General features: G+C 59.6%; 54 protein-coding genes, 4 tRNA genes and 1 pseudogene (2 of these 59 running past the window's edge). 28 read left to right on the top strand and 31 right to left on the bottom strand.

Annotation, left to right across the window (positions count from 1 at the left end):
* The 7 genes in view from PPUTUW4_RS23680 to thiO are tightly spaced (at most 58 nt apart) and all read left to right on the top strand, a layout consistent with a single transcriptional unit that may run on beyond the window.
* Positions 1-269, top strand: the 3' portion of a protein-coding gene (locus PPUTUW4_RS23680) for a GspH/FimT family pseudopilin (protein WP_015096886.1). It extends 205 nt beyond the left edge of the window; the window shows 269 of its 474 coding nt (coding positions 206-474); its start codon lies off the left edge, out of view; the stop codon is at positions 267-269.
* Entirely contained in the window at positions 266-715 is a 450-nt protein-coding gene (pilV, locus tag PPUTUW4_RS23675; protein WP_015096885.1) for a type IV pilus modification protein PilV, read from the top strand. The genes PPUTUW4_RS23680 and pilV overlap by 4 nt, the downstream gene beginning before the upstream one ends.
* Positions 712-1419 carry a prepilin-type N-terminal cleavage/methylation domain-containing protein gene (locus tag PPUTUW4_RS23670; protein ID WP_015096884.1) on the top strand — a complete coding sequence of 236 codons (708 nt, stop codon included), beginning with the start codon at positions 712-714 and terminating at the stop codon, positions 1417-1419. Before pilV ends, PPUTUW4_RS23670 begins: the two co-directional genes overlap by 4 nt.
* 10 nt (positions 1420-1429) lie before the next feature.
* Positions 1430-1909 carry a PilX N-terminal domain-containing pilus assembly protein gene (locus PPUTUW4_RS23665; RefSeq protein WP_041474956.1) on the top strand — a complete coding sequence of 160 codons (480 nt, stop codon included), beginning with the start codon at positions 1430-1432 and terminating at the stop codon, positions 1907-1909.
* A gap of 58 nt (positions 1910-1967) precedes the next feature.
* Positions 1968-2309: a hypothetical protein gene (locus PPUTUW4_RS23660; protein ID WP_227698106.1), complete on the top strand. Its 342-nt coding sequence runs from the start codon at positions 1968-1970 to the stop codon at positions 2307-2309.
* A gap of 14 nt (positions 2310-2323) precedes the next feature.
* Positions 2324-2725: a type IV pilin protein gene (locus tag PPUTUW4_RS23655; RefSeq protein ID WP_007970514.1), complete on the top strand. Its 402-nt coding sequence runs from the start codon at positions 2324-2326 to the stop codon at positions 2723-2725.
* A 56-nt stretch (positions 2726-2781) separates the two neighbouring features.
* Complete coding sequence (gene thiO, locus PPUTUW4_RS23650) at positions 2782-3882, top strand: glycine oxidase ThiO (RefSeq protein WP_015096882.1); 1101 nt, start codon at positions 2782-2784, stop codon at positions 3880-3882.
* A gap of 13 nt (positions 3883-3895) precedes the next feature.
* On the opposite strand, the gene PPUTUW4_RS23645 is transcribed toward thiO, so the two are convergent.
* The 4 genes and pseudogenes from PPUTUW4_RS23645 to PPUTUW4_RS23630 form a co-directional block, all read right to left on the bottom strand.
* A complete protein-coding gene (locus PPUTUW4_RS23645) occupies positions 3896-5233 on the bottom strand; it encodes a sigma-54 dependent transcriptional regulator (RefSeq protein ID WP_015096881.1) in 1338 nt (445 codons plus the stop codon).
* Positions 5230-5532 (bottom strand): annotated as a pseudogene (locus PPUTUW4_RS30645) (hypothetical protein); the annotation flags it as partial. The pseudogene PPUTUW4_RS30645 and the gene PPUTUW4_RS23645, both read right to left, overlap by 4 nt.
* Positions 5533-5577: 45 nt before the next feature.
* On the bottom strand, positions 5578-5811 hold the full coding sequence (locus tag PPUTUW4_RS23635) for a PP0621 family protein (protein ID WP_015096880.1): 234 nt from the start codon (positions 5809-5811) through the stop codon (positions 5578-5580).
* Positions 5812-6010: 199 nt separating this feature from the next.
* The gene (locus PPUTUW4_RS23630; protein WP_015096879.1) at positions 6011-7033 is read right to left on the bottom strand and encodes an outer membrane protein assembly factor BamD; all 1023 of its coding nucleotides are present in this window, start codon (positions 7031-7033) and stop codon (positions 6011-6013) included.
* Positions 7034-7184: 151 nt separating this feature from the next.
* On the opposite strand from PPUTUW4_RS23630, the gene rluD reads away from it, so the two are divergent.
* From rluD to PPUTUW4_RS23595, 7 genes are all read left to right on the top strand, one after another.
* A complete protein-coding gene (rluD, locus tag PPUTUW4_RS23625; protein ID WP_007990414.1) occupies positions 7185-8147 on the top strand; it encodes a 23S rRNA pseudouridine(1911/1915/1917) synthase RluD in 963 nt (320 codons plus the stop codon).
* Positions 8144-8869, top strand: a complete 726-nt coding sequence (pgeF, locus tag PPUTUW4_RS23620) for a peptidoglycan editing factor PgeF (RefSeq protein ID WP_015096878.1) — start codon at positions 8144-8146, stop codon at positions 8867-8869. Before rluD ends, pgeF begins: the two co-directional genes overlap by 4 nt.
* Before the next feature lie 130 nt (positions 8870-8999).
* The gene (clpB, locus tag PPUTUW4_RS23615; RefSeq protein WP_015096877.1) at positions 9000-11564 is read left to right on the top strand and encodes an ATP-dependent chaperone ClpB; all 2565 of its coding nucleotides are present in this window, start codon (positions 9000-9002) and stop codon (positions 11562-11564) included.
* Between the two features lie 403 nt (positions 11565-11967).
* A tRNA-Asn gene (locus tag PPUTUW4_RS23610) sits at positions 11968-12043 on the top strand.
* Between the two features lie 9 nt (positions 12044-12052).
* Positions 12053-12129 (top strand) — tRNA-Pro (locus tag PPUTUW4_RS23605).
* 5 nt (positions 12130-12134) lie between these two features.
* A tRNA-Lys gene (locus PPUTUW4_RS23600) sits at positions 12135-12210 on the top strand.
* Positions 12211-12305: 95 nt separating this feature from the next.
* Positions 12306-12382: transfer RNA gene (locus tag PPUTUW4_RS23595), tRNA-Pro, on the top strand.
* Between the two features lie 172 nt (positions 12383-12554).
* On the opposite strand, the gene PPUTUW4_RS23590 is transcribed toward PPUTUW4_RS23595, so the two are convergent.
* From PPUTUW4_RS23590 to PPUTUW4_RS23575, 4 genes are read right to left on the bottom strand one after another with little or no spacing between them, the layout of a single operon-like run.
* Positions 12555-13853, bottom strand: coding sequence for an NAD(P)/FAD-dependent oxidoreductase (locus PPUTUW4_RS23590; RefSeq protein ID WP_007970529.1), 1299 nt, complete (start codon positions 13851-13853; stop codon positions 12555-12557).
* Between the two features lie 60 nt (positions 13854-13913).
* A complete protein-coding gene (locus PPUTUW4_RS23585) occupies positions 13914-14087 on the bottom strand; it encodes a DUF3094 domain-containing protein (RefSeq protein ID WP_007970531.1) in 174 nt (57 codons plus the stop codon).
* A 53-nt stretch (positions 14088-14140) separates the two neighbouring features.
* A complete protein-coding gene (locus PPUTUW4_RS23580) occupies positions 14141-14668 on the bottom strand; it encodes an MOSC domain-containing protein (RefSeq protein ID WP_015096876.1) in 528 nt (175 codons plus the stop codon).
* Positions 14665-15291: a DUF1780 domain-containing protein gene (locus PPUTUW4_RS23575; protein ID WP_007970534.1), complete on the bottom strand. Its 627-nt coding sequence runs from the start codon at positions 15289-15291 to the stop codon at positions 14665-14667. The genes PPUTUW4_RS23580 and PPUTUW4_RS23575 overlap by 4 nt, the downstream gene beginning before the upstream one ends.
* A gap of 129 nt (positions 15292-15420) precedes the next feature.
* Between PPUTUW4_RS23575 and PPUTUW4_RS23570 the strand changes: the two genes are divergently transcribed.
* Positions 15421-15888, top strand: a complete 468-nt coding sequence (locus PPUTUW4_RS23570; protein ID WP_015096875.1) for a hypothetical protein — start codon at positions 15421-15423, stop codon at positions 15886-15888.
* Positions 15885-16574: an energy-coupling factor ABC transporter permease gene (locus PPUTUW4_RS23565; RefSeq protein WP_015096874.1), complete on the top strand. Its 690-nt coding sequence runs from the start codon at positions 15885-15887 to the stop codon at positions 16572-16574. The genes PPUTUW4_RS23570 and PPUTUW4_RS23565 overlap by 4 nt, the downstream gene beginning before the upstream one ends.
* Positions 16575-16592: 18 nt before the next feature.
* Here PPUTUW4_RS23565 and yacG read toward each other — a convergent pair whose 3' ends face one another.
* From yacG to PPUTUW4_RS23545, 4 genes are read right to left on the bottom strand one after another with little or no spacing between them, the layout of a single operon-like run.
* On the bottom strand, positions 16593-16793 hold the full coding sequence (gene yacG / locus PPUTUW4_RS23560; RefSeq protein WP_007970539.1) for a DNA gyrase inhibitor YacG: 201 nt from the start codon (positions 16791-16793) through the stop codon (positions 16593-16595).
* Positions 16790-17413 (bottom strand): dephospho-CoA kinase, encoded by a 624-nt coding sequence (gene coaE, locus PPUTUW4_RS23555; protein WP_015096873.1) that lies wholly within the window; start codon positions 17411-17413, stop codon positions 16790-16792. Before coaE ends, yacG begins: the two co-directional genes overlap by 4 nt.
* Positions 17410-18282, bottom strand: a complete 873-nt coding sequence (locus tag PPUTUW4_RS23550; RefSeq protein ID WP_015096872.1) for an A24 family peptidase — start codon at positions 18280-18282, stop codon at positions 17410-17412. The genes coaE and PPUTUW4_RS23550 overlap by 4 nt, the downstream gene beginning before the upstream one ends.
* 1 nt (position 18283) lies before the next feature.
* Positions 18284-19501: a type II secretion system F family protein gene (locus PPUTUW4_RS23545; protein WP_015096871.1), complete on the bottom strand. Its 1218-nt coding sequence runs from the start codon at positions 19499-19501 to the stop codon at positions 18284-18286.
* A 227-nt stretch (positions 19502-19728) separates the two neighbouring features.
* Between PPUTUW4_RS23545 and PPUTUW4_RS23540 the strand changes: the two genes are divergently transcribed.
* Both PPUTUW4_RS23540 and PPUTUW4_RS23535 read left to right on the top strand, forming a co-directional pair.
* Positions 19729-20151: a pilin gene (locus PPUTUW4_RS23540; RefSeq protein ID WP_015096870.1), complete on the top strand. Its 423-nt coding sequence runs from the start codon at positions 19729-19731 to the stop codon at positions 20149-20151.
* 301 nt (positions 20152-20452) lie between these two features.
* Positions 20453-20809, top strand: coding sequence for a BON domain-containing protein (locus tag PPUTUW4_RS23535; protein WP_015096869.1), 357 nt, complete (start codon positions 20453-20455; stop codon positions 20807-20809).
* 215 nt (positions 20810-21024) lie between these two features.
* Here the strand turns inward: PPUTUW4_RS23535 and PPUTUW4_RS23530 are convergent, their stop codons facing one another.
* From PPUTUW4_RS23530 to dksA, 15 genes are all read right to left on the bottom strand, one after another.
* On the bottom strand, positions 21025-23982 hold the full coding sequence (locus PPUTUW4_RS23530; RefSeq protein ID WP_015096868.1) for a DUF748 domain-containing protein: 2958 nt from the start codon (positions 23980-23982) through the stop codon (positions 21025-21027).
* Positions 23983-24075: 93 nt separating this feature from the next.
* The gene (locus tag PPUTUW4_RS23525; protein ID WP_015096867.1) at positions 24076-25092 is read right to left on the bottom strand and encodes a class I SAM-dependent methyltransferase; all 1017 of its coding nucleotides are present in this window, start codon (positions 25090-25092) and stop codon (positions 24076-24078) included.
* A 177-nt stretch (positions 25093-25269) separates the two neighbouring features.
* Positions 25270-26142, bottom strand: a complete 873-nt coding sequence (locus tag PPUTUW4_RS23515; RefSeq protein WP_015096866.1) for an oxygenase MpaB family protein — start codon at positions 26140-26142, stop codon at positions 25270-25272.
* 108 nt (positions 26143-26250) lie between these two features.
* Complete coding sequence (acs, locus tag PPUTUW4_RS23510) at positions 26251-28188, bottom strand: acetate--CoA ligase (RefSeq protein ID WP_015096865.1); 1938 nt, start codon at positions 28186-28188, stop codon at positions 26251-26253.
* Between the two features lie 193 nt (positions 28189-28381).
* Positions 28382-30046: a glucose-6-phosphate isomerase gene (gene pgi / locus PPUTUW4_RS23505; RefSeq protein ID WP_015096864.1), complete on the bottom strand. Its 1665-nt coding sequence runs from the start codon at positions 30044-30046 to the stop codon at positions 28382-28384.
* Positions 30047-30270: 224 nt separating this feature from the next.
* Positions 30271-30651, bottom strand: coding sequence for an aspartate 1-decarboxylase (gene panD, locus PPUTUW4_RS23500; RefSeq protein WP_003228271.1), 381 nt, complete (start codon positions 30649-30651; stop codon positions 30271-30273).
* 197 nt (positions 30652-30848) lie between these two features.
* Positions 30849-31709, bottom strand: a complete 861-nt coding sequence (gene panC, locus PPUTUW4_RS23495; RefSeq protein ID WP_015096863.1) for a pantoate--beta-alanine ligase — start codon at positions 31707-31709, stop codon at positions 30849-30851.
* Positions 31706-32506, bottom strand: coding sequence for a 3-methyl-2-oxobutanoate hydroxymethyltransferase (gene panB / locus PPUTUW4_RS23490; RefSeq protein ID WP_015096862.1), 801 nt, complete (start codon positions 32504-32506; stop codon positions 31706-31708). Before panB ends, panC begins: the two co-directional genes overlap by 4 nt.
* Positions 32507-32870: 364 nt before the next feature.
* A complete protein-coding gene (gene folK, locus PPUTUW4_RS23485) occupies positions 32871-33356 on the bottom strand; it encodes a 2-amino-4-hydroxy-6-hydroxymethyldihydropteridine diphosphokinase (protein ID WP_015096861.1) in 486 nt (161 codons plus the stop codon).
* 3 nt (positions 33357-33359) lie between these two features.
* Positions 33360-34760 (bottom strand): polynucleotide adenylyltransferase PcnB, encoded by a 1401-nt coding sequence (locus PPUTUW4_RS23480; RefSeq protein ID WP_015096860.1) that lies wholly within the window; start codon positions 34758-34760, stop codon positions 33360-33362.
* Positions 34761-35578: 818 nt separating this feature from the next.
* A complete protein-coding gene (locus PPUTUW4_RS23475) occupies positions 35579-37018 on the bottom strand; it encodes a sigma-54 dependent transcriptional regulator (RefSeq protein ID WP_015096859.1) in 1440 nt (479 codons plus the stop codon).
* Positions 37019-37040: 22 nt separating this feature from the next.
* Complete coding sequence (locus tag PPUTUW4_RS23470) at positions 37041-39995, bottom strand: sensor histidine kinase (RefSeq protein WP_162139255.1); 2955 nt, start codon at positions 39993-39995, stop codon at positions 37041-37043.
* Positions 39979-40155: a hypothetical protein gene (locus tag PPUTUW4_RS28670; RefSeq protein WP_003176118.1), complete on the bottom strand. Its 177-nt coding sequence runs from the start codon at positions 40153-40155 to the stop codon at positions 39979-39981. Before PPUTUW4_RS28670 ends, PPUTUW4_RS23470 begins: the two co-directional genes overlap by 17 nt.
* 78 nt (positions 40156-40233) lie before the next feature.
* On the bottom strand, positions 40234-41127 hold the full coding sequence (gene gluQRS / locus PPUTUW4_RS23460) for a tRNA glutamyl-Q(34) synthetase GluQRS (RefSeq protein ID WP_015096857.1): 894 nt from the start codon (positions 41125-41127) through the stop codon (positions 40234-40236).
* Positions 41128-41328: 201 nt separating this feature from the next.
* Positions 41329-41769: an RNA polymerase-binding protein DksA gene (gene dksA, locus PPUTUW4_RS23455; protein ID WP_007971100.1), complete on the bottom strand. Its 441-nt coding sequence runs from the start codon at positions 41767-41769 to the stop codon at positions 41329-41331.
* Between the two features lie 333 nt (positions 41770-42102).
* Here dksA and PPUTUW4_RS23450 point away from each other — a divergent pair, with 333 nt between their 5' ends.
* Both PPUTUW4_RS23450 and sfsA read left to right on the top strand, forming a co-directional pair.
* On the top strand, positions 42103-43275 hold the full coding sequence (locus tag PPUTUW4_RS23450; RefSeq protein ID WP_015096856.1) for a pyridoxal phosphate-dependent aminotransferase: 1173 nt from the start codon (positions 42103-42105) through the stop codon (positions 43273-43275).
* Positions 43275-43988, top strand: a complete 714-nt coding sequence (gene sfsA / locus PPUTUW4_RS23445) for a DNA/RNA nuclease SfsA (RefSeq protein WP_015096855.1) — start codon at positions 43275-43277, stop codon at positions 43986-43988. The genes PPUTUW4_RS23450 and sfsA overlap by 1 nt, the downstream gene beginning before the upstream one ends.
* Here sfsA and PPUTUW4_RS23440 read toward each other — a convergent pair.
* On the bottom strand, positions 43985-44302 hold the full coding sequence (locus tag PPUTUW4_RS23440) for a Rieske (2Fe-2S) protein (protein WP_015096854.1): 318 nt from the start codon (positions 44300-44302) through the stop codon (positions 43985-43987). The two genes, sfsA and PPUTUW4_RS23440, sit on opposite strands and share 4 nt — an antisense overlap.
* 143 nt (positions 44303-44445) lie before the next feature.
* On the opposite strand from PPUTUW4_RS23440, the gene PPUTUW4_RS30530 reads away from it, so the two are divergent.
* Positions 44446-44571 (top strand): hypothetical protein, encoded by a 126-nt coding sequence (locus tag PPUTUW4_RS30530; protein WP_265102314.1) that lies wholly within the window; start codon positions 44446-44448, stop codon positions 44569-44571.
* A 188-nt stretch (positions 44572-44759) separates the two neighbouring features.
* Here PPUTUW4_RS30530 and PPUTUW4_RS23435 read toward each other — a convergent pair whose 3' ends face one another.
* The 3 genes from PPUTUW4_RS23435 to PPUTUW4_RS23425 form a co-directional block, all read right to left on the bottom strand.
* Entirely contained in the window at positions 44760-45032 is a 273-nt protein-coding gene (locus PPUTUW4_RS23435; protein ID WP_007971093.1) for a TfoX/Sxy family protein, read from the bottom strand.
* A gap of 240 nt (positions 45033-45272) precedes the next feature.
* A complete protein-coding gene (locus PPUTUW4_RS23430; protein WP_015096852.1) occupies positions 45273-45617 on the bottom strand; it encodes a pentapeptide repeat-containing protein in 345 nt (114 codons plus the stop codon).
* A gap of 90 nt (positions 45618-45707) precedes the next feature.
* Complete coding sequence (locus tag PPUTUW4_RS23425; RefSeq protein WP_015096851.1) at positions 45708-47264, bottom strand: bifunctional aminoglycoside phosphotransferase/ATP-binding protein; 1557 nt, start codon at positions 47262-47264, stop codon at positions 45708-45710.
* Positions 47265-47379: 115 nt separating this feature from the next.
* On the opposite strand from PPUTUW4_RS23425, the gene mrcB reads away from it, so the two are divergent.
* The 7 genes from mrcB to pssA all read left to right on the top strand — a co-directional run.
* Positions 47380-49698, top strand: a complete 2319-nt coding sequence (gene mrcB / locus PPUTUW4_RS23420; protein ID WP_015096850.1) for a penicillin-binding protein 1B — start codon at positions 47380-47382, stop codon at positions 49696-49698.
* A gap of 16 nt (positions 49699-49714) precedes the next feature.
* Positions 49715-50452, top strand: a complete 738-nt coding sequence (locus tag PPUTUW4_RS23415) for a tetratricopeptide repeat protein (protein ID WP_015096849.1) — start codon at positions 49715-49717, stop codon at positions 50450-50452.
* Positions 50452-50787, top strand: a complete 336-nt coding sequence (locus tag PPUTUW4_RS23410) for a YqcC family protein (protein WP_015096848.1) — start codon at positions 50452-50454, stop codon at positions 50785-50787. Before PPUTUW4_RS23415 ends, PPUTUW4_RS23410 begins: the two co-directional genes overlap by 1 nt.
* 483 nt (positions 50788-51270) lie before the next feature.
* Positions 51271-52995 carry an acetolactate synthase 3 large subunit gene (locus PPUTUW4_RS23405; protein ID WP_015096847.1) on the top strand — a complete coding sequence of 575 codons (1725 nt, stop codon included), beginning with the start codon at positions 51271-51273 and terminating at the stop codon, positions 52993-52995.
* Positions 52996-52997: 2 nt separating this feature from the next.
* Positions 52998-53489, top strand: coding sequence for an acetolactate synthase small subunit (gene ilvN / locus PPUTUW4_RS23400; protein ID WP_003176102.1), 492 nt, complete (start codon positions 52998-53000; stop codon positions 53487-53489).
* Between the two features lie 45 nt (positions 53490-53534).
* Positions 53535-54551 (top strand): ketol-acid reductoisomerase, encoded by a 1017-nt coding sequence (gene ilvC, locus PPUTUW4_RS23395; RefSeq protein WP_003228216.1) that lies wholly within the window; start codon positions 53535-53537, stop codon positions 54549-54551.
* A gap of 145 nt (positions 54552-54696) precedes the next feature.
* Positions 54697-55388 carry the 5' portion of a CDP-diacylglycerol--serine O-phosphatidyltransferase gene (gene pssA, locus PPUTUW4_RS23390; RefSeq protein WP_015096846.1) on the top strand. It continues 163 nt past the right edge of the window, so 692 of the gene's 855 nt are visible here — the first part of the coding sequence; the start codon lies at positions 54697-54699; its stop codon lies beyond the right edge, outside the window.

Below are 55388 nucleotides of genomic sequence, written 5' to 3'. Positions count from 1 at the left end.
CGACAGCCGGCGGGGATGTCTGGAGTGGGGAGCTGGCGATTTACGACGGTACTGGCGCTTTGGCCAATGTATTGCGGGTTGTTCCGGCGATGAGCAACGGCGCAACTCTGGCGCTAACCTCTGGCGTCACTGCCATCGATTTCAACAGTCTGGGCGGATTGTCATCACCGTCCTCGGAGGTGGTGATCAGCTATGGGCGAGGAGCACAAAGCAGGACGCTGACAGTGTGTTTGAACGGCCGAATTCTATTGGGTGGACGTTGCGGATGAGAGCAGGGATGCAAGGCTCGCAGGAGGGCATGACGCTGGTCGAAGTCCTGGTGGCGTTAGTCATTCTGGGAGTGGGGTTGCTGGGCGCAGCGGCGTTTCAGCTCAATGCGCTGAAGTACACGGACAGCGCGCGCATGACCAGTCAGGCCAGTTTTATCGCCTACGACATGCTGGACCGTATTCGCGCCAATGCCGCTGCGGACTACACCATTGCGCCTCCGGCTTCGGGCAATCCAGACGTTGCCCGGGATCAGGACCTCTTTGACTTCAATGCCAACATTGTCAGCTCGCTCGGTGCATCCGCGACCGGCAGTGTCACTGTCAATCAGCAGGTGTACACCATCACGATTACCTGGGACGACTCACGGGCTGCCAATGCTGCCGACTCGCGGCGCAGCTTTGTCCTGAGCAGCCGGACGGCCATTGATCCGGTGGTGATCCCGTGAGCCGGCGTAGCAGAGGCTTTGGCCTGGTCGAGTTGCTGATCGCCCTGGCATTGAGCCTGATCGTGGTGCTGGGCGTGGTGCAGGTTTTCATCGCGGCCAAGAACACCTATCTCAGTCAGAATGCGGCCGCGAACATGCAGGAGGATGCACGTTTCGTGTTGAGCAAAATGATCAAGGAAATCCGCATGGTCGGGATGTTCGGTTGTCTGGAAACGATCACTGATTCAAGTGAGAAAGGTGATTTCCATGCCAGTCGCACAACGCCGATCCGTTGGGACAATGGCAGTCGCAGTTTGACGCTGGTTATGGCGGATGTCGGCGGTAATGGCGACAAACCGGACTGGACCGTGCTTTCCGATTGTAGAACCCATTCGACGGCCTACAGTGAAGGCCGGACGCCAGCGGCAGGGCAGCAGGCATTTCCGATCCGGCGGCTGACTTACAGGTTCAGCAACAACCAATTGCTCATGAAGGGCGGGGCCGCAGCAGACCAGATACTGGTGGACAATGTCGGCGCTTTCGACGTGAGCTTCGGCTTGGCCAGCACGGCCACTGATCTGGCAGCATCGCGCTACAGCAGCAACCCGCCGGACCCCGCGCTGATTCGTAGCGTACGCCTGAGCCTGACCCTCACCGATCCGAGTCGCCGGGTGAGCGATCAAACCTTCAACGTGGTTGCCGCTCTGCGCAACCGCTTGCCATGAGGAGATACCATTGAGTCGTTCTCCCGAGACGTATTACACCCAGCGCGGCATGGCGCTGCTGGTCAGTCTGGTGTTCTTGCTCTTGCTGACGCTGATTGGTCTTTCCTCGATGCAGAGTGCGACCCTGCAGGAAAAAATGGCCGGTAGCGTCGCCTTGCACAACCAGTCGTTCCAGAGCGCCGAGGCAGCATTGCGGGTGGGCGAGAGTGGAGTGCAACGGGACAGTTATGCGCTACCTGTTTGCAGCGGCATCGTTCAATGTGCACCACCGTCCGAGTCCTCGACCATTACCGCAGCCGGCTTCAACGCCACTTCCGGAGTGACCTGGATTGCATCGGGCAAGGGTTTTTATGGCGTGCAAAACATCGGTGTCAGCAAGAAGGCGGTGAATGTGCCAATCAATACCCCGGCGACCTTGTATCGGGTAACGGCAGTCGGCATCGCGGGTCATTCGCGCAGTGTGGTGGAGAGTATCTATGCGAAGTACTGAGCGACCTGTCAGGTTATGGTCACACCTGCTCGGCGTCGTTGTCGCGCTTGACCTGTCGATGTCGGCGCATGCAGCCACGCCAGCGGATTCGCCAGCGCTGAACCGGCCAACCTGTCTGGCGAATGGCAACTGGTACGGTTTCTATCATGGCAATCAGGGCTTGAAAGCCGTCTGCCTGAAGCTGCCCGAAGCGATCAGCGTTAAGATGCTCGACAGCAACGCCGATGGAGTGGTCGACAACATCGACACGCTGTCCGATGGTGTGATCTTCGTCGGAGAGCATTCGACCCAGGATACCGGTGACAATGGCGGGGTCGTAAACGATTCCACTGGCGACGATACGCCGGGGATGGAAAAATCCGGCGGCAGCCGTCGCATCATGTGGCGACAAATACAGTAAGTGAGAGTTGAGGCATGCGTAGTTCCAACCGCGGTTTTACCCTGATCGAAATCATGATCGTGATTGCGATCATCGGGATTGTCATGACCATTGCCGCCCCGAGTTTCACCGAGTACCTGAACAAGGGCCGTCGCGCGGAAGTCGCTGGTCTGCTTTCGGAGCAGGCGCAGCTGCTGGAGCGCTTCTACTCGCAGAAAAATGTCTACACCGATGCGACGGGCCTCAGCGCCGGCAATGACTACTACAGCATCACTCCAGCCCTGACCGACCAGACTTTTCTGCTGACGGCGGTACGCAAGGCCGGCTCAAGCATGGCCACTGACAAATGCGGTGATCTGACCATCACCAACACCGGTGTACTGGGTATGGTCAATGCGAAGTCCGGCCTGACCAGCAAAGATTGCTGGGGGCGCTGAGTTTCTTTTTCGGGTGCCTTTTGCACCCTCTGTCTATTTAACGATTGGATCAGAACATGACCAGGCAACAGCAAGTGGTGATTGTCGGCGGTGGGGTGATTGGCTTGCTGACGGCCTTCAATCTCGCCTCCGAAGTGCAAAGCGTTGTGCTGCTGGATCGCTCGAACGTCGGTCAGGAATCGTCCTGGGCCGGTGGCGGCATCGTTTCGCCGCTTTACCCGTGGCGCTACAGCCCGGCGGTCACCGCGCTGGCTCACTGGTCCCAGGACTTTTATCCACAACTGGGCGAGCGCTTGTTTGCCGCCACCGGTGTTGATCCTGAAGTGCATACCACCGGTCTGTATTGGCTGGATCTGGATGACGAGGCCCAAGCGCTGGCATGGGCCGCCCGGGAACATCGTCCGTTGAGTGCTGTGGATATCTCGGCGGCACACGACGCGGTGCCAGTGCTGGGCAACGGGTTTTCCCGGGCGATCTACATGGCCGACGTCGCCAACGTGCGTAACCCGCGTCTGGTGAAGTCGCTAAAGGCCGCGTTGCTGGCGCTGCCGAACGTGACGATCCATGAGCAGTGTGAAGTCAGCGGGTTTGTTCGTGACGGCAACAAAGTGGTCGGCGTGCAGACCGCCACAGGTGCTGTTCTCGGCGATCAAGTCGTCCTGACGGCGGGAGCCTGGAGCGGTGAGTTGCTCAAGCGTCTTGATCTGACGCTGCCGGTAGAGCCGGTGAAAGGGCAGATGATTCTCTACAAGTGCGCGGCGGACTTCCTGCCAAGCATGGTCCTGGCCAAGGGCCGTTATGCGATTCCCCGGCGCGACGGACACATACTGATCGGCAGTACGCTGGAGCATGAAGGTTTTGACAAGACGCCGACCGGGGCGGCACTGGAGAGCCTGAAAGCGTCGGCGGTGGAATTGATCCCGGCACTGGCCGATGCCGAAGTGGTGGGGCACTGGGCCGGATTGCGCCCGGGATCACCCGAGGGCATTCCCTATATCGGCCCGGTGCCGGGGTTTGACGGGCTCTGGCTCAACTGTGGGCATTACCGTAACGGACTGGTGTTGGCGCCGGCGTCATGTCAGTTGTTTGCCGATGTGATGCTGGGTCGTACGCCGATTATCGATCCGACGCCTTATGCGCCTGCTGGAAGACTGTGATCTGTTTAAAATCTCAATCCAGTCCCAATTTCTTGAGCCTGTAACGCATCGACCTGAATGACAGATTCAACCGCTGAGCCGCCGCCGTGCGGTTCCAGCGGGTTTCCTCTAGGGCCTGGAGCAGCAGTTGGCGTTCGACGTTTTCCAGATAGGTGTCCAGATTATCTATCCGGGACAGGTCCGGCATTCCACCTTCAGCTGCGCAATTGCCTTCAGCCAGGCGCAGGTCACCGGCTTCGATCTGATTGTCCTCGCACAAGGTGTGAGCCCGCTCGAGCATATTTTCCAGTTCCCGCACATTGCCCGGGAAGCGATAGCTTTTCAGCGCATCGAGGGCTAGGGGGTGGAGTCTGGCTGCCGATTGACCCGTATCGGCGGCCAGGCGCTTGAGTATGTGGCTGGCCAGCACCTCGATGTCATCGCGACGCTCGCGCAAGGGCGGCACCCGGAGTTCGATCACATTCAAACGATAGTAAAGGTCATGCCGAAATCGCCCGGCGGCGACTTCGGCGCCAAGTTCCTTGTGTGTAGCGCAAAGAATGCGCACATCCACTGCCACTTCCTGCTGCCCACCGACGCTGCGTACGGCTTTCTCCTGAATGGCGCGTAGCAGTTTGACCTGCATTGCCAGCGGCAGGTCAGCCACTTCGTCCAGGAGCAGGGTGCCGCCGTGAGCTGTCTGGAACAGACCGGGTTTATCTTCGATGGCGCCGCTGAAGCTGCCTTTGCGATGGCCGAAAAACTCGCTCTCCAACAGTTCCGAGGGAATCGCCGCGCAGTTGATCGCAATGAACGGCTGCTTGGCGCGGGGGCTTTGATCATGGATCAGGCGCGCGACCAATTCCTTGCCACTGCCGGATTCTCCGCTGATGTATACCGTCGCGTGACTGTTGGCCAGTTTGGTGATGTGTTTGCGCAGGTTGCGCATGGGCAATGAGTCGCCCAGCAAACGGCGATCGATGTCGACCCCGCTGGCAGGAAGCAGCAGCGCGCTGGTGACCAGTTCACGCAGGCGCGTAAGGTCCACCGGTTTCGTCAGGAAGTCGAATGCACCGGCCTTGAGCACATTGATAGCGGTTTCGAGACTGGCATAGGCAGTGATCATCGCCACCTGGACCTGAGGGTGACGTTGCTGGATGTGCTGCACCAATTCCAGGCCGGTGCCATCCGGCAATTGCATGTCGGTCAGGCAGAGATCGAATGTTTCGCTTTTTAGCAGCGATTGCGCTTCGCCGACATTGCGGGCGTTGAACGTCTCCAGTTTCATCCTTCCCAGGGTGATTTCCAGGAGTTCGCGTATGTCTGGTTCGTCATCGACGATCAAGACTTTTTGTCGTGGTCTCGTGTTCAAACTGGGTTCCGTCCGTGAGCAAAGGTCATGCAAAAGCAGCCGCTTTCCTGGCGTGCCTTGAAGTCTAGGCGGGACAGAATGCTTTCGCCCGGGTGGCCGGACAGATAAAGCCCCGGGCCCTTGATAGTCGGGGCGGGGGCTTCGTGATGGAGTATTTCCAGTGATTTCAGGTCAAGCCATGGCGGCGACATTTGCGCGCGGCGCTGCAGGTACAGGACGTTTTCGATTACCCGGTTCATTCGCAGAGAGAGGTCTTGAATAATCTGTGTCAGACGTCACTCGATGCCTTTCAGTTCCTTGGGTGCCTGCGATAGTCCTCGATCGGCCGCCAATTCGGGAGAGTGTCAGCGGTCGCTGGAGTCCTTGTCCTGCTCGAGATGAGCCTGGCTGCAATACCACCGCTGGTCGAGGCTCAGTGCGCGGTCACGGGGCAGGTGAACACCGCAATGGGCGCAGCGGACCATGGGCGCCGCTTCCCGTTCGGCAGGGGACCTGGGGGTGGAAGCCTGACCCTTGAACTTGCGCCAGAACCATACGGCAGCGGCAATCAGGGCAATCCAGAACAATAAACGAAGCATGGTGAGCTGCTTTTTGACTAGTGATTGGCTAGTTTAGCCAAGGACATGACCAGCGCACAGCCTAATAGCTTATGTAGGAGCGAGCTTGCTCGCGATGGTCTCAAGGACGACGCGTTTATTCAGACAAAGCGCGTTAACGTTGACGTCCATCGCGAGCAAGCTCGCTCCTACTAGTCTCCTTTTGGCACAGCGCGAGGTGTCAGTCGAACACGCCCAGGGTCATGTAGCTGAACCACGAGCGGTCGCTGTTGTTGCCTTCCGCTTCGTGATTTTCTTCTTCGATCACGTCGCCATTGTCGTCTTTAGGCTTGAGTTCGGATGGAATCGCATCCTTGGCGTCCTGGAACTGCTTCTGTACATCCTGGTTGGCGCGGGTTTCGCCCGGTGGCAGCGGCGGACGGGATTCGATCAGGCCCAGGGTCGCCTTGCTCAGCCACGAACGGTTGTCGGCTTCGGCCACGGTCGGCACGAACTGGCCGTCTACCAGCGTCGGGTGGTTCGGGTAGTTGAGCTTCAGGGTTTCCAGGCTGGTGGCAGCCAGTTCGTCCAGGTGCAGGCGCTGATAGGCCTCGGTCATCACCGCCAGGCCGTCGCCGACCGAAGGGGTTTCCTGGAAGTTTTCCACCACGTAACGACCGCGGTTTGCCGCCGCGACATAGGCCTGACGGGTCAGGTAGTAGTCGGCAACGTGAATTTCGTAGGCCGCCAGCAGGTTGCGCAGATAGATCATGCGCTGCTTGGCATCCGGTGCGTAACGGCTGTTCGGGAAGCGGCTGGTCAGCTGGGCGAACTCGTTATAGGAGTCGCGGGCGGCGCCCGGGTCACGCTTGGTCATGTCCAGCGGCAGGAAACGCGCCAGCAGGCCGACGTCCTGGTCGAAAGAAGTCAGACCCTTGAGGTAGTAGGCATAATCGACGTTCGGATGCTGTGGGTGCAGACGAATGAAGCGCTCAGCCGCGGACTTGGCCGCTTCCGGCTCGGTGTTCTTGTAGTTGGCGTAGATGAGCTCGAGTTGCGCCTGGTCGGCATAGCGGCCGAACGGATAACGCGACTCCAGAGCCTTCAGCTTGGCGATGGCGGAGGTGTAGCTACTGTTGTCCAGGTCATTTTGAGCCTGTTGGTACAGCTCGACTTCACTGAGGTTTTCGTCTACGACTTCCTTCGATGAGCAAGCAGCGGTCAATGCGAGGATGGCGATCAGCAGCAGGTGTTTCACTTGCATGGCGGCTTGCGTCCCTATGACGGCCGCTGTCTTGGGCGTGGCCGTCCTGTTATGATGAGCGCCCCGTTGAAAAGCCTCGGGGCAAAAGACGCCGTATTTAACCACAAGCGCGCAGCCGAAACCAAAGGCTGTGCCGACGCCTAGTCTGAGCATGTCCGATAAAATTGAACTTCGCGCAGAGGTGCCGTCCGAATTGGGCGGCCAACGCCTCGATCAAGTCGCCGCACAATTATTCGCTGAGCACTCGCGCTCGCGCCTTTCCGCCTGGATCAAAGACGGCCGCCTGACTGTGGATGGGGCGGTTATCCGCCCGCGAGACATCGTCCATGGCGGCGCCATCCTTGAGTTGACTGCCGAGCAGGAAGCTCAGGGCGAATGGGTCGCTCAAGACATAGCCCTGGACATCGTCTACGAAGACGACGACATCCTGGTGATCAACAAGCCTGCGGGCCTGGTGGTGCACCCGGCTGCCGGTCATGCCGACGGCACCTTGCTCAACGCCTTGCTGCACCACGTGCCGGACATCATCAATGTGCCCCGCGCCGGTATCGTGCATCGCCTGGACAAGGACACCACCGGTCTGATGGTGGTGGCCAAGACCATTCAGGCGCAGACGCAACTGGTGACACAGTTGCAAAGCCGCAGCGTCAGCCGGATCTACGAGTGCATCGTGATCGGTGTGGTGACAGCCGGAGGCAAGATCAATGCGCCGATCGGTCGTCACGGCCAGCAACGCCAGCGCATGGCCGTGATGGAAGGTGGCAAGCAAGCCGTCAGCCATTACCGCGTGCTCGAGCGCTTCCGCTCCCACACTCACGTGCGGGTGAAGCTGGAAACCGGTCGTACGCACCAGATTCGCGTGCACATGGCGCACATCAACTACCCGTTGGTCGGAGATCCTGCCTATGGCGGTCGTTTCCGTATTCCGCCGGCTGCCAACCCGACCATGGTCGAGTCGCTGAAGAACTTCCCGCGTCAGGCGCTGCATGCGCGTTTCCTGGAACTGGATCATCCGACCACCGGTAAGCGCATGAGCTGGGAATCGCCGTTGCCGGAAGACTTCGTCTGGCTGCTGACCCTGCTCAAGCAAGACCGCGAGGCGTTCATCGGATGAGTGACTGGCTGATTCCTGACTGGCCCGCGCCGGCCGGGGTCAAAGCCTGTGTGACCACCCGTGCGGGCGGCGTCAGTGTGGCGCCGTTCGACAGCCTCAACCTCGGCGATCACGTCGACGACAGCCCCGAAGCGGTTGCCGAGAATCGCCGTCGTCTTACCGATCATTTCTCCATTCAACCGGCCTGGCTGCGGCAGGTCCACGGCATTGTCGTGGCTCATGCCGATCCAGATCGGGTGGTCACCGCCGACGCCAGTTGGACGGCGACGCCCGGCATTGCCTGTGCGGCAATGACTGCCGACTGTCTGCCGGCGCTGTTCTGCGACCGCGCCGGCACTCGTGTCGCGGCGGCCCATGCCGGTTGGCGCGGGTTGGCGGCAGGCGTGCTGGAAGCGACGCTCGATACGCTGGACGTTGCGCCCGAAGACGTATTGGTCTGGCTCGGCCCGGCCATCGGCCCGCAAGCCTTTGAAGTCGGCCCGGAAGTGCGCGAGACCTTCGTCGAGCAATTGCCGCAAGCGGCTGAGGCTTTTGTGCCGAGCCAAAACCCCGGCAAGTTCATGGCCGACATCTATAGGCTGGCGCGCTTGCGTCTGGCCGCTCGCGGTGTCACCGCCGTTTATGGTGGCGGGTTCTGCACCGTAACCGATCCGCGTTTCTTTTCTTACCGCCGTGCGCCTCGCACTGGTCGGTTTGCCTCCTTGGTTTGGCTCGAACGCTAGACTTGTCTGATCTGCATCAACGTCACGACGCTTGAAACTCCCAGAATCGACCGCATCTATTGTGATATCTGGCAGGTTTCTTCATTCAGGATGTTTTATAGGTCCGGCCTGCTCAAAAGGAAGGTGACCCATGCGTATAGACCGTTTAACCAGCAAATTGCAGTTAGCGTTGTCCGATGCCCAATCCCTGGCTGTCGGCCACGATCATCCGGCCATTGAACCGGCGCACTTGATGCAGGCCTTGCTCGAGCAGCAGGGCGGCTCGATCAAGCCCCTGTTGATGCAGGTGGGCTTCGACGTCAACAGCCTGCGTAAAGAGCTGACCAAAGAGCTCGACCAGCTACCGAAAATCCAGAACCCGACCGGCGATGTGAATATGTCGCAGGATCTGGCGCGCCTGCTCAACCAGGCCGATCGTCTGGCGCAGCAAAAAGGCGACCAGTTCATCTCCAGCGAGCTTGTGCTGCTTGCCGCCATGGACGAGAACAGCAAGCTCGGCAAGCTGTTGCTCGGTCAGGGCGTGAGCAAGAAAGCCTTGGAAAACGCGATCAACAACCTGCGTGGTGGTGAGGCCGTCAACGATCCGAACCACGAGGAAGCACGCCAGGCCCTGGACAAGTACACCGTCGACCTGACCAAGCGCGCCGAAGACGGCAAGCTCGATCCGGTGATCGGCCGTGACGATGAAATTCGCCGGACCATCCAGGTGCTGCAACGTCGTACCAAGAACAACCCGGTGCTGATTGGTGAGCCTGGTGTGGGTAAAACCGCCATCGCCGAAGGCTTGGCCCAACGCATCATCAATGGCGAAGTGCCGGATGGCCTCAAGGGCAAGCGTCTGTTGTCCCTGGACATGGGGGCGCTGATTGCCGGTGCCAAGTATCGCGGTGAGTTCGAAGAGCGCCTGAAATCCCTGCTCAATGAACTGTCGAAGCAGGAAGGGCAGATCATCCTGTTCATCGACGAACTGCACACCATGGTCGGCGCCGGTAAAGGCGAAGGCTCGATGGATGCGGGCAACATGCTCAAGCCGGCCCTGGCCCGCGGTGAGTTGCACTGCGTGGGCGCCACCACGCTGAACGAATACCGCCAATACATAGAGAAGGACGCGGCTCTCGAGCGACGTTTCCAGAAAGTGCTGGTGGACGAGCCGAGCGAAGAAGACACCATCGCCATCCTGCGTGGCCTCAAAGAGCGTTATGAGGTTCACCACAAGGTGGCCATCACTGACGGCGCGATCATTGCGGCGGCCAAGCTCAGTCATCGCTACATCACTGACCGGCAGTTGCCGGACAAGGCCATCGACCTGATCGACGAAGCCGCCAGCCGCATCCGCATGGAGATCGACTCCAAGCCCGAAGTGCTGGACCGTCTGGAGCGTCGCCTGATTCAGCTGAAGGTGGAATCCCAGGCGCTGAAGAAAGAAAGCGACGACGCGGCGAAGAAGCGTCTGGAAAAATTGCAGGAAGAAATCGCTCGTCATGAGCGTGAGTACTCGGATCTCGAAGAAATCTGGAACTCGGAGAAAGCCGAAGTCCAGGGTTCTGCGCAGATCCAGCAGAAAATCGAACAGTCCCGTCAGGAGCTGGAGGCAGCCCGCCGCAAAGGCGACCTGAACCGCATGGCCGAATTGCAGTACGGGGTGATCCCGGACCTGGAGCGCAGCCTGCAAATGGTCGATCAGCATGGCAAAGCCGAAAACCAGTTGCTGCGCAGCAAGGTGACTGAAGAAGAGATCGCCGAAGTCGTGTCGAAGTGGACCGGTATTCCGGTGTCGAAAATGCTCGAAGGCGAGCGCGACAAGCTGATGAAGATGGAAAGCCTGTTGCACCAGCGCGTGATCGGCCAGGATGAAGCGGTGGTGGCCGTTTCCAACGCGGTGCGGCGTTCGCGTGCCGGGTTGTCCGACCCGAATCGCCCGAGCGGCTCGTTCATGTTCCTCGGCCCGACCGGTGTCGGTAAAACCGAGCTGTGCAAGGCGTTGGCCGAATTCCTCTTTGATACCGAAGAGGCGATGGTGCGGATCGACATGTCCGAGTTCATGGAGAAACACTCCGTGGCTCGCCTGATCGGTGCGCCACCGGGCTACGTGGGGTATGAAGAGGGCGGTTACCTGACCGAGGCCGTACGTCGCAAGCCGTATTCGGTGATCCTCATGGACGAAGTCGAGAAGGCGCACCCGGATGTGTTCAACATCTTGCTGCAAGTGCTCGAAGACGGCCGTTTGACCGACAGCCATGGCCGCACGGTGGATTTCAAGAACACTGTTATTGTCATGACCTCCAACCTGGGGTCGGTACAGATCCAGGAGCTGGTCGGTGATCGTGAAGCGCAGCGCGCGGCGGTGATGGATGCGATTTCCAGCCACTTCCGGCCGGAGTTCATCAACCGGGTCGACGAAGTGGTGATCTTCGAGCCGTTGGCGCGGGATCAGATCGCCGGCATTACCGAGATCCAGTTGGGTCGTCTGCGTAGCCGCCTGACCGAGCGCGAGCTGAAGCTTGAGCTCAGCCCCGAGGCCATGGACAAGCTGATCGCGGTCGGTTACGACCCGGTGTACGGCGCACGGCCGCTCAAGCGCGCTATCCAGCGCTGGATCGAGAACCCGCTGGCGCAGCTGATTCTGTCCGGACGGTTCATGCCGGGCGATACCGCTCACGGTGTGGTGGAAAACGACGAAATCGTCTTCGTCTGATCCTCTGTGGGAGCGAGCTTGCTCGCGATGGTCGTTAACGATAACGCGTACTTCCTGGATGAACGCGGTGTCATTGAGTCCATCGTCGGAACGCCGCCCGGAGCAAGCTCGCTCCTACAAGAACAGCATTGTTCGCATAACGAGGCCTTTTTTTCGTTAGGCTGTTGAACTCAAAGGAAAAGGCTTGTAAAGTGCGCCCCGCAGTCAGTCACCCGCCAGGGTTTCCGCTCCCCAAGCAGGAATCCAAAATAAGTTGCAAATCATTAACTTGAAAGCAATTTAGGGGGTTGACAGAGGTGCTGAAGATTGTAGAATAGCGCGCCTCAGACACACGAACGCAGCGATGCGAACGGGTCGAAGAGAACGCAGTAAAGCTTCAAAGTTGTAAATTGAAATATGTAGTTCCGTGATAGCTCAGTCGGTAGAGCAAATGACTGTTAATCATTGGGTCCCAGGTTCGAGTCCTGGTCACGGAGCCAATTTCAAACCGGGGTATAGCGCAGTCCGGTAGCGCGCCTGCTTTGGGAGCAGGATGTCAGGAGTTCGAATCCCCTTACCCCGACCATATTTGGGTCGTTAGCTCAGTTGGTAGAGCAGTTGGCTTTTAACCAATTGGTCGTAGGTTCGAATCCCACACGACCCACCATTTTTGAAACCAGTTAACACTGGAATCGAATCTTAAGATCAGACGCCAAAAGCTCTGTTCGCAGAAGGCGCCTTTCAAAGGTGCCTTTTTTTAACCGGGGTATAGCGCAGTCCGGTAGCGCGCCTGCTTTGGGAGCAGGATGTCAGGAGTTCGAATCCCCTTACCCCGACCATATTAAAAATCCTCGTATCGAAAGATACGGGGATTTTTTTTGCCTTCGATAATACTGGGCGTGCCGCAAAACCCTGTGGGAGCGAGCTTGCTCGCGATGACGGTGTATCAGGCGACATTGATATCGACAGAAAGGACGCCATCGCGAGCAAGCTCGCTCCCACAGGTTTACATCAGTGCAGCTTCAGCCGTGGCTCAGTACCGCGCCCGATCTTGCTGCCCAGCATCAGCATCGCCGTGCGGAACGGGCCATACAGCGCCATCTGGTGCATGCGGTACAGCGACACGTAGAACATCCGCGCCAGCCAGCCTTCGAGCATCACGCTGCCGGTGAGGTTGCCCATCAGGTTACCCACGGCCGAAAAACGCGACAGTGAGATCAGCGAGCCGTAGTCGGTGTACTTGTACTCCGGCAGGGGCTTGCCTTCGATGCGCAGCTTCAGCGATTTGGCCAGCAACGAAGCCTGTTGGTGAGCGGCCTGGGCGCGTGGTGGCACATTGCGGTCGCTGCCTGGTTGCGGGCAGGCGGCGCAGTCGCCGAAGGCGAAGATGTTCTCGTCGCGGGTGGTTTGCAGGGTCGGCAGCACCTGCAGCTGATTGATGCGGTTGGTTTCCAGGCCATCGATGTCCTTGAGGAAACCCGGCGCGCGAATCCCCGCGGCCCAGACTTTCAGGCTGGCCTTGATTTCGTTGCCGTCGGCGGTGATCAGGCTGTCGGCCGTCACTTCGCTGACCGCGGCATTGGTCATGACGTTGACCCCGAGTTTCTCCAGGGTTTTATGCACAGGCCCGCCAATCCGCTCCGGCAGCGCCGGCAGCACCCGTGGACCGGCTTCGATCAGGGTGATGTGCATGTTTTCCGGTTTGATCCGGTCCAGGCCATAGGCCGCCAGTTCGTGGGCGGCGTTGTGCAGCTCGGCGGCCAGCTCGACCCCGGTGGCACCGGCGCCGACGATGGCCACGCTGATTTGTTCGACTGCGTCGGTCTGGCCTGCGTGTGCGCGCAAATAGTGATTGAGCAGTTGCTGGTGGAAACGCTCGGCCTGCTTGCGGGTGTCGAGGAACAGGCAGTGTTGCGCTGCGCCTTGGGTGCCGAAATCGTTGGTGGTGCTGCCGACGGAGATTACCAGCGAGTCGTAAGGCACTTCGCGGGCCGGCACCAGTTCCAGACCGGCCTCGTCGTAGGTGGCGGCCAGCTGGATTTTTTTGTTCGCGCGATCGAGCCCGCTCATGCGTCCGAGCTGGAACTCGAAGTGGTTCCATTTGGCCTGGGCTACATAGTTGAGTTCGTCTTCGGAAGAGTTCAGGGAACCGGCTGCCACTTCGTGCAACAAGGGTTTCCAGATGTGGGTCAGGTTCGCGTCGACCAGCATCACGCTGGCCGTACCGCGCTTGCCCAGAGTCTTACCCAGACGGGTAGCCAACTCCAGACCGCCGGCGCCGCCGCCGACAATGACAATACGATGGGACATGGGGATAACTCGCAAGGCTAAAAGAAATCGGTACGGTTACCCAAGCGAGCGCAAGGCAGCTCATAGCGTCAGGTAACTGATAAGTCGGCTCAACAGGCCCAGACCAATGGTCACTGCCAATACCAGTACAAGGAGCATCCACGGCCGGAAAGGCCGGCGCTCGACTTGGTGCTGGGACAACTGCAGGTACTCTTCGACATGCTTTTGGTCGTCGGGGTTCAGGCGGCTGGTCATATCGGGCCTCGTCAAAGGTAGACGTTGCTGAATGTGTAGAAGCTACAGTGTTTTTACCCAGGGTTGAACGCAGCATAGCCGCTGTCTGGAACGGGTTCGACGCTGACGATATCGTCCAGGCGAATGATTCCACTTTGTAACACCCGGGCAGTGATTCCGCCATGTCCGCGCACGGCCTGAAAGGTGCCGATGCCCAGGTTGCTTTCAAGGCGCGCGCAGGGTTGGCACCAGCCAGTGGTTTCGAACGTTGCCTGGCCAATCCGGAAGCGGCGGCCCTTGAGGCTGAACAGGTTGATGCCACTGATAACGAGATTGCGCCGCAGATCTTCAGGCCGGACCGGATGATCCTGTGCACGCCCCATCAGCGAACTGATCACCGCCAGGTGCTCCCACTGAATCAGCGTGACCTGCCGCGCATTGCGCACGCCGGGGCGAGCGTGGTCGCCGGTCAGGCCGGCCTCCAGGCGCGCTTCCACGGCATCGAGCTCAAGCATTGTCGAACGTGATTGCGGGCGCACGCCGATCCAGCGTACACGACCTTGTTGTGGCACCTCGGCGATCAGCTCCTGCAGCGGGCTCACAGGCTGATCCCGACGTCAAAGACAATGCTGCGCCCCAGGTTGCTGCGCAAGAAGTCCGGTGCATCCGGGTGGGCGAACAGCACGCGGGCGAATGTCGGCCCGACCAGGGACAGCGAACGCCAGCCCTGGCGCAGGTACTCGGTCGGCGGCGGGAAATGGCTGTTGAGGTCCAGCACTTCGCGTTTGAGGCTGGCGAAGGCAATGATGTCCAGTTCACCCAGATCCATGCCGCGCTCTTTGTAGTTGTGGGCTTTTTTGCGCAAGGTCGGCGCCAATCGCAACAAGAACTCGTTGGCGGGGATGCGTCGAGGCTTGGCCTCGCGGCGTACCAGTTGACTCAGTGAAAACGCGCTGCGTCGGCGCTGCAGTTCGTCGCGCCATTCATCGTTGAGGCGCCGGCCTTCGTCGAGCACGAAGAACACCTCGAAACTGGCATCGCGAAACAACACGTCCGGCGGCTCCCCGGCGGGGGCGAATTCATCGGCGCGATAGGGAATGTTCAAACCTTGCAACAGGCGCTGGCACACCCAACGCTCCCGCTCCCATTTGCGGGCATTGGACAGAAACGCGTTGGCTTGCTCGGCCGCGATGGTCAGCAGGCGTAAATAATCTGAGTCATCCATAGGCCCAAGCTTAGCGTTCAATTGCGACAAGCAGAAAGCGTTAAGCATCAATCAGCATCGCTGGGCACACGGAACGGGCGGTGTAGACTGATGGCCATTACGCGCCTGTGATTGAACAAGGGGGTCAAGGTGAAATATTGGTCGCTATTAATACTCAGTCTGCTGCCGCTGTGGGCCAATGCGCTGGAGGTGGGCGAGCGGCTGGTGCCATGGACATTGCTTGACCAGTTCGATCAGGCCTTCACTCTCGACAGTCGCACTCAGACGCTGCTGGTGGCGCGCAGCATGGAGGCGGCGAAACTGGTCGATGCGGCGTTGCAAGGTCAGCCCGAAGGCTATCTGGAGGCCCGGCACGTGGTCTTTCTCGCGGACATCCAGCGAATGCCACGCTTGATCGCGAAAATGTTCGCAGTGCCGGCCATGCGTGATTACTCCTACCGGGTAATGCTGGATCGTGACGGTCGTGTCGCACCGCGCTACCCCGGCGCTGTGGATAAAGTGCTGTGGTTGCAGCTCAAGGATGGTCGATTGATGGCTCAGCACGAATACGCCACGGCTGCACAATTGCGTGAAGCGCTGGAGACGTCTGGTCCATGATCGGCGCTGAGCTGCTGTCACCGCAGAGCCTGACAGTCGGCTGGATGATCTATGTGCCGGTGCTGCTTTGGGCGATGTGGCGCGCTCCCTGGGTTGAACTGTTCACCGACAGCCGTCGCCAGCATTTATTGTTCGGCACGGTGTTCGCGTTGTTCATGCTGTGGCTGGTGCGGCGGGATTTCGATACCGGGGTGTCTTACCATTTCATTGGTATGACGGCGGTCACACTGCTTCTGGACTGGCCGCTGGCGATCGTCGGCGGGCTGGTCGCGCAGTTGGGGCTGGTGCTGCTCGGCCGACAGGACCTGGCGGCGGTCGGGGTCAATGGTGCGCTGTTGATTGCGCTGCCGGTGCTGGTCACCGAGTGCTGCGCGATCCTGGTGGAGCGGGCGCAGCCACGAAATCCCTTCGTGTATATCTTCGTCTCCGGATTCTTTGCCGCCGCGCTGTCGGCATTGCTGTGTCTGCTGCTGGCGCTTTGGTTGTTATGGTTCGACGAGCGTTTTGCCATGCCGTACTGGCTGGAAGATTTTGTCGGATATCTATGGCTGATCATTTTTCCCGAAGCGTTTATCAACGGCATGATCGTCAGTGCGCTGGTCGTGTTTTGTCCGGAGTGGCTTGAGACGTTCAACCGCACCCGCTACCTCTCGGCTCCCTGGAAGGACGACGATCCCAAGCCCTGAAATCGTCGACCCGGTGGATCAGTGGCGCGGGTCGAAGTCACCGCTGAACATCTCGTCCTCGGCATCGGGGGCCACTGGAATCTTGTGCTCTTCGGACGCCCAGGCGCCCAGGTCGATCAGTTTGCAGCGATCGGAGCAGAATGGCCGGAATTTGCTTTCGGCGGTCCATTCCACGGGGGCGCCACAGGTTGGGCATTCGACGGTTGTTGGTTGGCTCATGACTGGCCTCCACGCAAAGTAAGATAAAAGTGATGCAGGCGTTCGACCTCGCTGTGCAGCCAGGCCAGGTCGCGGTCATTGACCACGACGTCGTCGGCATGACTTACGCGATCCTGACGGCTGGATTGGGCCTTGAGAATCGCCTGGACCTGCTGCTCGCTGGTCTGGTCACGTTGCAGGGTGCGTTCAATCTGCAATTGTTCCGGGGCATCGATCACCAGTACCCGTTGGGTCATGGCGTACTGGCCGGACTCGATCAGCAGCGGCGATACCAGAATCGCATAAGGCGATTTTGCCAGCGCCAGGTGATGAGCGATTTCCTCGCCGATCAGTGGATGCAGGAGGCCCTCCAGCCAGCGGCGCTCTTCAGGCACTTCGAAGATCAATTTGCGTAGCGCAGCGCGGTCCAGTTGTCCGTCGGCCTGCAACACACCGGGGCCGAAGTGTTCGGCGATTTGTGCCAGTGCCGGGCGGCCGGGTTCAACGACCCAGCGAGCGGCATGATCGGCGTCGACCACATGCACGCCCAGATCGATGAAGTGTTGGGCGGCCGCGCTTTTACCGCTGCCGATGCCGCCGGTCAGGCCGAGAATCCAGGGTTTTTCCACAGGGGTATTCATTTCAAACCGACAAACTGCCAATAGAGGTCGGTTATTTGACCACCCCAGAGCAAGGCAATCCAGCCGGCAATGGCCAGATAAGGACCGAAAGGGATCGGTGTCGAGGTTTTTGCATTGCGCAAGCGCAGCAGCACCAGCCCGATAATGGCACCCACCAGCGAGGACAGCAGGATGGTCAGGGGCAAAATCTGCCAGCCACCCCAGGCGCCCAGCATCGCCAGCAGCTTGAAATCACCGTAGCCCATGCCGTCCTTGCCCGTGACCAGCTTGAACAGCCAGAACACCGACCACAGCAGGCCGTAGCCGGCGACCGCCCCCCAAAGCGCCTCGTGCAACGACACGAACAGGCCGAAACTGTTGACGATCAACCCCAGCCATATCAACGGCAGCACCAGTACGTCCGGCAATATCTGATGTTCGGCGTCGATCAGGCTCATCGCCAGCAACCCCCAGCTCAGGATCAGCATCAGGCCGGCCGGCCAACCGAAGCCGAAGTGCCAGGCAACAAACGCTGACAACAGGCCGCAGGCCAATTCGGTCAACGGATAGCGCGGGCTGATCGCCGCCGCACAGGCTGAACAACGGCCGCGCAAAAACACATAACTGAGCAGCGGGATGTTTTCCCAGACGCGGATTCGGTGTTCGCAGTGCGGGCATTGGGAGTGGGGCAGCAACAGGTTGTAGGTCGGCAACGGCGTTTCGCCAGGCAGCCCGAGAATGTCATGGGCCTGCTCACGCCAGTCGCGTTCGAGCATTTTCGGCAGGCGCCAGATCACGACATTGAGGAAACTGCCGACCAGCAGGCCGGTGATGCCTGCGAGAAGGACAAAGGCCAGCGGAGAGTGAATCAGGATTTCATTCAAGGGCATGTCAGATCGCTGAGCCAAGTTGGAAGATGGGCAGGTACATGGCAACTACCAGTCCACCGACGATAACACCCAGCACCACCATGATGAACGGCTCTATCAGGCTGGTGAGGTTATCGACCATGTTATCGACGTTGTCTTCGTAGAACCCCGCGACTTTGTCGAGCATGGCGTCCAGGGTGCCTGACTCTTCGCCGATGGCCGTCATCTGAATCGCCATGTTCGGAAAGACGCCGCAGGTACGCATGGCGAAATTCAATTGCATGCCGGTCGAAACGTCTTGCCGGATGCGCAACACAGCGTGCTTGAACACGCTATTGCCAGTCGCGCCGGCCACTGATTGCAGGGCCTCCATCAGCGGCACGCCGGCAGCGAAAGTGGTCGACAGTGTGCGGGCGAACCGGGCCACGGCGGACTTGTGCATCAGGGTGCCCACCAGCGGCAGCTTCAGCAGCCAGGTGTCCATCCGGTCACGCAAGGCTGGGGACTTTCCGAGGATGTGGCGCACGCCGAAGGCCATCGTGAGCAGCGCGCCCAGGACCACCCACCACCAGGCCTGCATGAATTGCGACAGTCCAATGACCATCACGGTAAAGGCCGGCAGTTCGGCGCCGAAGCCTTTGAAGACCGACTCGAACTGCGGCACGACATTGACCAGCAGAATCCCGGTGACAATCGCCGCGACGAATACCACCACCAGCGGGTAGGTCATGGCTTTCCTGATCCTGGCCTTGAGGGATTCGCTTTTTTCCTTGTAGGTCGCGACTCGCTCCAGAAGGGTGTCGAGGGCACCGGCCTGTTCGCCGGCATCCACCAGGTTGCAATACAGTTCATCGAAATACCGGGGCTTCTTGCGCAGGGCGGCGGCAAAGCTGCTGCCTGCCGCAACTTCCTGTTTCAGTTCGTCCACCAGCGTGCGCATGGCCGGATTGTCGAAGCCCTCGCCGATGATGTCGAAGGACTGCAACAAAGGCACGCCGGCCTTCATCATCGTCGCCATTTGCCGGGTGAACAGGGCGATGTCCTGGGCCTTGATACGCTTGCCCATGCTGAAAACCGATTGGTTTTTCTTGCGAACCTTGCCCGGACTGATGCCTTGCTTGCGTAGTTTCGCCTTGATCAGCGCCGGGTTTTGAGCGCTGAGTTCGCCGGTCACTTTTGTGCCTTTGCGGTCGATGCCTTCCCATGCATACACGCTGATTTTCGCTGCCTTGACCGCCATGTTCAGTCCTGGGGATTCCGATTGAATTGCTCTTATAGCCTAGTCAAAGGATGAGGCCAAACCCGCAAGGGTGAGGTGACAAAAAACGTCAGATAGTGCGGGTCCTGGTAGGAGGAAAAGGCCTGACGGCTACCAGATCCCTTGCCAACAGGGGCTTCCGGCCTTGGCACAGGCTGTGCTGCCATGGGGCAGGTCATGAGCCTCCGACTCATGCATGGAGCTTGTAAATGAACAATCAGAAAGGTTTTACCCTGATCGAGTTGCTTGTCGTGGTGGCGATCATCGGGATCCTGGCAACACTGGGCCTGCCGATGTATTCCAAGTACCAGGCCCGGGCCAAGGTCACGGCGGCGATGGCCGAGCTGACTGCGATGAAGGTGCCGTTCGAGGATGTGATCAATCAGGGGGAAACGCCGACAATTGCCAACGTGGCGCCCGCCGGTGAGGCATCGACCACCCATTGCGCCCTGTCTGTGACGGCTACAACGCCGGAGGGCGCGGGATCAATCGTTTGTACGTTGCACAATGCCCCGGGGGTGGTCCAGGGCAAAACCGTCACCCTGACACGGGACGAAACCAAAGGCTGGTCATGCAAGAGCAGTGTTTCCCCGGATTACTTGCCTAAAGGGTGTTCCGGTTCTGCGGCATGAGTTGCTGAATCAATTCCCCGCTTTTTTGCGGGGTTTTCCTGTTTGTCGACCCGTCCTCAGAAGCTAAAAAGAAAGCTCAGAAATTTCAGCATCTTAGGAACTTTCCACAAACCCGCAACTTGCATGCAGTGTTTGTGCATCTCGTGCATTTTGCATGATTCCGAAAATTGGCTGATATTATAATTCATTGATTTATAAGGTTTTATTCTCGGTTTCAAAGTTGGCACAGCGTTCGCAATACCCTTGGTAACCCTGCCGACAAGACACCCGGCAGACTTTCCGAAAAACAGGAGTTACTCGTATGAAGAAGTTCGCTATCACTGCCGCTGCTGCTACCGCGCTGACCCTGACCATGGGCAACGCCGCGTTTGCTCAAACCACCCAGGCAACCCAGTCGCCAATGGTGCTGGCTGCCGGTGAGATGACCGAAGCGAAAGAAGCTACTTCCGATACCTGGATCACCACCAAAGTCAAAGCTGACCTGATGACTGAAAAAGGCATTCCAGGTAGTGACATCAAGGTTGAAACCAACAAAGGTGTGGTATCGCTGTCGTCAACCACCGCCGTGACCGATTCGCAAAAGGAAATGGCTGTGGCCATCACCAAGAAAATCAAAGGCGTCAAGGCGGTCTCCGCTGACGGCCTGAAAGCCGAGTAAGGCAAGACTTCTCGCCTGGACCGGGAGAAGGCGCGACAGACGAGCCGAGTCATACGTCTATTGCAACCTGAGTGTTCATGCGAAGGGCCAAACGGATATTGGCCATCACAGGCCCCGCGCAATTTTGCCGGGGCCTGTTTTATTTGGGGAGAAATACAAAAAGCTGTGCGGGCTATATGAAGTTTTGGTGATGCCCCATCAGCTCTGACCGGGCATCACTCGGCATCCAGATGCATCGGTGTCACCACGCGGCCGTCACTTTCCGCTTCGCCCAGATTGGCGTCGATGAAGTACACCCGCTGATCTTCCAGTTTGGCCTTGTCGACCAGGTAATCCTTGATGCTGCTGGCGCGCTCCTGACCCAGTTGACGCAACAGTACGTCACTGGAGCTCCAGAACTTGATCACCTCGGCGCGCATTTTCGCGGTGCGCTCTTCCTTGCCCAGGTCCTTCCATTCGGCAGGGGGCTGGGTTTTAAGGCGGGTGCGGTAGATGCCTTCGAGCAACGGGCCTTTTTCCCCGTCCGGCACTTCGAGCAACGAAGCCTGGGCCGGGACCTTGTCGCCGCGACGCTGGAGCATTTTGTAGTAGTTGTACTGGTACTCACGCTCCAGGCGTTGTTCGGCGATCAGCGGGCCATCGCTGCTCTGGGCGGCGGTGCCTTCGATTTCCAGGCGCAGTGCCGGGCGTTCCTTGAGCGCATTGGAGAGTTTGTCCAGGGCGGCTTCGGCGTCCTTGCCCAATTCGCTGGACCCCGCTGCGAATGAAACGCTGCCCAGGTCTTCCGAACCGCCACCGTTGACCAGCCCGCCAATGAGTTTGAACGGTGCCGCCGCGGCTTTGACGATCAGGTTGCGCAGGGTCTGCCAGATAATCGGCATGACGCTGAACTGAGGGTTGTTCAGATCGCCGGTGACCGGCAGCTCGATGGAGATCTTGCCGTCGACGTCCTTGAGCAAGGCAATGGCCAGTTTCAGCGGCAGGCTCACGGCATCCGGGCTGTCGACTTTTTCACCCAGTTGCAGTTGCTCGACCACCACTTTGTTTTCGGCTTTGAGCTGCCCCTTGGTGATCTGGTAATGCAGGTCGAGATTGAGCCGGCCCTTGCGGATTCGGTAGCCGGCGAACTTGCCGGAGTAGGGGGTCAGCGTGGTCAGTTCCACGCGTTTGAAGCTGGTGGCGATGTCGAGGCTGGCCATCGGGTCGAACGGGTTGACCGAGCCCTTGATGGTCACCGGCGCGTAGCGATCGACCTTGCCCTTGACGTCGACACTGGCCGGTTTCCGCTGGCGGCTGTCGATGGTGCCGATCTGCCCGTTGAGTTGCTGGACGGCGGTGGCGAAGTTCGGGGTCAGGCTGAAGTCGGCGAAGTTGGCCGAACCGTCATTGATGAAAATACCGCCGATGTGGATGCCAAGAGGTTTTTCGTTGCTTGTCGGTTTGCTCGTTGCCGGTTTTGCCCCGGTGTCCGCCGGTTGCGCAATCAGCAGGTCGTCGATGTTGGTGGTGCGATCATCGTTGATCATGAAACGCGCATAGGGCTGGAACAGGTTGACCTTGTCGATCGACAGGCTGTCCCCATGCTGATAGTTCAGGCCTTCGACCACGACCTGTTGCCACTTGAGGAAGTCGCGGGTTTTCAGGGTGTCCAGGGTATGCAGCTGATCGACCTGGGCGCGACCGGTGACGTTGAAGGCCAGGGGCTCGGTGCTTTTCAGGTTGACCGCCAGATCGCTGCCGAGCATGCCGCTGCGCAGTTCCAGGCGAATGAAGGGCGTGATGTAGGACTGGGCAACCCGCAGGTCGATGTCTCTGGTCTGGACCTTCAGCCTGGCGCTGACCGGGGCCAGATTGACCTCGCCGTCGGCCATGATCTTGCCTTGCTTGCCCACACCGGTATCGAGCTTGAGGGTAAAGGGCGAGCCGTTGAGGCTGTCGAAGTTTTGCAGGTCGAGGTTCAGCGGAGCCAGGTCCAGGGCGACGGCAGGCTGTGCCTTGCGGTCAGCCAGATGCACCTTGTAGTCGCGCAGTTGCACATCCTTGAGCAGCACCTGCCAGGGTTTGTCGGGTGCGCCCGGTTCGGGTTTCGGTGAGTCTGCCGCCGCCGGAGTGCTGGCCGGTTCGGCATCCGCCTTGGCTTTGGCGGTGGCTTTTGACGGTTGGCTGGCGAACAGTTTCTGCCAGTCGAGTTGGCCGTCCGGTTCCAGCGCGGCCCAGGTTTCCAGTTTGTGGCTGCGGATCTTGCCGACCACCACCTGCTGTTTGGCCAGGTCCACAGTGGTTTCGCTGACGTCCAGTCGCTCAAGCTTTACCAGTGGCCGGCCATCCGGCGCCTTGATCGCGAAGGGGGCGACAGTGACCGCTACATTGCTCAGCAGCAGCTCGGTTTCCTTGGACAGACTGAGTTTGTAGTCGGTGCTGATGCTCATGATGCCGTTTTCGAGATCCAGTGGAACGGCATCGCGCACATAGGGCCAAAAGGCTTTCATCTTGCCATCAGTGATTTTCAGCTTACCTTCGGAGGCGATCGGGATCAGGCTGAAATTGCCCGTCCAGTCGATCTGTCCGCCATTGGGGCCGACGGCCACCAGGGTCATGTCGGCACTGTCATCGGGCAGGGTGCTGAGGTTCTTCAGTTCGAAGTCGAGGGAGTCGTAGAGAAACTCGATAGGCTCGCTGGGCCGGGCGTCTACAAAGTGCAGGGCGCCGCCGGCCAGCTTGATGCGCTCGATATGCAGCGGAAACGGCTTGGCGTTCGGGTCGGCGGGCGTGGGTTCACTTGCTGGCAGTTTGAACAGCCCGAGCAGATTGAGTTTGCCGTCCTTGCCGAACAGGATTTCGGTCTTGGGCTTGTCCAGTTCGACATCGGACAGGTGCACCGCCTTGGTCCACAGGCTGTCGAGTTGCAGATCGGCGTACAAACGTTCGAAAGCGACCTGCTCCTTGCCGGGCTCGCCGATGTTCAAGCCCCAGAGGGTCAGTTCAAGGCTGAACGGATTGAACTCGATCCGCTGGATCGTGGCGGGGGTGGTGGCGTAGTTGGCCAGTTGCTGGTTGGCAATGCGCAACGCCACACCCGGTAAAATCAGAAAACCCAGCAAGCTGTAGAGAGCCAGAGCAGTCAACAAGGCGCCGATGGCGCGAATCAATCCTTTGTACATGTGCGGCTTCATCTGTCTGAATCGGAGTGCCTTGGAGTATGGCACGCGTTTCCGGTTCCGAAGTGATTGAACTGTCGAGGAAGTTTCAGATTTCTCCCACAGCTGTCAGAGCTGCAGAATCAGGGTTTTCAGCGGTGGTTGCTGATCCATCGACGGGAAATCGGCACCTGGTTTCATCACGCTCCATTCACGCACCGGCCGCCCGGCTTTCTCCGCACAACGCAAAACCTGCTCGCGCCAGTCGTCCATGCTGACTTTCGCCAGGTTGTTGCAGCAGATCAGCACGCCGTTGTCGGCGGTGGTCAACAAGGCCGGCTTGAGCAGGCTCTGATAGTCGCGCAGCAGGTCGACGGTGCCGAATGCGCTCTTGGCCCAGGCCGGAGGGTCCAGCAGCACCAGATCGTACTGGCGCTGTTCCAGGCGCTGATAGCTCGGCAGTTTTTGCCCGCGGCGCTGGCTGATCGGCAGGCCGGCCAGTTGGCGAATGGCCGGGAAGTAGTCGGACTGGATAAATTCCATGGGCGGCAACTGCGGGTTGAGTAAACCGTTCTCGCGACCGACCGCCAGGTTGCCTTCGGCGAAGTCCAGGTTGCACACCTCGCGCGCACCGCCGGCGGCGGCACTGAGGCCGACGCCACAGGTGTAGGCGAACAGGTTCAGTACGCTTTTGTTCTTGCTGTGATCCTTGACCCAGCCGCGGGTGTTGCGCAGGTCAAGGAACAGCAGCGGGTCTTGTCCGGCATGGCGGCCACGCACCCGATAGTTCAGGCCCCATTCGTGACCAACCAGGTCTTGCAGGGCGGCTTCGTCGGCGCGGTAGACGATGTCTTCGCGATCGATGCGCGAGTTACCGCGGGACCGGTCGTTGTAGACCAGCAGGGTTTCAAAACCCAGGTATTGGTTGATCGTGTCGTGCAGTTGCAGCAGCGCCTCGCGCTCCAGCGGCTGATGGAAGCTCTGCACCAGCAATTGCGGGCCGTAGCGGTCGATGGTCAGGCCACCTGCACCTTCCTGGCTGCCGTGGAACAGGCGATAGCAGTCGGTGCCCTGCTGGTGCAGTTCGGCGAGCAGGTCCTGGCGTTGATCGAGGGCGGCGCGCAGCGCCTGATTCAAGGAAGACATGCTGGGCGCCTTGCAGGAGAGAATTGGGCGCGGGAGTTTAACACTGTGGAGCTGGACCGAGGTGCTCCCTTCGCGAGCAGGCTCGCTCCCACACTGGATTCGTGTCGTACACGGGAACTGCGACCAACAAAAGTCCCCTGTGGGAGCGAGCTTGCTCGCGATGCTTTTCGGCTGTGTCTAACTCAACAACCCCATCCGTCGCTTGGCCCGATGCACCGATCCATTACGCACCGCCCAGCGCAGCATTGGCGCGCTGCGATTGACGCTGGCGCGGATCAGTTTGCGTTGCAGCGGGTTCTGGCTGACGCCGAGCATGTCACTGGCCCAATCCGGCAGCAGATCGATCCCCGCCTGCATCATCAGCCCGCCGAACGGCTTGGCCAAACGACTGGGAGAGGGCGCGTTCAACAACAGGCGCAGCACCTCGCGGCTGCGCTCGTCGCACAGCAGTTGCGGGCGCATGCGCTCAAGGTAGTCGGCAATGGCCTGTCGCGAACGGGGCACATCCCGGGCACCGAGACGCTCGGCTACCAAGGCGATCTCTGCGTAATAGCGATCCTGATCGGCTGGGGACAGATGCGGGTTGCGATAGCGTAAATGTGCGGCGAGGAAGTTGCTGACCTCGGCGACGTGCACCCAGGTCAGCAGATCGGGATCGCTGGCGGCATAGGGGCGTCCATCCGGCGCCGTGCCGGTCACCTGCAAGTGAATGGTGCGAACCTTCTCGATCAACCAGTCGGCGTCTTGCCGCGAACCGAAGGTGGTGCCGGAGATGAACTGCCCGGTGCGACGCAAGCGACCGAGCATGTCCTCACGAAAATTCGAATGGTCCCAGACCCCGGCCAATGCCAGCGGGTGCAGGGCCTGCAGCATCAGGGCGCTGATGCCACCGATCAGCATGCTGCTGAAATCGCCATGGACTTGCCAGCTCACCGAGTCCGGTCCGAACAGCCCAGGGTCGCCCTTGGGGTTTTCCAGGTCGAGCTTGCCCAGGGACAAACCGGTCAGGCTCATGATCTGGGTTTCGATGCGGGTGCGGATGAATTCCATGGTGTACCGGTAATTTCCTGTAGGAGCTGCCGCAGGCTGCGATCTTTTGACTTTGCCCTGCAGGGTCAAAAGATCGCAGCCTGCGGCAGCTCCTACAAAGAGCGAGCATTATTGATTCAGGCGTTTATCGATCAGCCCTTGCACGACGCTTGGGTCGGCCAGGGTCGAAGTATCGCCCAGGCTATCGAGTTCGTTGCAGGCGATCTTGCGCAGAATGCGCCGCATGATCTTGCCTGAGCGGGTTTTCGGCAAGGCTGGCGCCCATTGGATCAAGTCCGGTTTGGCGAAATTGCCGATTTCCTTGCCGACCAGGGCCAGCAATTCCTGCTTCAGTTCATCGCTGGTCTCAACGCCGTTCATGGGCGTGACGAAGACATAGATGCCCTGGCCCTTGATGTCGTGGGGGTAACCGACCGCAGCGGCCTCGGCGATGCTGTCGTGCAGCACCAGTGCGCTTTCCACTTCGGCGGTGCCGATACGGTGGCCGGACACGTTGATCACATCGTCGATGCGCCCGGTGATCCAGTAGTCGCCATCTTCATCGCGCCGCGCGCCATCGCCGGTGAAGTAGTAACCGGGATACGGCTTGAAATAGGTGTCGACCATGCGCTGCGGGTCGCCATAGACGCTGCGGATCTGCGCCGGCCAGCTGGATTTTATGGCCAGTACGCCGCTGCCGGCGCCTTTGATTTCCTTGCCTTGCTCGTCGAGCAGCACCGGCTGCACGCCGAACATCGGTTGTGTGGCGCAACCGGGCTTGATCCGTTGGGCGCTGACCAAAGGGCTGAGCATGATGCCGCCGGTTTCGGTCTGCCACCAGGTATCGACGATCGGGCAACGCTCTTCGCCCACCTCATGGAAGTACCACTCCCACGCTTCCGGATTGATCGGTTCGCCGACCGTACCCAGTAGCCTGACGCTGGCGCGGGAGGTTTCCTTCAACGCGGCGGGCCCTTCGCGCATCAACGAACGCAGGGCCGTCGGGGCGGTGTAGAAAATGTTCACCTTGTGCTTGTCGATCACCTGCCAGAAGCGCGAGGTCGTCGGGTAGCTCGGCACGCCCTCGAAGATCAGCGTGGTCGCGCCGTTGGCCAGCGGGCCGTAGACGATGTAGCTGTGGCCAGTGACCCAACCGACGTCGGCGGTGCACCAGAAGACCTCGCCATCGCGGTAATCCAGCACGTACTTGAAGGTCATCGTCGCTTGCAGCAGGTAGCCGCCGGTGGTGTGCAGCACGCCTTTGGGTTTACCGGTACTGCCGGAGGTGTAGAGGATGAACAGCGGGTCTTCGGCGTCCATCGGCTCCGGCGGGCAATCGGCGCTGGCTTCGCGCAGGGCCTGCTGGTACTTGATGTCCCGTCCTTCGACCCAGTTCACCTGTGCATTTCTGCGCTCGACCACCAACACGGTGCTCACGTTCGGGCAGCTTTGCAGCGCCTTGTCGACGTTCTGCTTGAGTGGCACGGGCCGGCCGCCGCGCACGCCTTCGTCGGCGGTGATCACGGTGCGGCAGTCGGCGTCGAGAATGCGGTCGCGCAACGAGTCCGGGGAGAAACCACCGAACACCACCGAGTGCACTGCGCCGATGCGGGTACAGGCAAGCATGGCGTAGGCTGCCTCGGGAATCATCGGCATGTAGATGCACACGCGGTCGCCTTTTTTCACGTCACGGCTTTTCAGCACGTTGGCCAGGCGGCAGACGTTTTCATGCAGTTGTTTGTAGGTGATCGATGTCGAGTCGGCAGGGTCGTCGCCTTCCCAGATGATGGCGACCTGATCGCCGCGTTTTTCCAGGTGCCGGTCGATGCAGTTGTAGCTGACATTCAATTGCGCACCGGCAAACCAGCTGGCCTCGCCGGTCTTCAGATTGTAGCGCTGGACGGTTTCCCAGGGCGCGCTCCAGTCGAGAAAACGCGTGGCCTGTTCGGCCCAGAAGGTGCTGGGGTGTTCAATGGATTCGCGGTACAGGCGCTGATAGTCGTCTTGACTCAATTGTGCAGCCCGGCGGACGGCATCGGCTTTGGGGAACTTGCTGATATCGAACATGACGGTTCCTTATTCTTGTTTTGCGACAAGGATAAAGATGCGCCGAGTGGTCAATGGGTTCAAGCCGTACACAAAACAACTGTGGGAGCGAGCCTGCTCGCGAAAGCGTTGGGTCAGTCAACATCAAAGTCGACTGACAAACCGCATTCGCGAGCAGGCTCGCTCCCACAAGGTACAACAGGGCGGTGTCAGATTATCCGCGGTGACGACCGCGGAAGTAGTTGATCAGCCCTTGAGTCGAGGCGTCTTCGGCCGGGGTTTCTTCGCTGCCGACCAGGCGGTTGTAGACACCCTTGCCCAGCTCCTTGCCCAGCTCCACGCCCCACTGGTCGAAGGCGTTGATGCCCCAGATCACGCTTTGCACGAAGACTTTGTGTTCGTACATCGCCACCAGTGCGCCGAGGCGACGCGGGCTGATGCGCTCGACCACCAGGGTGTTGCTCGGACGATTGCCCGGGATCACCTTGTGCGGCGCGAGTTTGTGTACGTCGGCTTCGCTCATGCCTTTATCGCGCAGCTCGGTTTCGGCTTCGGCCAGGGTCTTGCCGAGCATCAGTGCCTGGCTTTGCGACAGGCAGTTGGCGTACAGCCACTGGTGGTGGTCGGACACCGGGTTGAAGCTGACGATCGGCACGATGAAGTCCGCCGGAATCAGTTGGGTGCCCTGGTGCAGCAGCTGGTGGTAAGCGTGCTGACCGTTGCAGCCGACGCCGCCCCAGATCACCGGCCCGGTGTCGGTGGAGACGGGCTTGCCGTCCTGGCGCACGCTCTTGCCATTGGATTCCATGTCCAGCTGTTGCAGGTGCTTGGTGATGTTACGCAGGTAGTGATCGTACGGCAGGATCGCGTGGCTTTGCGCACCCCAGAAGTTGCCGTACCACACACCGAGCAAGGCCAGCAGCACCGGCATGTTCTGTTCGAACGGTGCGCTCTGGAAGTGCTGGTCCATGGTGTAGGCACCGGACAGCAGTTCCTTGAAGTTGGACATGCCGATGGCCAGGGCAATCGGCAAGCCGATGGCCGACCACAGCGAGTAGCGGCCACCGACCCAGTCCCACATCGGGAAGATGTTTTCTTCGCGGATACCGAACGCTACGGCGGCGGCGTTGTTGCTCGATACCGCGATGAAATGGCGATACAGCTCGGCTTCCGAACCACCCTGGGCCAGATACCAGGCACGGGCGGCCTGGGCGTTTTTCAGGGTTTCGAGGGTGTTGAAGGATTTCGACGAAACGATGAACAGCGTGGTTTCGGCACGCAGCTTCATGGTCAGTTCGTGGAATTCGCTGCCGTCGATGTTCGCCAGGTAATGGCAACGCACGCCTTTCTGGGCGTAGGACAGCAAGGCTTCGGACACCAGTTCCGGGCCGAGGAAGGAGCCACCGATGCCGATGTTCACCACGTCGGTGATCGGCTTCTCGGTGTAACCGCGCCACAGACCATCGTGGATACGGCCGACGAGGTCGGTGATCTGGTTCAGCACCTTGTGCACTTCCGGCATCACGTTGACGCCGTTGACCGACAGCTTGTCGCCAACCGGGCGGCGCAGGGCTGTATGCAGGGCTGGACGGCCTTCGGAAGAGTTGACGATTTCGCCGTCGAACAGCGATTTGATCGCGCCCTTCAGGTCGACTTCGTTGGCCAGGCCTACCAGCAGATTACGGGTCTCGGCGTTGATCAGGTTTTTCGAGTAGTCGAGAAACAGGCCGCAGCTGCTGAGTGTGAACTGAGTGAAACGCTGCGGATCGGCATTGAAGGCCTCGCGCATGCTGAAATCCTGCATGGCTTGGCGGTGGTCATTCAACGCTTGCCAGGCAGGCAGAGCGGTAACGTCGTGAGGAGTGCGGTAATACGCCATCGCTGCGGGTTTCCTTTTTACTTGAACGGCCTTTTGAACACTAAAAATCCCGGAGCGCTGTGGGTGGGCGTTCCGGTCAACTGCGTCGACACGATTTCATGGCGCAGGGCGAATACAGTAAACCCCGCGCAATGATCTGTCTTGACTTTGTCTGACCTGTTTCCGGTACTTTTTTAACATCGAAGTTAGGAATGGTCCGACAAACGGAACAGACAGGGCTCGGATCAGGCGACCTGGACCGGAATGGCATTGCTGGTGTGGCTCAGTTCATTGCCTGGTGCCATGTAGAGCATGCGTGGCTTGAAGTTGAGCAGTTCGGCTTCGCTGTAATGAGCGTAAGCGCAGATGATCACGCGATCACCGACCTTGGCCTTGTGCGCCGCGGCGCCGTTGACCGAGATCATGCGCGAACCTTCTTCGCCACGGATGGCGTAGGTGGTGAAGCGCTCGCCGTTGTCGACGTTGTAGATCTGGATCTGTTCGTACTCGCGGATGCCGGACAGGTCCAGCCATTCACCGTCGATGGCGCAGGAGCCTTCGTAATCGAGTACAGCGTGGGTGACTTCGGCGCGATGCAGCTTGGCTTTGAGCATGATGGCGTGCATGAATGTTTCCCAGGTCGGAATCGAACGGCGGGCAGTTTGCCCGAAGGCTTAAGAGGCAGCAATACAGTCTGTTTGGGCGCAGAAGCCCCACTGTGGGAGCGAGCTTGCTCGCGATGAGGGCCTGACATTCCAACAGGTGTGCTGGCTGACAGTCCGCTATCGCGAGCAAGCTCGCTCCCACAGGGTTTTTTTGTTGTTTAGATTGGCGCGTCGAGGTTCAGGTGCAGGTTGTCGATCAACCGCGTCGTACCGAGGAACGCCGCCACCAGAATCACCAGGTCACGATCCTGCGCCGTCGCCGGGCGCAGGGTCAGGGCATGGCGGATTTCCAGATAGTCAGGACGCAGGCCAGCCGTTTCGAGCTGTTTGACCTGCGTGTCGATCAGCGCCGGGTAATCGCGTTCGCCCTGCTTGATCGCCTCGCTGATCGCATTCAGCGTGCGGTAGACCACCGGTGCCACTGCGCGTTGCTCTTCGTTGAGGAAACCGTTGCGCGACGACAGCGCCAGACCATCGGCCGCCCGTACGGTCGGCTCACCGATGATCTGGATCGGCATGTTCAGGTCATGTACCAGCGCGCGAATCACCGCCAGTTGCTGGAAGTCCTTCTCGCCAAAGATTGCCAGGTCCGGCTGGACCATGTTGAACAGCTTGCTGACCACCGTCGCCACGCCTTCGAAATGCCCCGGCCGGCTTGCGCCACACAGGCCTTCGGACAATTGCGGGACACTGACGCGGGTCTGGCCGGTCATGCCGTCGGGATACATCTCCTCGACGGTTGGCGCGAATAGCAGATGGCAACCGGCCTGGAGCAGTTTTTCCTGGTCGGCGGCGAGGGTGCGCGGGTACTTGTCGAGGTCTTCGCCAGCACCGAATTGCAGCGGGTTGACGAAGACGCTCGCCACCACGAAGTCCGCCCGTTGGGAGGCCTTGGTCACCAGCGCAACGTGGCCGCTGTGCAGGTTGCCCATGGTCGGCACAAAGGCAATGCGCTTGCCTTCGCTACGGGCACGGGCTACGGCGGCCCGCAGTTCACGTACGGTTTTTACGGTGTTCATGCAGAGAATCCGTGTTCGATTCCAGGGAAAGTCGCCGCCTTGACTTCAGTCACGTAGGCATTCAATGCAGCTTCAATACTGGTCTGGCCAGTCATGAAGTTCTTCACGAATTTTGGCATGCGGCCGGTTATGGACAGCCCCAGCATGTCGTGCAGAACCAGCACTTGGCCATCGGTGCGATTGCCGGCGCCAATCCCGATCACCGGAATCTTCACCGCCTGGGTGATTTCTTCTGCCAGCTCGCTCGGGACGCATTCGAGCAGCAGCATGGCCGCGCCAGCCTGTTCCAGGGCGATCGCGTCGGCACGCATCTGCCGCGCCTGGTTTTCATTACGACCCTGGACCTTGTAGCCGCCAAGGATGTTCACCGACTGCGGCGTCAGGCCCATGTGCGCGCACACAGGGATGCCGCGCTCGGCCAGCAGGCGGATCGAATCGGCCAGCCACAACGCTCCTTCGACCTTGACCATGTGCGCGCCGGCCTGCATCAACAGGGCGCTGTTGGTCATGGCTTGTTCGGTGGTGGCATAGGCCATGAATGGCAGGTCGGCGAGGATCAGGGCATCGCTGTTACCGCGTTTGACGGCAGCCACGTGGTAAGCCATTTCTGCGGTGGTGACAGGCAAGGTGCTGTCGTGGCCCTGCAAAACCATGCCGAGGGAGTCGCCCACCAGCAGCACTTCGACGCCGGCCTGGTTGCAGGCGTGGGCGAAGGTTGCGTCGTAGCAGGTCAGCATGGTGATTTTTTCACCTTTTTGCTTCAGACCTTGCAGGGTGGTCAGGGTGATGGCTGGCATGAAAAGTTCCTCATTCAGGCGCTGTGGAAACTACTGCGAGTAACGCGCGTGATTCTTCGTTGAATACAGGCGCACGCTCTTTCGTCGTGCTTTTAAGGCCTGGATTGCGCCCTTGAACGCCGTGTAGGCGGCAGCGGGACGCCTATAGTCGTGAGGAGAACGAGGGAAGTCAATTGCGTGTGTTACCGCATTGTTACGGGTGGGGTGTTACCGGAGTAACTGATGCGATTCAGCAGCAGATCTTGTGCCCGACACAAAGCCAATGTGGGAGCGGGCTTGCTCGCGAAGGCGGTGTGTCATCCAGAATCAATGTTGGCTGAAACACCGCTTTCGCGAGCAAGCCCGCTCCCACAGGGGATTTCGGTCAATTTTGGGGCAGGCGTTCCAGGCCGACGAACGGGCATGCCTTGAGCAGTTCGGCCAGGGTTCGGCCATCGGCGAGTTGCAAATCCGCAGGTGCCAGTTCCGCCAGCGGGTAAAGCACGAAGGCCCGTTCCTGCATGTGGTAGTGGGGAACCTTGAGGCGCGGTTCGTCGATCAGGCGATCACCGAACAGCAAGATGTCGAGGTCCAGTGTTCGCGGTCCCCAGCGTTCAAGGCGCTCGCGACCCTGGCCGTTTTCGATGGCCTGCAAGGCATCCAGCAATTCCAGTGGAGCCAGCGTGCTTTCGAGCGCGGCCACCGCATTGGTGTAGCGCGGTTGTCCGGGAAGCAGTGAGTCGCTTTGATAAAACGCAGAAACCCCGACCAGTCGGGATCGCGGCAAGTACGCCAGCGCCTCGGCGGCGCTGCGCAATTGTTCGGCGGGGTCAGCCAGATTGCTGCCCATGCCGATGTAGATGCGTTCCATGGATTACTCGCCCGTGGTGCTCGAAGCACCGGCGGCGCGCTTGCGCTTGGAACCAGCGCTGCGGCGACGCTTGCGCGGGGCGCCGGTGCCTTCGTCCTTGCCGCTGAGGTCGCGGATCATGTCGCGACGCTCGCTTTCATTGGCGTCCTGATAGTCGGTCCACCATTCGCCGAGGCCGTCAGTCTGCTCGCCTGCACTCTCGCGCAACAGCAGGAAGTCATAGCCGGCGCGGAAGCGCGGATTGTCCAGCAACAGATCGGCACGCTTGCCGCTGCGGCGTGGCAGGCGCTCCTGCATGTCCCAGATCTCGCGGATCGGCATGGTGAAGCGTTTCGGAATCGCGATTCGCTGGCACTGTTCGGCAATCAGCTCATGCGCCGCTTCCTGCATCGCCGGAATCGGCGGCATGCCACGCTCCTGCAGGCGCAGGACGCGCGCCGGCAGGGCAGGCCAGAGCAGGGCTGCAAACAGGAACGCCGGGGTGACCGGTTTGTTCTGCTTGATCCGCAGGTCGGTATTGATCAGGGCTTCGCTGATCAGGGTGTGGGTGTAGGTCGGGTTGTACTCCAGTGCTTCGGCGCTGGCCGGGAACAGTGGATCGAACAATTGCAAGTCGACCAGCATTTCAAACGTATCGGCGGCGTGGCCGGAGAGGAACAGCTTGAGCACTTCTTCGAACAGGCGAGCCGACGGGATCTCGCGCAGCATCGGCGCCAGGTCGCGAATGGGCAGGGCACTGTGTTTTTCGATACCGAAGTTCAGCTTGGCGGCGAAACGCACCGCCCGCAGCATGCGTACCGGATCTTCCTGGTAGCGTTGCTTCGGATCGCCGATCAGGCGGATCAGGTGGTTGCGGATGTCGTGTACGCCGTTGGCGTAGTCGAGGATGCGCTCGCTGACCGGATCGTAATACAGGGCATTGATGGTGAAGTCGCGACGTTGCGCGTCTTCTTCCAGGGTGCCATAGACGTTATCGCGCAGGATGCGCCCGCTTTCGTTGCGTGAAGACTGGTTGCTGTCTTCCTCGTCTTCGTTTTGCGGGTGATTGGCGCGGAAGGTCGCGACTTCGATGATTTCGCGGCCGAAGTGGATGTGCACCAATTTGAACCGACGCCCGATGATTCGCGCGTTACGGAATTCGGCCCGTACCTGCTCGGGTGTGGCGCTGGTGGCAACGTCAAAATCTTTCGGTGTAATGCCCAGCAACATGTCGCGCACGCAACCGCCCACCAGGTAAGCCTGGTAACCGGCGCTCTGCAGGCGTTCAACGATATTCACCGCGTAGCGGCTGAATTGCGCCTTTTGCAGCGAGTGTTGACCGCTGTTGAGCACTTCAGGCGTGCTGCGAATGTGTTGCGTAGGACGCTTGGGAGAACGGAATGACTGGAACAGCTTCTTCAGCATGGGATGCACTGTTTGAAGGAATATTCGGCCATAACAGAAGAATGACCGCATGATGGGCGGGGATTCTAGCATTTAGTCGGGGGATGGTGTAGGACACAGCAGATATGAGCTGTAAGGCGCAGGATGTAGGAGCGAGCTTGCTCGCGATGGACGTGAACGATTACGCGTAAAACCAGATGCCCCGATGTGCCTGTGGGATTTTCGCGAGCAGGCTCGCTCCTACAGTGATACGAGGGTTTTTCTGAATCGCAGAAACTACAAGGGGAGCCGAAGCTCCCCAAGAAGTAGTTGCATGCTCTATTTTTATTTTTGGTTTCGGGCTTTTTGTTTTTGTTAAGTGCCCTTGCCATGAAGCTTTCCTTCATGACCCTCCCAATCGGGAGCCAAGAGCAAACGGATTGCTTTGGTCGCTGAATTGCAGTGATCTTTCGATCCAACCAGTACAGGCTCTGTCTTAGGACAGTTTTTGTTGTTCTCGGCCTGGTCGTGGGGCTAGCCCCAAATACAACGCCTCTCCAAAAGAATCAGTTAGCTGCGCCTCTCGCCGTCTTGTTTTTATTGTGCGTGAGTCGATTCGTCTTATTTTTATTGTCTTGTGCATTGCTTGTTATTGTTCTTGTACCAAACATATAGCAGGGTGCGTGCCAACTTTTGCGAAGCCCAATAAAACAAGGGGTTAAGCCGGTTGTCGGGCATTTCGAAGGCGAAAAAAAGCCGGGGCTTCGTTACCGTAAGCCCCGGCTTCTGTTACGTGAAAAAACTGAGGTAACAGTTTTTTCACAAAGTCACGTGTTACCCGCACATGAGACAGGTGGGGTTCAGCTTTCGCTGGCCACCCCGGTCTTGCGCCGCGGGATGCCCAGGCGCTGACGGCGTTCCCACAGGCATTTGCGGCTGACCCCGAGTTTGCGGGCCAGTTCGGTTTCAGTCATGTGGTCCTGATGCTCGAGGACGAAATGCTGGAAGTAGTCTTCCAGGGAGAGGTCTTCGGTTGGCTCGTGATTGTTGTTGCTGGCGTTGCCGTTGCCCTGTTGTGGGGGCAGGCCAATGAATTCGTCATCTTCCAGGTCGCTCAGTTCGATGTCGATGCCCAGCAACTCGGCGGAGATTTCCGGGCTTTCGCACAGGATAACGGCGCGCTCGACGGCGTTTTCCAGTTCGCGAACGTTGCCCGGCCAGGAGTAGTGACGAATGGCTTGCTCGGCATCCGCGGCGAACTTCAGGTCGGTGCGGTTGATTCGCGCACTTTGCCGCGCCAGGAAGGCGTTGGCGATTTCGTTGACGTCCGCACCGCGTTCGCGCAGGGCTGGCAGCTTCAGCGCAATTACGTGGAGGCGGTAATACAAGTCTTCGCGGAACTGGCCAATCTTCGCCAGGCTCTTGAGGTCACGGTGAGTCGCGGCGATCAGGCGCACATCGACTTTTTGCGACTGCACCGAACCTACGCGGCGAATTTCGCCTTCCTGCAATACGCGCAACAGGCGAGCCTGGGCTTCCAGAGGCAGTTCGCCAATTTCGTCGAGGAACAAGGTACCGCCGTCCGCCGCTTCCACCAGGCCGGCGCGCCCGGCGCTGGCGCCGGTGAATGCGCCTTTTTCGTGGCCGAACAGTTCGGACTCGATCAGGCTTTCCGGAATGGCTGCGCAGTTCACCGAAATCATCGGTGCCTTGGCGCGTCTGGACAGGTTGTGCAGGGCGCGGGCCACCAGTTCTTTACCGGTGCCCGATTCGCCCTGGATCAGCACGTTGGAATCGGTCGGCGCGACTTTGCGGATCTTGCCATACAGGTCCTGCATCGGTGGGCATGAGCCGATAATGCCGATTTCACCGTTGCTGTTGTCGGCACCGGATTTCGCCGCACCATTGGCGGCTTTGCCGGGAACCGCTTCACCACCGGCCTGTGCCGTTTGTCGGTCACGCAGGATTCGTGCGGCGGCTTGCAGCATTTCGTCGTGGTCGAATGGCTTGGCAATGTAATCCACCGCACCCATTTTCATCGAGTCGACTGCCGAGCGCAGGCTCGCGTAGCTGGTCATGATCAGCACCGGCGTACCTTGGGCGAGCTTGATCAACTCTGTGCCAGGCGCGCCCGGCAGGCGCAGGTCACTGACGATCAGATCGAACGAGGGAATGGTGAAGCGTTCTTGTGCTTCCTGCACTGAACCGGCTTCGCTGACCTGGTACTGGTTGCGTTCCAGCAGGCGGCGCAAGGCGGAGCGGATAATGGTTTCGTCTTCGACGATCAAAATGTGCGGCATTGATTCGATACTCTCGACGGTCTCAGTTCACAGCGGACGTCGCTTCGACATGACGCGGCAAGGTAACCCTGATTCGGGTGCCGCGTTGGCTTTGAACATCAGCCGGGCTGTCGATGGTGATTTGTCCATAATGCTCTTCAACGATGGAATAGACCAGTGCAAGGCCCAGACCGGTGCCTTCGCCTGGGTCCTTGGTGGTGAAGAAAGGTTCGAACAATCGGTCCATGATGCTCGACGGAATACCGCTGCCTTCGTCCTCCACGATCAGATCGACCGTGTGTTCGCCGGCTTCGCTCTTGACCCGCACCGCACTGCCGGGAGGCGAAGCGTCACGGGCGTTTGAGAGCAGGTTGATCAACACCTGGGCCAGCCGTTGCGGGTCGCCTTCGACCCAGTGCTCGGGGTCGCACAGGTTGTAGAACTGCACTTCGAAATTGCGTCGGTTCAGTGCCAGCAGGCCGATGGCATCCTGAGCCACTTCGGCCAGACAGACGGGCTCGTCGCTGTGCTGATGGCTGCCGGCATGGGCAAAGCTCATCAGCGACTGGACAATGCGCGACACGCGCTTGGTCTGCTCGAGAATCTGGCCGCTGATCTCCTTCAGCTCGCCGTCTTCCTCTCGTTCTTCGCGCAGGTTCTGCGCCAGGCACGCGATACCGGTGATCGGGTTGCCGATTTCATGGGCCACGCCGGCCGCCAGGCGACCGATGCTCGCCAGGCGCTCGGAGTGCACCAGTTTGTCCTCGAGCATCTGGGTTTCGGTCAGGTCTTCCACCAGCAACACCAAGCCACTGTTACCCGGCGCCAGGGGCTCGTCGATCGCCGCTTTGTGCAGGTTCAGCCAGCGTGTCTGGCCGTCGAGGGCCAGGTGCTGCTTGTGCAAGTGCTCGTCCGGTAGATTGATGAAGCCTTGCAGCAGTTCTTTCCACGGATCGGCAATGGTGCTCAGGCGCGAGCCGACCACGCGCTGCGCGGCGATGCCGGTCAGCTCCTCCATGGCCTTGTTCCACATGAGGATTTCCTGATCCTTGGCCAGCGAGCAAACGCCCATCGGCAATTCCTGCAGGGTCTGGCGGTGATAGCGGCGCAGGGCATCGAGTTCGGCGGCCAGACCGGTCAGGCGCGAGTGGTAGTCCTCGAGTCGGCTTTCGATGAAGTGAATGTCTTCGGTCACGTAGTTTTCGCCACCTGCCTTGTAGGGCAGGAACGTCTCGACCATGTCCTGGGCCACGCTCGGCCCCATCAGGCCGGAGAGGTTGGCTTCGATGCGGTCACGCAAGCGCCGCAGGGCATAGGGTCGGCGTTCGTCGAATGGCAGATAAAGGTCGCGCAGCGCCTGTTCCACTTCTTTCTGCGCCGCTTTTGCCCCCAGCGGTTTTGCAAGCTGCGTGGCGAACTCCTGGGGCGAGGCAGCGTGCAGTTCGCGGCGTTGCGGGCGGCGCACGTTATCCACGGCACAGGCTTCGGCGGCGCTGGCCTCTTCGGTGCTGGCGTTGGTGAACAGCGAGATCAGGGTGAACATCAGTACGTTGGCCGCCAGCGAGGCAATCGCCGCCATGTGCCAGCTGGTGTCGTCCAGCACGTAGATCATGTTCAGCAGCGGAATGTAGAAGCCCTGCAGGTTACCGACCAGCGGTAACAACATGGTCACCAGCCACACCAGTATCCCCGCCAGCAAGCCGGCGATGAAGCCGCGACGGTTGGCGGTCGGCCAGTACAGGACCGAGAGCACGCCCGGCAGGAACTGCAGCGTGGCGACGAAAGCGACGATGCCGAGGTTGGCCAGGTCCTGTTCGGCACCGAGCATCAGGTAGAAGCCGTAGCCAGCCATGATGATCGCGACAATCAGCGCCCGGCGGGTCCACTTCAGCCAGCGGTAGATGTTGCCTTCGGCCGGTGGCTGATAAAGCGGCAGCACCAGGTGGTTCAAGGCCATCCCGGACAGCGCCAGCGTGGTGACGATGATCAGGCCGCTGGCAGCAGACAGCCCACCGACATAGGCCAGCAACGCCAGCGCCTTGCTGTTGGCGGCGATGCCGATGCCCAGGGTGAAGTATTCCGGATTGGTGGTGGCGCCCAGTTTCAGGCCGGCCCATAGAATCAGCGGCACCGCCAGGCTCATCAGCAGCAGGAACAGCGGCAGCCCCCAGCTCGCACTGACCAACGAACGCGGATTGAGGTTTTCGGTAAAGGTCATGTGATACATGTGTGGCATCACGATCGCCGAGGCGAAGAACACCAGCAACAGGGTGCGCCACGGGCCTTCCTGCAAAGGCGTGTGCAGGGCCGCGAGCGCGGTCTGGTTTTGCAGCAACCACAGTTCAAGGTGTTGCGGGCCGTCGAACACGCCGTAAAGCGCATACAGCCCGACACCGCCGAGGGCGATCAGCTTGATCACCGATTCGAAGGCAATCGCGAACACCAGGCCTTCATGCTTTTCCCGGGTGGCGATGTGGCGGGAGCCGAAGAAAATCGTGAACAGCGTGATCAGTGCGCAGAAACTCAGGGCCACGCGATTTTGTACGGGCTCGCGGGTGAGGATGCCGATGGAGTCGGCGACCGCCTGAATCTGCAGGGCCAGTAACGGCAATACACCGACCAGCATGAAAATCGTGGTCAGCGCTCCGGCCCAGGTGCTGCGGAAGCGGAACGCGAACAGATCCGCCAGGGACGACAGTTGATAAGTGCGGGTGATCTTCAGGATCGGATAAAGCAACACCGGCGCCAGCAGAAAGGCCCCGGAGACGCCCAGGTAGCTGGACAGAAAGCCGTAGCCGTACTGATAGGCCAGGCCCACGGTGCCGTAAAACGCCCAGGCACTGGCATAGACGCCCAGTGACAGGGTGTAGGTCAGCGGGTGGCGAATGATCGCCCGGGGAATCATGCCCCGTTCACTGATCCAGGCCACACCGAACAGCACCGCCAGGTACGCGGCGCTGATCAGGATCATCTGGGTCAGGCTAAAGCTCATCGGCATCTTTTTGGCTCTGCAGGATGAAGGTCACGACGATCAGAATCAGCCAGAGCAGATAAGGGCGATACCAGGCGCCAGTGGCGTCGATCCACCAATCCATGATGGCCGGGGAAAACAGGTAAATGCCCACTACCAAAAGCAGGACCAAGCGATAGATGTACATCCCGGCCTCTCTTTTTTTATGTGCGTGCCCGAAAACGTGCGGCGATGGTAACGGATGGGCGCGGCACTGCAAGTGTGATCACAACAGCTGTGCCTCGGGCAGGCTCAGTGTGCGCGGGATCAGCGAGGCATCCCAGTGGGCAATGCCCCAGTTCAGCACTTCCCGTGGCGTGGCATCAATCAGTTCGGTTCCCGGGTTCTGTCCCAGCGCGCGCAGCGCCCGCAACAACAGTGGCGTTGCCTGATCCTCGGTCAACGGCGGCGAACGGTAGGATTTACCGAGTTTATTGCCATCGGGCTGAGTAATCAGCGGGATATGCAGATAACGTGGTTGCGGCAGGCCGAGCAGTTCTTGCAGGTACAGCTGGCGGGGCGTGGAGTCCAGCAGGTCGGCACCCCGAACGATATCGGTGATGCCCTGCCAGGCATCGTCCAGGACCACGGCCAGTTGATAGGCGTAGAGCCCGTCGCGGCGGCGGATCACGAAGTCGCCCACTTCCCGGCCCAGGTGCTGACGGTACTCGCCCTGCACCCGGTCGAGGAAGTGGTATTCCAGCTCAGGTACGCGCAGGCGGATGGCGGCATCATCGGCGCCATGGCCGGCATTGCGGCACAGCCCTGGATAAATCCCGTGATACGGTTCCAGCTGTTTGCGCGAACAGGTGCAGGCGTAGGCCAGGCCGTGATTGAACAGGCGATTGAGCACCTCGGCGTAGGCGTCGTGCCGCTCGCTTTGGCGAACCAGGTCGCCATCCCACTCGAAGCCATAGCTTTCCAGGGCCTTGAGAATGGCCGCCTGGGCGCCGGGTTCTTCACGGGGCGGATCAAGGTCTTCCATGCGCATCAGCCAGCGCCCGCCCACCGAACGCGCATCAAGGTACGAGGCCAGCGCTGCGACCAGAGAACCGAAATGCAGATGGCCACTGGGCGTGGGGGCAAAGCGCCCGATGTAAGTGGGGGAGGTGGCGGTCATGAATGCAATGTCACTTGTTCCGGACTTGCGCCAGGCACCTGTGGGAGCGAGCCTGCTCGCGAAAGCGGTGTATCAGCCACCATCAATGTTGAAGTTGATGGACCCTTCGCGAGCAGGCTCGCTCCCACAGTGTTTTGCCGAGGCGAATTTTAGAAACAAAAACGGAGCGTTCGCACGCTCCGTTCTTCGTTCAAGTCGCAATTACTTGCCGACTTGCTTTTCCTTGATTTCCGCCAAAGTCTTGCAGTCGATGCACAGGTCGGCGGTAGGACGCGCTTCGAGGCGCTTGACGCCGATCTCGATGCCGCAGGATTCACACCAGCCGTACTCTTCGTCTTCGATCAGCTGAAGTGTCTTGTCGATCTTCTTGATCAACTTGCGTTCACGATCGCGGGCACGCAGTTCAAGGGCGAATTCCTCTTCCTGGCTGGCACGGTCTGCCGGATCAGGGAAGTTGGCCGCTTCGTCCTTCATGTGGTCCACGGTCTTGTCGACACCTTCCATCAGCTCTTTTTTCCACTGATTCAGGACCTTGGTGAAGTGCTTGCGCATGGGCTCGCCCATGTACTCTTCGCCAGCTTTCTGAACATAGGGCTCGAAGCCGCTGATTGCCTGGTTTTGCTGCTTTGCTTGGGTGGACATGAAATAGACCGCCTCTACTCTTGTAATCCATCTGCGCAGGATTGCTCCATCACCGACACCTGCCGGCCCTGCGGCTGCAAGCGGGCGAACTTACCAGATCAACTCGGGCCGCGCTACTCCCGGATGTCGAGCTTGCGGCTCATGGTGCTTGCCAATGATGACAAACCGTTGTCTGGCGGCTCCGGAACCCTGCTCAACTATTGATTTTAGTCAAACCTTGCGCACACGCTTGAATCGTTTGTGGTCAGGGTAATAAGCCCTCTGACCGCTTTAGATTCTCGCTCGTTCCTGCGCTTGGGTAGAATCGGTTTTTTTTCCGTTGAAGGAAGGCCAATGGCTCAGTCCTACAGTGCCCGCAGTCGTGCGATCGAACCCTTTCATGTCATGGCGTTGTTGGCGCGGGCCAATGAGTTGCAGGCCGCCGGCCACGATGTGATTCACCTGGAAATCGGCGAGCCGGACTTCACCACCGCCGAACCGATCATCCAGGCCGGCCAGGCTGCGCTGACAGCGGGGAAGACCCGTTATACCGCCGCGCGTGGCATTCCGGAACTGCGTGAGGCCATTTCGGGCTTTTATCAGCAGCGTTATGGCTTGAACATCGACCCTCAACGCATCCTCATCACACCAGGCGGGTCCGGCGCGTTGCTGCTGGCCAGTGCTTTGCTGGTAGACCCCGGCAAGCACTGGCTGCTGGCGGACCCGGGCTACCCCTGTAACCGGCACTTTCTGCGACTGGTCGAAGGCGCGGCGCAATTGGTGCCGGTCGGTCCGGAGGTGCGTTATCAATTGACGCCTGGCCTGATCGAACGTCATTGGGATCACGACAGCGTGGGCGCATTGGTGGCGTCGCCAGCCAATCCGACCGGCACGATCCTGACCCGCGACGAGTTGGCGAAGCTGTCTGTCGCGATCAAGGAGCGCCACGGTCATCTGGTGGTCGACGAGATCTATCACGGCCTGACCTACGGCACCGATGCGGCCAGCGTGCTGGAAGTCGACGACAGTGCCTTCGTGCTGAACAGTTTTTCGAAGTACTTCGGCATGACCGGTTGGCGGTTGGGATGGCTGGTGGCCCCGGACGCTGCCGTCGGTGAGCTGGAAAAGCTCGCCCAGAATCTTTACATCAGCGCTCCAAGCATGGCGCAGCACGCCGCGCTCGCCTGCTTCGAGCCGGCAACCATCAGCATTCTCGAAGAGCGTCGCGCCGAATTTGGCCGACGTCGGGATTACCTGCTGCCGGCCTTGCGTGAATTGGGCTTCGGCATTGCCGTGGAGCCGGAAGGGGCATTCTACTTGTACGCCGATATCAGCAAGTTCGGCGGCGATGCTTTCGCGTTCTGCAAACATTTCCTCGAAACCGAGCATGTGGCCTTCACTCCGGGGCTGGATTTCGGGCGTTATCAGGCCGGGCATCATGTACGGTTCGCCTACACGCAAAATCTCGAGCGTTTGCAGGAAGCGGTCGAGCGCATTGCCCGTGGGTTGCGGAGCTGGCAAGGCTGATGCGATTTCATCCCCCCCTCGAAGAAGGTCGCCTGATTCGACGCTACAAGCGTTTTCTCGCCGATATCGAAACCGTTGACGGCGAGTTGCTGACCATTCACTGCCCGAATACAGGCTCGATGCTCAATTGTCAGGTCGAAGGCGGGCAGGTCTGGTTCAGCCGCTCCAACGACCCGAAACGCAAGTTGCCCGGCACCTGGGAGATTGGCGAAACCCCGCAAGGTCGGTTGTTTTGCGTGAACACCGCCCGTGCCAATGGTTTGGTCGAAGAGGCGCTGCGAGCGGGCGTCATCACCGAATTGAACGGCTTTACCGGGCTCAAGCGCGAAGTGGCTTATGGTCAGGAAAACAGTCGTATTGATTTCCGGCTCGACTACCCCGAAGGGCCTGCCTACGTCGAGGTTAAAAGCGTGACCCTGGGTTTCGATGGTACGGCGGTGGCGGCGTTTCCGGATGCAGTCACCCAGCGTGGTGCCAAGCATCTGCGAGAGCTGGCCCACTTGGCCAGGGACGGTATTCGCGCGGTGCAGTTGTACTGTGTTTGCCTGACCGGCATCGAGGCCGTGCGTGCGGCGCAGGAAATCGATGCGGCTTATGCGCAGGCCTTGCGTGAGGCTATTGAATGTGGGGTCGAGGTGTTGGCTTACGGTGTGCGGTTGAGCCACGAAGAGATGCTGGTCGACCGGCGTCTGGATGTGTTGCCGGGCGGCTAAAGGCTGATCCAGATCCCTTGTTCGTCCTCGCGACAGGCCACTCTGGTCAAGGCTTGCCCCGCGCAAGGGCCGGCGACGCATTCACCGTCTTCGATCAGGAACAGTGCGCCATGGGTGGCGCACTGGATCAGGCTGTTGCTGGGGTCGAGAAATTGGTCGGGATGCCACTCCAAAGCGACGCCCCGGTGCGGGCAGCGATTGATGTAGACATGGACCTGACCGCTGCGGCGCACCGCAAAAAGCTTTTGGCCGTCAATGTCGAAACCGCGACTGCTGTCATTGACCAGTTCGGCACCTGCGCAAAGCAACTTCATCTCTATCCTCTGTCCCGCAACTCGTGACCGGAAATGTCCGGGCTTGACGGTTAAATGCGATCAAATGGCCGTCTTGCCCGCCGGGGACAAGTGCCTGTCGTCGAGGATACTTGGCCTGGTCATTCGATGCCCGGGAAACTGTCATGCGTCTGACCACCCGCGTTGTGGTGATCGGTATTGCCGGGCCCCGTCAGTACTTTTCCACAGGCAAAAAAAAGACCCGGCAAGAGCCGGGTCAAATAACCGTGATTAGCCTGATGAGGAGATAATCTGAGAGTCCGAACCAAGGGCTTTTCAGAAAATCGACCAGTCTCGCGACCAGTTGTGATAATCATATCGATTCTCATTACCAAGTCAACCGCTGTTTTTCGATTTCTTGGTGATTCGCCGAATTTACTTCTGCAGGCCCCGTAATAATTGGGTTTCAGGATGCAAAGCTTCGGGAATACTTGTCTGATCAGTTCTTGTGGCGTGAAGAAATGGCTTCCAGTTGTTTGTTCAACGCTTCCTTGCGCTCGGCAGGGATGTCATTCCAGTGGACGTCCATCAAGGCGCCTTCAATGGCGTACAACAACACCTTGGACGCCCGAAAACCGCGCGTACGCACGGCCCGATAAGCATCCACCGCCCCGAGGCGACGCAAGTCCGACGCGCTATGGATGCCCACGGCATGCAGCCATTGCGCTGACGTCTTGCCAAGATTCTTCAGGTGTTGCAGTTCATCATTCATCAAGCCTCCTTGCGATGGCCGAATGGAGAGCGTGGGCAATCTTCTGAGGAGTGTAGCCATCAGCAGGAAAAGCGTGATTGTTTGCTCGTTTTCGACGCAAAAGCTTCTAAGAGAAAAGTGTTGGCTGGGGGGCAGTTGGCGCGCGCGCAAGGAAGAGGCAGGGGCAATCAGGGATGGCGAGTGAATATCCCCGCAGTCCAGCGCAATGGGGGCACTGGACGTGTCAGTCGGCAACGATGATCAGCGGGTACGGTAGCGCAATCGCGTGCCGAAGTTCATCGACATGAGGATTTCGTCGGCACTCAGTTCCGCTGGGAAATAGGCGCCGGAGATTTGCGCGTGGGCCAGGCTCGCGCCTTCCAGGTTCGCTTTGCGAAAATCGATGCCGCGCAAGTCGGCGGAACGGAAGTAGGCGTCGCTGAAATCCACACCGTCGGCATTCAGTTCGCGCAGGTCCAGCCCCCGGAAATCGCCACCCGCCATGTCGATGGGGCCATCCTTGGGGCGCTCACTGTTGAAGCCTCTGATGTCGTCTTTGTGCAGCAGGGCATAAAGCGGTGTGTCGAGAAGTTTTGGCTGGCTCATGTCGCGTCACCTGATGGTTTTATGACGCCAGTATAGTGCCACTGTTTAACAGCCGTGAGGCCTGCGAGGGCCTCACGACTGAAATAGTTTTTACAGGCCCGGCAGGCGCTGGCGAATCTGTTCCACAACGGTATCGAGAGTCCCGCTTTCATTGGTCTGGACGCGCTTGCTGCAGAGGATTTCTGCGGGGGTCAGCGCCTCGCGGCTGGCTTGTTGGGCTTCGATCACGGCCAGCGTGGCGTCGGACGGGTCCTTTTTGTCGGCCTGGCGTGCGGCCAGCCAGCTTTCGATCACGGCCTGTGGTGCATTGCAGTCGAGGATCAGGAAGGGGGCACCCGTGGCCTCGGCCACCTTCGCCGCACTGTCACGCTGCTCGCGCTTGAGGTAAGTGGCGTCGACCACTACCGGGAAGCCCGCACGCAGAATGACGTCGGCGATTTCGTGCAGGCGGGCGTAGGTCGCCGCGCTGGCGTCGGCACTATAGATACCGGCCTGTACATCATTCTCGACGGTCTGCTCGCCGAACAGGCGCTTGCGCTCGACATCGGAGCGCAGGCGAATCGCGCCCAGGGCTTCGACCAGGCGCATGGCGACATGGCTTTTACCGACAGCGGAAACACCGTGGGTAATGGCCATGAAGCGCGAAGGAATGGTGCTGTAGCTTTCCGCCAGGTTGGCGTAATTGCGGTACTGGCGCAGGGTCGTGGCGCGCTGCACCGCAGTGGCGTCGGCCGGCATGCTGAACAGGGCGACCTTGGCGCGAACCAGGGCGCGGTAGGCTTTATAGAAGTTCAGCAGCTCGAGGCCGCGATAGTCGCCGGTCAGCTCCAGGTACTGGCTGACGAAGCGGCGCGCCAGGCACTTCAGGCCGCGATCTTCCAGGTCCATCGCCAGGAAGCCGGTGTCGGCATAAACGTCGGTAAAACGGAAGGGTTCGTTGAATTCGATGCAGTCGAAGATCACGACCTTGCCGTCGATCACGGTTGCGTTACCCAAGTGGATGTCACCGTGGCATTCACGAATGAAGCCTTCGGCCTTGCGCTGGGCGAGCAGTGGTTTGAGGCGCTCGAAGCTGCTTTCGGCCCAGGCTTGCAGGGCGTCGAGTTGCAACAGGTCGGCTTTATCGCTGAGGAACGGACGGATCTGCTCGAAGTTCTGCCGTACCGGCGCCATGACGCTGTCCGGGGTGCCGGCTTCGTGCCCGGCCGGCACTTTGGGGGCGCTGAGGTGGAAGCGGGCGATTTGCTCGGCCATCTCGTCGATGTGCGCGGTGGTCAATTCGCCATTGGCTTGCAGGGTGCTCAATAGGCCGCTTTGCGGGAACTGGCGCATCTTCAGCAGATATTCGATGGCTGGCCCTTCGCCGCCCAATTGCGGAGCTTCGGCGCTGCCGGTGACGGGCAACACTTCCAGGTACAAATCGTCGGTCAGGCGCTGGTTCAGGCGCAGCTCTTCAGCGCAAAAATGCTCGCGAGCCTCAAGGCCGGTAAAGTCGAGAAAACCGAAGTTGACTGGTTTCTTCACTTTATAAGCGAAGGGGCCGGTGAGAATGACCCAGGAGATATGGGTTTCGATGACCTGGAATCCTTCTACCGGGTGCGGGTAGAGGGCAGGGTTTTGCAGGGCAGCGATCAAGGTCTGGCTCACAGGCGATCCTTCAGAGTCTGGAAAATCAAGGCCGCCATTATGGCTGCAAGTCCGCTTGACGCAAACCTCGGAGCGCTCCTGTTGAGTATGAATAAAGTGCGTATAATCCGCCGCCATGACTCGTACTCGAACTCCCCGCACCCCCAAAAAACCACCCTCCAGGGGCCTGCGCCCGTGGCTGGGCTGGGCCATTAAACTCAGTCTGGTCGGCCTGGTAGTGCTGGCCGGATTCGCCGTTTACCTTGATGCAATTGTCCAGGAGAAGTTCTCCGGCAAGCGCTGGACGATTCCGGCCAAGGTTTACGCACGTCCGCTCGAGCTGTTCGTCGGACAAAAGCTGAGCAGGGATGATTTCCTGACCGAGCTCGATGCTCTGGGCTATCGCCGTGAAAGCGTGGCCAACGGCCCGGGCGCGGCGTCGGTCAACGGCAATACCGTTGACCTGAACACCCGTGGCTTCCAGTTCTATGAAGGCATGGAGCAAGCGCAACCGGTGCGGGTGCGTTTCTCCGGCGATTACGTGGCCGAGTTGGCGGGGGCAAAAGGCTCGAAGCTGTCGGTGGTACGCCTGGAACCGCTGCTGATCGGTGGCCTGTACCCGAAAAACCTCGAAGACCGGATTCTGATCAAGATCGATCAGGTGCCGCCGTATCTGCTGGAAACGCTGGTGGCTGTCGAGGACCGCGATTTTTATCATCACTTTGGTGTTTCGCCGAAGTCGATCGCCCGAGCGATCTGGGTCAACGGTTCATCCGGCCGCATGCGTCAGGGTGGCAGTACCCTGACTCAGCAGTTGGTCAAGAACTTCTACCTGACCAACGAGCGCAGCCTGAGCCGCAAGCTCACCGAAGCGATGATGGCGCTGCTGCTTGAACTGCATTACGACAAGCGCGAAATCCTTGAGGCTTACCTCAACGAAGTGTTTATCGGGCAGGACGGTCAGCGCGCGGTGCACGGTTTCGGTCTGGCCAGCCAGTTCTTCTTCAGTCAGCCGCTGGCCGAGCTCAAGCTGCATCAAGTCGCACTGCTGGTGGGGATGGTCAAAGGGCCGTCTTCCTACAACCCGCGTCGTAATCCGGAACGTGCCCTTGAGCGGCGCAACCTGGTTCTCGATGTGTTGCAGGAGCAGGGCGTCGCGACTGCCGAGCAGGTTGAGGCGGCGAAGAAAATGCCGCTGGGCGTGACCAAGCGCGGCAGTCTGGCGGACAGCTCGTTCCCCGGGTTCCTCGATCTGGTCAAGCGTCAGTTACGCGAAGACTATCGCGACGAAGACTTGACCGAGGAAGGTCTGCGCATTTTCACCAGTTTCGACCCGATCCTGCAGATGAAGGCTGAAGCCTCGGTCAACGACACCTTCAAGCGCCTGGCCGGGCGCAAGGGGTCTGATGATGTTGAAGCGGCGATGGTCGTGACCAACCCGGAGACCGGCGAAGTACAAGCCATGATCGGCAGTCGCCAGGCCAGTTTTGCCGGGTTCAACCGGGCGCTGGATGCTGTGCGGCCGATCGGCTCGTTGATCAAACCGGCGGTGTACCTGACCGCGCTGGAGAAGCCGAGCCAGTACACGTTGACCAGTTGGCTGTCGGACGAATCCTTCTCGGTCAAGGGTGCCGACGGCCAGGTCTGGAAGCCGCAGAACTATGATCGTCGCTCTCACGGTACCGTCTTCCTCTATCAGGGTCTGGCGCATTCCTACAACCTGTCGACCGCGCGTCTCGGCTTGGCGGTCGGTGTGCCGAACGTCCTGAAGACGGTGGAGCGCCTGGGGGTGTCTCGTGAATTCCCGGCCTTCCCGTCGATGTTGCTCGGTGCTGGCGGGATGACGCCCATCGAAGTGGCGACCATGTACCAGACCCTCGCCAACGGTGGGTTCAATACGCCGATGCGCGGGATTCGCAGTGTGCTGACTGCAGAAGGCGAGCCGCTCAAGCGTTATCCGTTCCAGATTCAGCAGCGTTTCGATCCGGCCTCCATTTACCTGATCCAGAGCGCCATGCAGCGCGTGATGCGAGAAGGTACCGGCAGCTCGGTTTATAACGCGTTGCCAAGAACACTGACTCTCGCGGGTAAAACCGGTACCAGTAACGACTCGCGAGACAGTTGGTTTGCCGGTTTCAGCCAGGACTTGCTGGCGGTGGTCTGGCTGGGGCGCGATGACAACGGCAAGACGCCATTCACTGGCGCCACCGGGGCCTTGCAAGTCTGGACCAGCTTCATGCGCAAGGCCGACCCGTTGCCGCTGGACATGCCGCAGCCGGATAATATCGTGCAGGCCTGGGTGGATTCGCGAACCGGGCAAGGTTCTGATGCCGGTTGCCCGGGTGCCGTGCAGATGCCGTATATTCGCGGCAGCGAACCGCCTCCCGGCGCCGCTTGCGGTGGTGAAAACCCTGCGGAGTCGGTGATGGACTGGGTCAAGGGCTGGATGAATTAAGCAAAGAGGGTTTCAAGTGAACAAGTGGTTGATTCCAGCGGTTGCCGCCGTAGCTTTGCTCAGCGGTTGTTCTACCGTCCAACGTGGTTCGATTCCGGTTGTGGATTCCGGCACCGCGGTGTCCAACAGTGAGCGGATCTCGGCCAATGGCGGCTTCCGCCAGACGACCGTCAAGCGCCCTGTACAAGGTCAGTCGCAGACCCAGGCGATTCCGCAAGGTGACAGCGGCGTCGTGGTGATGGTGCCGGGCGCTGCAACGACTTCAACGCCAATCAGCACCACGCCTATTACCCCGGGGCCGATCACGCCGGGGCCGATTGACACGTCGCCGGTACAGTCGGCGCCGATCAACCAGGGCAGCTACAGCATGCCGTCGTCGCCAAGCGGGATTCCGTCGGCCAGCTCGGGCGGGCTCTCTGCCGACGAGCAGCTGGACGGCCCGGTACTGGCTTTGCTGACCACCGCTCAGCAGCAACAGGCGAGCGGTGATCTCAACGGTGCCTCTTCCAGCCTTGAACGCGCTCAGCGCGTTGCTCCGCGTGAACCGCAGGTGCTGTACCGTCTGGCGCAGGTGCGGATGGCGCAAGGCGATGCAGCCCAGGCCGAGCAGTTCGCTCGCCGTGGGCTGACCTTGGCCAATGGGCGTCCGGCCCTTCAGGCCAACTTGTGGGATCTGATTGCCCAGGCGCGTGAAAAGCAGGGTGACTCCCAGGGCGCCGCACTGGCGCGCCAGAAGGCCAAGGTAACGCTGTGATGGATGCGCGCTTTCTGAAAATCGCCGATCAGCTGCTGTTGATCGAGCGCGAGTTGCGGATGCAAGGATGGTGGGATGAAGTCTCGCCATCGGCCGAAGCGCTTTCCAGTGTCGAGCCGTTTTCGGTTGATACACTGGATTTCGAGCAATGGCTGCAATGGATCTTCCTGCCGCGCATGAAGATGATCCTCGAGCAGGATCTGCCGCTACCCAATGCTTCGGGCATTCAGGAGATGGCTGAAATGGTCTTTGCCGGACGCAATGTCCAGGGCAAGGATCGGCAGTTGCAGGTGTTGCTCAAAGAGTTTGATCAGTTGATCACCGCCTCTCGCTGAGCCAGAAGCTGCCAGCGTCCGCTGGCAGTTGTCCACAATCTCTCTCTATTTTGTTGGCCGTCGCAGGGTAAGTGCATGCGCGTGCCAATTTTTTGCCAAAAGTTGCGCAATCGAAGCTAACACGGGGCGGATTTACGGGTTTTTTCTTGCGTTCTCATGTGCTTAGTAGAATAAAGCTCATAGACGACTTGACTTGCGAAGGGCGAAACAGAAGAATCCAAAGTCCGCTGTACAGGGACTGCCAGAAGCAGACCCTCTCAGCAGATCATGAGGCGCATATCCGCGTCGACCTGTTACACCCGCAACGCGTTACCTCGCGCTGGGTGGGAAAGCCCCGCAACACTTGGGACGATCCCAATACTTGCTCAGTCAGTGCTGACGTAGTCGGCGACCACCGTCGCTCATGCTCTGCCGAGAAGTAAACCTATTAAGACCCGTCCCATTTTTCGTGGGCGGTATTCTGGCGTTTTAGAGGTGAGCAACGTGGAGCTTTTATCTGGCGGTGAGATGCTCGTCCGCTTTTTGCGCGACGAAGGCGTCAAATATATCTACGGGTACCCGGGTGGTGCTCTTCTTCATGTCTACGATGCCCTGTTCAAAGAACCGGAAGTGACCCACATCCTGGTTCGTCACGAGCAAGCGGCTACCCATATGGCTGACGGCTACGCCCGTGCCACCGGTAAAGCCGGTGTGGTACTGGTGACTTCCGGGCCGGGCGCGACAAACGCCATCACCGGTATTGCCACGGCGTACATGGACTCCATTCCGATGGTAGTCATTTCCGGCCAGGTGCCGAGCACCATGGTTGGCACCGACGCATTCCAGGAAACCGACATGATCGGTATCTCCCGGCCGATCGTGAAACACAGCTTCATGATCAAGCACGCGTCGGAAATCCCGGAAGTCATGAAGAAAGCCTTCTACCTGGCGCAATCCGGTCGCCCTGGTCCGGTCGTTGTCGATATTCCGAAAGACATGACCAACCCGGCCGAGAAGTTCGAATACGTCTTCCCGAAAAAAGCCAAGCTGCGTTCCTACAGCCCGGCTGTTCGCGGTCACTCCGGTCAAATTCGCAAGGCGGCAGAAATGCTCCTGGCGGCCAAGCGTCCTGTGTTGTATTCGGGCGGCGGCGTGATCCTCGGCGGTGGTTCCGCACCACTGACCGAACTGGCGAAGATGCTCAACCTGCCAGTGACCAATACCCTGATGGGCCTCGGTGGCTACCCTGGCACCGACCGTCAGTTCATCGGCATGCTCGGCATGCACGGCAGCTACACCGCCAACCTGGCGATGCACCATGCTGACGTGATCCTCGCTGTCGGCGCGCGTTTCGACGACCGTGTCATCAACGGCGCGTCGAAGTTCTGCCCGAACGCCAAGATCATTCACATCGACATCGACCCGGCTTCGATCTCCAAGACCATCAAGGCCGACGTGCCTATCGTGGGTCCGGTCGAGAGTGTCCTGACCGAAATGGTCGCGATCCTCAAGGAAATCGGCGAGACCCCGAACAAGGAGTCCGTTGCCAGCTGGTGGAAGCAAGTCGATGAGTGGCGCGGTGATCGTGGCCTGTTCCCCTATGACAAGGGCGACGGCAGTGTCATCAAGCCGCAGGCCGTGATCGAAACCCTGTGCGAAGTGACCAAGGGCGATGCCTTTGTAGCCTCTGACGTGGGTCAGCACCAGATGTTCGCGGCGCAGTACTACACGTTCAACAAGCCGAACCGCTGGATCAACTCCGGTGGTCTGGGCACCATGGGCTTCGGTTTTCCGGCGGCCATGGGCATCAAGTTGAGCTTCCCGGATGACGACGTCGTTTGCGTCACCGGCGAAGGCAGTATCCAGATGAACATTCAGGAGCTGTCGACCTGCCTGCAATACGGTTTGCCGGTCAAGATCGTCATCCTGAACAACGGTGTACTGGGCATGGTTCGCCAGTGGCAGGACATGAGCTACGGCAGCCGCCACTCTCATTCCTACATGGAATCGTTGCCTGACTTCGTCAAACTGGCAGAGGCCTACGGTCACGTTGGCGTGCGTATCACCGATTCGAAGGACTTGAAGTCGAAGATGGAAGAGGCGTTCGCCATGAAAGATCGCCTGGTGGTGATCGACATTTCGGTCGACACCAGCGAGCACGTCTATCCGATGCAGATCAAAGACGGCTCCATGCGCGATATGTGGCTGAGCAAGACGGAGCGTACTTAATCATGCGGCACATTATTTCCTTGCTTCTGGAAAACGAACCCGGCGCTCTGTCTCGCGTGGTTGGCCTGTTCTCGCAGCGCAACTACAACATCGAAAGCCTGACCGTGGCCCCAACCGAAGACCCGACCCTGTCGCGTCTGACGCTGACCACTGTCGGTCACGATGAAGTCATCGAGCAGATCACCAAGAACCTGAACAAGCTGATCGAAGTGGTAAAGCTGGTCGACCTGTCGGAAAGTGCTCACATCGAGCGCGAACTGATGTTGGTCAAGGTCAAGGCCACCGGCGCCCAGCGCGCCGAGATCAAGCGCACTACCGATATTTACCGTGGGCAGATCGTAGATGTCAGCGCCAGCGTGTATACCGTTCAACTGACCGGTACCAGCGACAAGCTCGACAGCTTCATTCAGTCCATCGGCACCGCCTCGATTCTGGAAACCGTCCGTAGCGGCGTGACCGGCATTGCCCGCGGCGACAAAGTACTCAGCATCTAAACCAAATTAGCGAACGGCCTGAACGGCCTGATATAGGGGAAATTCATGAAAGTTTTCTACGATAAAGACTGCGACCTGTCGATCATCCAGGGCAAGAAAGTTGCCATCATCGGTTACGGTTCCCAAGGCCACGCTCAGGCGTGCAACCTGAAAGACTCCGGCGTTGACGTAACTGTTGGCCTGCGTAAAGGTTCGGCTACCGTTGCCAAGGCAGAAGCCCACGGCCTGAAAGTGACCGACGTTGCTTCCGCTGTTGCAGCTGCCGACCTGGTCATGATCCTGACCCCGGACGAGTTCCAGTCCTCCCTGTACAAGAACGAAATCGAGCCGAACATCAAGAAAGGCGCCACCCTGGCCTTCTCCCACGGCTTCGCGATCCACTACAACCAGGTTGTGCCGCGCGCTGACCTCGACGTGATCATGATCGCGCCGAAGGCTCCAGGCCACACCGTACGTTCCGAATTCGTGAAGGGCGGCGGTATCCCTGACCTGATCGCTATCTACCAGGACGCCTCGGGCAACGCCAAGAACGTTGCACTGTCCTACGCTGCCGGCGTTGGCGGCGGTCGTACCGGCATCATCGAAACCACTTTCAAGGACGAGACCGAAACCGACCTGTTCGGCGAGCAAGCCGTTCTGTGTGGCGGTACCGTTGAACTGGTAAAAGCCGGTTTCGAAACCCTGGTTGAAGCTGGCTACGCGCCAGAAATGGCCTACTTCGAGTGCCTGCACGAACTGAAGCTGATCGTTGACCTCATGTACGAAGGCGGTATCGCCAACATGAACTACTCGATCTCCAACAACGCCGAATACGGCGAGTACGTGACTGGTCCGGAAGTCATCAACGCCGAATCCCGTCAGGCCATGCGCAACGCCCTGAAACGTATTCAGGACGGCGAATACGCCAAGATGTTCATCAGCGAAGGCGCTACCGGCTATCCTTCGATGACCGCCAAGCGTCGTAACAATGCCGCTCACGGTATCGAAATCATCGGTGAGCAACTGCGCTCCATGATGCCGTGGATCGGTGCCAACAAGATCGTCGACAAAGCTAAAAACTAAGTCACGCCCTTGTACGAAAAAACGCGGCTTAGGCCGCGTTTTTTCGTTTGGGAGAGCGGTTCTGGTATAAAGCTGCATCGTTTGCGGCCGAACCGTCGTCCCAGACACCTGTCCAAACTTTCCACCCTGTTGCAAGGTAATGTTCATGAGCGAACGCCCCGAAGAGCCAAACCAGGCTTCTGACGCCGAAAGCCTGCTGCCCATCGATGAACATGTCGAGGAGGGCCATGACGCTGAAGGTCGTAAAGTCCGGCATCGTGGTATCTATCTTCTGCCGAACCTGTTTACCACTGCGAACCTGTTCGCAGGGTTTTACTCCATCATCAACTCGATGAGCGCCCAGGCGGCCCTGAGTGCGGGTGACGCGGTCAATGCGAGCAAGTATTTCGCGTTTGCGGCCATCGCCATCTTCGTTGCGATGGTGCTCGATGGCCTTGATGGCCGCGTGGCCCGTATGACCAATACCCAGAGCGCCTTTGGTGCCGAGTATGACTCGCTGTCGGACATGGTTGCCTTTGGTGTCGCACCGGCTTTGCTGGCCTTCGGTTGGGCGCTGGGTGACATGGGTAAGGTTGGCTGGATGGTCGCCTTCGTTTATGTCGCGGGTGCGGCGCTGCGTCTCGCACGTTTCAACACTCAGGTCGGTACGGCGGACAAGCGCTACTTTATCGGCCTGGCCAGCCCGGCGGCGGCGGGTGTTGTTGCAGGCATCGTCTGGGCGTTCAGCGATTACGGTATCCAGGGGTCGAAGATGTCCTTCCTGGTTGCGCTGATGGTGGCTGCGGCCGGCATGCTGATGGTCAGCAACATCAAGTACAACAGCTTCAAGGAGCTGGA

It is taken from the genome of Pseudomonas sp. UW4, assembly GCF_000316175.1.
Taxonomy (GTDB): domain Bacteria; phylum Pseudomonadota; class Gammaproteobacteria; order Pseudomonadales; family Pseudomonadaceae; genus Aquipseudomonas; species Aquipseudomonas laurylsulfatiphila.
The sequence above is the reverse complement of the archived record's forward strand: the minus strand, read 5'-3'. Positions and strand labels throughout refer to the sequence as shown.

What these genes read in the sequence shown, in the direction of transcription:
- PPUTUW4_RS23635 (WP_015096880.1), bottom strand. Translation starts at nt 5,811, where the DNA reads ATGCTTCGTTTATTGTTCTGGATTGCCCTGATTGCCGCTGCCGTATGG.
- PPUTUW4_RS23430 (WP_015096852.1), bottom strand. Translation starts at nt 45,617, where the DNA reads ATGAGCCAGCCAAAACTTCTCGACACACCGCTTTATGCCCTGCTGCAC.
- PPUTUW4_RS28670 (WP_003176118.1), bottom strand. Translation starts at nt 40,155, where the DNA reads ATGTACATCTATCGCTTGGTCCTGCTTTTGGTAGTGGGCATTTACCTG.
- PPUTUW4_RS23660 (WP_227698106.1), top strand. Translation starts at nt 1,968, where the DNA reads ATGTCGGCGCATGCAGCCACGCCAGCGGATTCGCCAGCGCTGAACCGG.
- rluD (WP_007990414.1), top strand. Translation starts at nt 7,185, where the DNA reads ATGTCCGATAAAATTGAACTTCGCGCAGAGGTGCCGTCCGAATTGGGC.
- PPUTUW4_RS23565 (WP_015096874.1), top strand. Translation starts at nt 15,885, where the DNA reads ATGATCGGCGCTGAGCTGCTGTCACCGCAGAGCCTGACAGTCGGCTGG.
- ilvC (WP_003228216.1), top strand. Translation starts at nt 53,535, where the DNA reads ATGAAAGTTTTCTACGATAAAGACTGCGACCTGTCGATCATCCAGGGC.
- gluQRS (WP_015096857.1), bottom strand. Translation starts at nt 41,127, where the DNA reads ATGACCGCCACCTCCCCCACTTACATCGGGCGCTTTGCCCCCACGCCC.
- PPUTUW4_RS23450 (WP_015096856.1), top strand. Translation starts at nt 42,103, where the DNA reads ATGGCTCAGTCCTACAGTGCCCGCAGTCGTGCGATCGAACCCTTTCAT.
- panC (WP_015096863.1), bottom strand. Translation starts at nt 31,709, where the DNA reads ATGAACACCGTAAAAACCGTACGTGAACTGCGGGCCGCCGTAGCCCGT.
- yacG (WP_007970539.1), bottom strand. Translation starts at nt 16,793, where the DNA reads ATGAGCCAACCAACAACCGTCGAATGCCCAACCTGTGGCGCCCCCGTG.
- PPUTUW4_RS23410 (WP_015096848.1), top strand. Translation starts at nt 50,452, where the DNA reads ATGGATGCGCGCTTTCTGAAAATCGCCGATCAGCTGCTGTTGATCGAG.
- PPUTUW4_RS23550 (WP_015096872.1), bottom strand. Translation starts at nt 18,282, where the DNA reads ATGCCCTTGAATGAAATCCTGATTCACTCTCCGCTGGCCTTTGTCCTT.
- PPUTUW4_RS23535 (WP_015096869.1), top strand. Translation starts at nt 20,453, where the DNA reads ATGAAGAAGTTCGCTATCACTGCCGCTGCTGCTACCGCGCTGACCCTG.
- PPUTUW4_RS23575 (WP_007970534.1), bottom strand. Translation starts at nt 15,291, where the DNA reads ATGGATGACTCAGATTATTTACGCCTGCTGACCATCGCGGCCGAGCAA.
- dksA (WP_007971100.1), bottom strand. Translation starts at nt 41,769, where the DNA reads ATGTCCACCCAAGCAAAGCAGCAAAACCAGGCAATCAGCGGCTTCGAG.
- PPUTUW4_RS23435 (WP_007971093.1), bottom strand. Translation starts at nt 45,032, where the DNA reads ATGAATGATGAACTGCAACACCTGAAGAATCTTGGCAAGACGTCAGCG.
- PPUTUW4_RS23545 (WP_015096871.1), bottom strand. Translation starts at nt 19,501, where the DNA reads ATGGCGGTCAAGGCAGCGAAAATCAGCGTGTATGCATGGGAAGGCATC.
- PPUTUW4_RS23440 (WP_015096854.1), bottom strand. Translation starts at nt 44,302, where the DNA reads ATGAAGTTGCTTTGCGCAGGTGCCGAACTGGTCAATGACAGCAGTCGC.
- pgi (WP_015096864.1), bottom strand. Translation starts at nt 30,046, where the DNA reads ATGGCGTATTACCGCACTCCTCACGACGTTACCGCTCTGCCTGCCTGG.
- PPUTUW4_RS23515 (WP_015096866.1), bottom strand. Translation starts at nt 26,142, where the DNA reads ATGGAATTCATCCGCACCCGCATCGAAACCCAGATCATGAGCCTGACC.
- panD (WP_003228271.1), bottom strand. Translation starts at nt 30,651, where the DNA reads ATGCACGCCATCATGCTCAAAGCCAAGCTGCATCGCGCCGAAGTCACC.
- clpB (WP_015096877.1), top strand. Translation starts at nt 9,000, where the DNA reads ATGCGTATAGACCGTTTAACCAGCAAATTGCAGTTAGCGTTGTCCGAT.
- PPUTUW4_RS30530 (WP_265102314.1), top strand. Translation starts at nt 44,446, where the DNA reads ATGCGTCTGACCACCCGCGTTGTGGTGATCGGTATTGCCGGGCCCCGT.
- mrcB (WP_015096850.1), top strand. Translation starts at nt 47,380, where the DNA reads ATGACTCGTACTCGAACTCCCCGCACCCCCAAAAAACCACCCTCCAGG.
- PPUTUW4_RS23525 (WP_015096867.1), bottom strand. Translation starts at nt 25,092, where the DNA reads ATGTCTTCCTTGAATCAGGCGCTGCGCGCCGCCCTCGATCAACGCCAG.
- pilV (WP_015096885.1), top strand. Translation starts at nt 266, where the DNA reads ATGAGAGCAGGGATGCAAGGCTCGCAGGAGGGCATGACGCTGGTCGAA.
- PPUTUW4_RS23590 (WP_007970529.1), bottom strand. Translation starts at nt 13,853, where the DNA reads ATGTCCCATCGTATTGTCATTGTCGGCGGCGGCGCCGGCGGTCTGGAG.
- PPUTUW4_RS23655 (WP_007970514.1), top strand. Translation starts at nt 2,324, where the DNA reads ATGCGTAGTTCCAACCGCGGTTTTACCCTGATCGAAATCATGATCGTG.
- panB (WP_015096862.1), bottom strand. Translation starts at nt 32,506, where the DNA reads ATGCCAGCCATCACCCTGACCACCCTGCAAGGTCTGAAGCAAAAAGGT.
- PPUTUW4_RS23585 (WP_007970531.1), bottom strand. Translation starts at nt 14,087, where the DNA reads ATGACCAGCCGCCTGAACCCCGACGACCAAAAGCATGTCGAAGAGTAC.
- PPUTUW4_RS23540 (WP_015096870.1), top strand. Translation starts at nt 19,729, where the DNA reads ATGAACAATCAGAAAGGTTTTACCCTGATCGAGTTGCTTGTCGTGGTG.
- acs (WP_015096865.1), bottom strand. Translation starts at nt 28,188, where the DNA reads ATGTTCGATATCAGCAAGTTCCCCAAAGCCGATGCCGTCCGCCGGGCT.
- PPUTUW4_RS23470 (WP_162139255.1), bottom strand. Translation starts at nt 39,995, where the DNA reads ATGCCGATGAGCTTTAGCCTGACCCAGATGATCCTGATCAGCGCCGCG.
- ilvN (WP_003176102.1), top strand. Translation starts at nt 52,998, where the DNA reads ATGCGGCACATTATTTCCTTGCTTCTGGAAAACGAACCCGGCGCTCTG.
- sfsA (WP_015096855.1), top strand. Translation starts at nt 43,275, where the DNA reads ATGCGATTTCATCCCCCCCTCGAAGAAGGTCGCCTGATTCGACGCTAC.
- PPUTUW4_RS23530 (WP_015096868.1), bottom strand. Translation starts at nt 23,982, where the DNA reads ATGAAGCCGCACATGTACAAAGGATTGATTCGCGCCATCGGCGCCTTG.
- coaE (WP_015096873.1), bottom strand. Translation starts at nt 17,413, where the DNA reads ATGAATACCCCTGTGGAAAAACCCTGGATTCTCGGCCTGACCGGCGGC.
- folK (WP_015096861.1), bottom strand. Translation starts at nt 33,356, where the DNA reads ATGGAACGCATCTACATCGGCATGGGCAGCAATCTGGCTGACCCCGCC.
- PPUTUW4_RS23480 (WP_015096860.1), bottom strand. Translation starts at nt 34,760, where the DNA reads ATGCTGAAGAAGCTGTTCCAGTCATTCCGTTCTCCCAAGCGTCCTACG.
- thiO (WP_015096882.1), top strand. Translation starts at nt 2,782, where the DNA reads ATGACCAGGCAACAGCAAGTGGTGATTGTCGGCGGTGGGGTGATTGGC.
- PPUTUW4_RS23475 (WP_015096859.1), bottom strand. Translation starts at nt 37,018, where the DNA reads ATGCCGCACATTTTGATCGTCGAAGACGAAACCATTATCCGCTCCGCC.
- pgeF (WP_015096878.1), top strand. Translation starts at nt 8,144, where the DNA reads ATGAGTGACTGGCTGATTCCTGACTGGCCCGCGCCGGCCGGGGTCAAA.
- PPUTUW4_RS23630 (WP_015096879.1), bottom strand. Translation starts at nt 7,033, where the DNA reads ATGCAAGTGAAACACCTGCTGCTGATCGCCATCCTCGCATTGACCGCT.